Origin of the sequence: Evtepia gabavorous, assembly GCF_003425665.1 — a bacterium.
Classification (GTDB): domain Bacteria; phylum Bacillota; class Clostridia; order Oscillospirales; family Oscillospiraceae; genus Evtepia; species Evtepia gabavorous.
In genome coordinates, this window is sequence record NZ_QQRQ01000007.1 from 57672 (window position 1) to 113896 (window position 56225).

58 protein-coding genes, 3 tRNA genes and 1 other RNA gene (2 of these 62 cut by a window edge) are annotated in these 56225 nt (G+C 50.9%); 37 read left to right on the top strand and 25 right to left on the bottom strand.

Annotated features, from left to right (window positions below; all coding sequences use genetic code 11):
* Together DV520_RS05880 and mcrC are read left to right on the top strand one after the other, a co-directional pair.
* Window positions 1–129 carry the end of an AAA family ATPase gene (locus tag DV520_RS05880; RefSeq protein WP_117142114.1) on the top strand. It extends 2268 nt beyond the left edge of the window, so the window shows 129 of its 2397 coding nt (coding positions 2269–2397); the start codon falls outside the window, past its left edge; its stop codon occupies window positions 127–129.
* Window positions 126–1184, top strand: a complete 1059-nt coding sequence (gene mcrC, locus DV520_RS05885; RefSeq protein ID WP_117142115.1) for a 5-methylcytosine-specific restriction endonuclease system specificity protein McrC — start codon at window positions 126–128, stop codon at window positions 1182–1184. The genes DV520_RS05880 and mcrC overlap by 4 nt, the downstream gene beginning before the upstream one ends.
* A 248-nt stretch (window positions 1185–1432) precedes the next feature.
* Here mcrC and DV520_RS05890 read toward each other — a convergent pair.
* A tRNA-Ala gene (locus DV520_RS05890) sits at window positions 1433–1509 on the bottom strand.
* 330 nt (window positions 1510–1839) lie between these two features.
* Between DV520_RS05890 and ffs the strand changes: the two genes are divergently transcribed.
* From ffs to DV520_RS05910, 4 genes are all read left to right on the top strand, one after another.
* Window positions 1840–2105: signal recognition particle sRNA large type (gene ffs, locus DV520_RS05895), an RNA gene on the top strand.
* 60 nt (window positions 2106–2165) lie between these two features.
* A complete protein-coding gene (gene dnaX / locus DV520_RS05900) occupies window positions 2166–3977 on the top strand; it encodes a DNA polymerase III subunit gamma/tau (RefSeq protein WP_117142158.1) in 1812 nt (603 codons plus the stop codon).
* A gap of 25 nt (window positions 3978–4002) precedes the next feature.
* A complete protein-coding gene (locus DV520_RS05905) occupies window positions 4003–4374 on the top strand; it encodes a YbaB/EbfC family nucleoid-associated protein (RefSeq protein WP_021919174.1) in 372 nt (123 codons plus the stop codon).
* A 24-nt stretch (window positions 4375–4398) separates the two neighbouring features.
* Window positions 4399–5355, top strand: coding sequence for a 2-hydroxyacid dehydrogenase (locus tag DV520_RS05910; protein WP_117142117.1), 957 nt, complete (start codon window positions 4399–4401; stop codon window positions 5353–5355).
* A 71-nt stretch (window positions 5356–5426) separates the two neighbouring features.
* Here DV520_RS05910 and DV520_RS05915 read toward each other — a convergent pair whose 3' ends face one another.
* The 3 genes from DV520_RS05915 to spoVAD form a co-directional block, all read right to left on the bottom strand.
* The gene (locus DV520_RS05915) at window positions 5427–6008 is read right to left on the bottom strand and encodes a uracil-DNA glycosylase (RefSeq protein ID WP_021919176.1); all 582 of its coding nucleotides are present in this window, start codon (window positions 6006–6008) and stop codon (window positions 5427–5429) included.
* 93 nt (window positions 6009–6101) lie between these two features.
* Window positions 6102–6470, bottom strand: coding sequence for a stage V sporulation protein AE (gene spoVAE, locus DV520_RS05920; RefSeq protein WP_021919177.1), 369 nt, complete (start codon window positions 6468–6470; stop codon window positions 6102–6104).
* Window positions 6467–7495 (bottom strand): stage V sporulation protein AD, encoded by a 1029-nt coding sequence (spoVAD, locus tag DV520_RS05925; protein WP_021919178.1) that lies wholly within the window; start codon window positions 7493–7495, stop codon window positions 6467–6469. Before spoVAD ends, spoVAE begins: the two co-directional genes overlap by 4 nt.
* Before the next feature lie 190 nt (window positions 7496–7685).
* Between spoVAD and DV520_RS05930 the strand changes: the two genes are divergently transcribed.
* Together DV520_RS05930 and DV520_RS05935 are read left to right on the top strand one after the other, a co-directional pair.
* Window positions 7686–8141: a protein-export chaperone SecB gene (locus DV520_RS05930; protein ID WP_021919179.1), complete on the top strand. Its 456-nt coding sequence runs from the start codon at window positions 7686–7688 to the stop codon at window positions 8139–8141.
* Window positions 8138–9751 (top strand): class I adenylate-forming enzyme family protein, encoded by a 1614-nt coding sequence (locus tag DV520_RS05935; RefSeq protein WP_117142118.1) that lies wholly within the window; start codon window positions 8138–8140, stop codon window positions 9749–9751. Before DV520_RS05930 ends, DV520_RS05935 begins: the two co-directional genes overlap by 4 nt.
* 49 nt (window positions 9752–9800) lie before the next feature.
* On the opposite strand, the gene DV520_RS05940 is transcribed toward DV520_RS05935, so the two are convergent.
* Entirely contained in the window at window positions 9801–10052 is a 252-nt protein-coding gene (locus DV520_RS05940) for a hypothetical protein (protein WP_117142119.1), read from the bottom strand.
* Between the two features lie 147 nt (window positions 10053–10199).
* Between DV520_RS05940 and DV520_RS05945 the strand changes: the two genes are divergently transcribed.
* Window positions 10200–11483 (top strand): glycosyl hydrolase family 18 protein, encoded by a 1284-nt coding sequence (locus tag DV520_RS05945; RefSeq protein WP_117142120.1) that lies wholly within the window; start codon window positions 10200–10202, stop codon window positions 11481–11483.
* Between the two features lie 55 nt (window positions 11484–11538).
* On the opposite strand, the gene DV520_RS05950 is transcribed toward DV520_RS05945, so the two are convergent.
* Window positions 11539–12414 carry a LysR family transcriptional regulator gene (locus DV520_RS05950; RefSeq protein ID WP_021919183.1) on the bottom strand — a complete coding sequence of 292 codons (876 nt, stop codon included), beginning with the start codon at window positions 12412–12414 and terminating at the stop codon, window positions 11539–11541.
* Between the two features lie 260 nt (window positions 12415–12674).
* Here DV520_RS05950 and DV520_RS05955 point away from each other — a divergent pair, with 260 nt between their 5' ends.
* The 8 genes from DV520_RS05955 (at window position 12675) to DV520_RS05990 (ending at window position 18836) form a co-directional block, all read left to right on the top strand.
* On the top strand, window positions 12675–13955 hold the full coding sequence (locus DV520_RS05955) for a dihydroorotase (protein ID WP_117142121.1): 1281 nt from the start codon (window positions 12675–12677) through the stop codon (window positions 13953–13955).
* Window positions 13952–14683 carry a dihydroorotate dehydrogenase electron transfer subunit gene (locus DV520_RS05960; protein WP_021919185.1) on the top strand — a complete coding sequence of 244 codons (732 nt, stop codon included), beginning with the start codon at window positions 13952–13954 and terminating at the stop codon, window positions 14681–14683. The genes DV520_RS05955 and DV520_RS05960 overlap by 4 nt, the downstream gene beginning before the upstream one ends.
* Window positions 14677–15603, top strand: a complete 927-nt coding sequence (locus DV520_RS05965) for a dihydroorotate dehydrogenase (protein ID WP_117142122.1) — start codon at window positions 14677–14679, stop codon at window positions 15601–15603. Before DV520_RS05960 ends, DV520_RS05965 begins: the two co-directional genes overlap by 7 nt.
* Window positions 15588–16286 carry an orotidine-5'-phosphate decarboxylase gene (pyrF, locus tag DV520_RS05970; protein WP_117142123.1) on the top strand — a complete coding sequence of 233 codons (699 nt, stop codon included), beginning with the start codon at window positions 15588–15590 and terminating at the stop codon, window positions 16284–16286. The genes DV520_RS05965 and pyrF overlap by 16 nt, the downstream gene beginning before the upstream one ends.
* A 13-nt stretch (window positions 16287–16299) precedes the next feature.
* Window positions 16300–16932, top strand: a complete 633-nt coding sequence (pyrE, locus tag DV520_RS05975; RefSeq protein WP_117142124.1) for an orotate phosphoribosyltransferase — start codon at window positions 16300–16302, stop codon at window positions 16930–16932.
* A gap of 56 nt (window positions 16933–16988) precedes the next feature.
* Entirely contained in the window at window positions 16989–17906 is a 918-nt protein-coding gene (gene pyrB / locus DV520_RS05980) for an aspartate carbamoyltransferase (protein ID WP_021919189.1), read from the top strand.
* A gap of 1 nt (window position 17907) precedes the next feature.
* Entirely contained in the window at window positions 17908–18330 is a 423-nt protein-coding gene (locus tag DV520_RS05985; RefSeq protein ID WP_021919190.1) for an aspartate carbamoyltransferase regulatory subunit, read from the top strand.
* Window positions 18331–18476: 146 nt separating this feature from the next.
* On the top strand, window positions 18477–18836 hold the full coding sequence (locus tag DV520_RS05990) for a hypothetical protein (RefSeq protein WP_117142125.1): 360 nt from the start codon (window positions 18477–18479) through the stop codon (window positions 18834–18836).
* A 34-nt stretch (window positions 18837–18870) separates the two neighbouring features.
* Here the strand turns inward: DV520_RS05990 and DV520_RS05995 are convergent, their stop codons facing one another.
* Window positions 18871–19137, bottom strand: a complete 267-nt coding sequence (locus tag DV520_RS05995; RefSeq protein ID WP_021919192.1) for a GIY-YIG nuclease family protein — start codon at window positions 19135–19137, stop codon at window positions 18871–18873.
* A gap of 273 nt (window positions 19138–19410) precedes the next feature.
* Between DV520_RS05995 and DV520_RS06000 the strand changes: the two genes are divergently transcribed.
* From DV520_RS06000 to DV520_RS06010, 3 genes are all read left to right on the top strand, one after another.
* Window positions 19411–20160: an acyl-ACP thioesterase domain-containing protein gene (locus tag DV520_RS06000; protein ID WP_165850048.1), complete on the top strand. Its 750-nt coding sequence runs from the start codon at window positions 19411–19413 to the stop codon at window positions 20158–20160.
* Window positions 20157–20870 (top strand): M48 family metallopeptidase, encoded by a 714-nt coding sequence (locus DV520_RS06005; protein ID WP_117142127.1) that lies wholly within the window; start codon window positions 20157–20159, stop codon window positions 20868–20870. Before DV520_RS06000 ends, DV520_RS06005 begins: the two co-directional genes overlap by 4 nt.
* 189 nt (window positions 20871–21059) lie before the next feature.
* Window positions 21060–23789 carry a L,D-transpeptidase family protein gene (locus DV520_RS06010; protein WP_117142128.1) on the top strand — a complete coding sequence of 910 codons (2730 nt, stop codon included), beginning with the start codon at window positions 21060–21062 and terminating at the stop codon, window positions 23787–23789.
* 111 nt (window positions 23790–23900) lie between these two features.
* Here the strand turns inward: DV520_RS06010 and DV520_RS06015 are convergent, their stop codons facing one another.
* The 3 genes from DV520_RS06015 to DV520_RS06025 are packed head-to-tail and all read right to left on the bottom strand — an operon-like array spanning window position 23901 to window position 26099.
* Window positions 23901–24467 carry a peptidoglycan-binding domain-containing protein gene (locus DV520_RS06015; protein ID WP_117142129.1) on the bottom strand — a complete coding sequence of 189 codons (567 nt, stop codon included), beginning with the start codon at window positions 24465–24467 and terminating at the stop codon, window positions 23901–23903.
* On the bottom strand, window positions 24464–25699 hold the full coding sequence (locus tag DV520_RS06020; RefSeq protein ID WP_021919720.1) for a peptidoglycan-binding domain-containing protein: 1236 nt from the start codon (window positions 25697–25699) through the stop codon (window positions 24464–24466). Before DV520_RS06020 ends, DV520_RS06015 begins: the two co-directional genes overlap by 4 nt.
* A 16-nt stretch (window positions 25700–25715) precedes the next feature.
* Window positions 25716–26099: a hypothetical protein gene (locus DV520_RS06025; protein WP_021919719.1), complete on the bottom strand. Its 384-nt coding sequence runs from the start codon at window positions 26097–26099 to the stop codon at window positions 25716–25718.
* Between the two features lie 170 nt (window positions 26100–26269).
* On the opposite strand from DV520_RS06025, the gene DV520_RS06030 reads away from it, so the two are divergent.
* The 3 genes from DV520_RS06030 to DV520_RS06040 all read left to right on the top strand — a co-directional run bounded on the left by DV520_RS06030 (window position 26270) and on the right by DV520_RS06040 (window position 28685).
* Entirely contained in the window at window positions 26270–26983 is a 714-nt protein-coding gene (locus DV520_RS06030; protein ID WP_242984656.1) for an MBL fold metallo-hydrolase, read from the top strand.
* Window positions 26984–27089: 106 nt separating this feature from the next.
* A complete protein-coding gene (locus DV520_RS06035) occupies window positions 27090–28022 on the top strand; it encodes a YARHG domain-containing protein (RefSeq protein WP_117142130.1) in 933 nt (310 codons plus the stop codon).
* 24 nt (window positions 28023–28046) lie between these two features.
* Window positions 28047–28685 carry a CatA-like O-acetyltransferase gene (locus DV520_RS06040; RefSeq protein ID WP_117142131.1) on the top strand — a complete coding sequence of 213 codons (639 nt, stop codon included), beginning with the start codon at window positions 28047–28049 and terminating at the stop codon, window positions 28683–28685.
* 44 nt (window positions 28686–28729) lie between these two features.
* Here the strand turns inward: DV520_RS06040 and DV520_RS06045 are convergent, their stop codons facing one another.
* Window positions 28730–30019 (bottom strand): acetyl-CoA hydrolase/transferase family protein, encoded by a 1290-nt coding sequence (locus DV520_RS06045; RefSeq protein WP_242984657.1) that lies wholly within the window; start codon window positions 30017–30019, stop codon window positions 28730–28732.
* A 127-nt stretch (window positions 30020–30146) separates the two neighbouring features.
* Window positions 30147–31013 carry a LysR family transcriptional regulator gene (locus DV520_RS06050; protein WP_021919714.1) on the bottom strand — a complete coding sequence of 289 codons (867 nt, stop codon included), beginning with the start codon at window positions 31011–31013 and terminating at the stop codon, window positions 30147–30149.
* A 212-nt stretch (window positions 31014–31225) separates the two neighbouring features.
* Here DV520_RS06050 and DV520_RS06055 point away from each other — a divergent pair, with 212 nt between their 5' ends.
* The 8 genes from DV520_RS06055 (at window position 31226) to bcp (ending at window position 37447) form a co-directional block, all read left to right on the top strand.
* On the top strand, window positions 31226–32467 hold the full coding sequence (locus DV520_RS06055) for a 2-hydroxyacyl-CoA dehydratase subunit D (protein WP_021919713.1): 1242 nt from the start codon (window positions 31226–31228) through the stop codon (window positions 32465–32467).
* The gene (locus tag DV520_RS06060; RefSeq protein WP_021919712.1) at window positions 32464–33597 is read left to right on the top strand and encodes a 2-hydroxyacyl-CoA dehydratase subunit D; all 1134 of its coding nucleotides are present in this window, start codon (window positions 32464–32466) and stop codon (window positions 33595–33597) included. Before DV520_RS06055 ends, DV520_RS06060 begins: the two co-directional genes overlap by 4 nt.
* Window positions 33598–33620: 23 nt before the next feature.
* Window positions 33621–34403, top strand: coding sequence for an acyl-CoA dehydratase activase (locus DV520_RS06065; protein WP_242984658.1), 783 nt, complete (start codon window positions 33621–33623; stop codon window positions 34401–34403).
* A 106-nt stretch (window positions 34404–34509) separates the two neighbouring features.
* Window positions 34510–35025 (top strand): macro domain-containing protein, encoded by a 516-nt coding sequence (locus DV520_RS06070; protein WP_117142133.1) that lies wholly within the window; start codon window positions 34510–34512, stop codon window positions 35023–35025.
* A gap of 1 nt (window position 35026) precedes the next feature.
* Window positions 35027–35425, top strand: coding sequence for a (deoxy)nucleoside triphosphate pyrophosphohydrolase (locus tag DV520_RS06075; protein ID WP_021919709.1), 399 nt, complete (start codon window positions 35027–35029; stop codon window positions 35423–35425).
* Window positions 35422–36180, top strand: a complete 759-nt coding sequence (locus tag DV520_RS06080) for an EFR1 family ferrodoxin (RefSeq protein WP_117142134.1) — start codon at window positions 35422–35424, stop codon at window positions 36178–36180. Before DV520_RS06075 ends, DV520_RS06080 begins: the two co-directional genes overlap by 4 nt.
* A gap of 36 nt (window positions 36181–36216) precedes the next feature.
* A complete protein-coding gene (gene yaaA / locus DV520_RS06085) occupies window positions 36217–36996 on the top strand; it encodes a peroxide stress protein YaaA (protein ID WP_117142135.1) in 780 nt (259 codons plus the stop codon).
* Window positions 36968–37447, top strand: coding sequence for a thioredoxin-dependent thiol peroxidase (gene bcp / locus DV520_RS06090; protein WP_117142136.1), 480 nt, complete (start codon window positions 36968–36970; stop codon window positions 37445–37447). The genes yaaA and bcp overlap by 29 nt, the downstream gene beginning before the upstream one ends.
* 94 nt (window positions 37448–37541) lie before the next feature.
* On the opposite strand, the gene DV520_RS06095 is transcribed toward bcp, so the two are convergent.
* Window positions 37542–37724, bottom strand: coding sequence for a hypothetical protein (locus DV520_RS06095; RefSeq protein ID WP_117142137.1), 183 nt, complete (start codon window positions 37722–37724; stop codon window positions 37542–37544).
* Window positions 37725–37817: 93 nt separating this feature from the next.
* On the opposite strand from DV520_RS06095, the gene DV520_RS06100 reads away from it, so the two are divergent.
* Window positions 37818–39242, top strand: a complete 1425-nt coding sequence (locus DV520_RS06100; RefSeq protein WP_165850049.1) for a recombinase family protein — start codon at window positions 37818–37820, stop codon at window positions 39240–39242.
* 36 nt (window positions 39243–39278) lie between these two features.
* On the top strand, window positions 39279–39803 hold the full coding sequence (locus DV520_RS06105) for a manganese catalase family protein (protein WP_117142139.1): 525 nt from the start codon (window positions 39279–39281) through the stop codon (window positions 39801–39803).
* Window positions 39804–39865: 62 nt separating this feature from the next.
* Here the strand turns inward: DV520_RS06105 and DV520_RS06110 are convergent, their stop codons facing one another.
* The 11 genes from DV520_RS06110 to DV520_RS06155 form a co-directional block, all read right to left on the bottom strand.
* Entirely contained in the window at window positions 39866–41707 is a 1842-nt protein-coding gene (locus DV520_RS06110; protein ID WP_117142140.1) for an ABC transporter ATP-binding protein, read from the bottom strand.
* Entirely contained in the window at window positions 41700–42998 is a 1299-nt protein-coding gene (locus DV520_RS06115) for a lanthionine synthetase C family protein (RefSeq protein ID WP_117142141.1), read from the bottom strand. The genes DV520_RS06110 and DV520_RS06115 overlap by 8 nt, the downstream gene beginning before the upstream one ends.
* A gap of 521 nt (window positions 42999–43519) precedes the next feature.
* On the bottom strand, window positions 43520–44548 hold the full coding sequence (locus tag DV520_RS06120) for a CPBP family intramembrane glutamic endopeptidase (protein WP_117142142.1): 1029 nt from the start codon (window positions 44546–44548) through the stop codon (window positions 43520–43522).
* 169 nt (window positions 44549–44717) lie between these two features.
* Complete coding sequence (locus DV520_RS12765; RefSeq protein WP_187422457.1) at window positions 44718–44924, bottom strand: FDLD family class I lanthipeptide; 207 nt, start codon at window positions 44922–44924, stop codon at window positions 44718–44720.
* Window positions 44925–44999: 75 nt separating this feature from the next.
* Entirely contained in the window at window positions 45000–47981 is a 2982-nt protein-coding gene (locus DV520_RS06125; RefSeq protein WP_165850050.1) for a lantibiotic dehydratase, read from the bottom strand.
* A gap of 484 nt (window positions 47982–48465) precedes the next feature.
* Complete coding sequence (locus DV520_RS06130) at window positions 48466–49503, bottom strand: alcohol dehydrogenase (protein ID WP_117142144.1); 1038 nt, start codon at window positions 49501–49503, stop codon at window positions 48466–48468.
* Between the two features lie 15 nt (window positions 49504–49518).
* Entirely contained in the window at window positions 49519–49869 is a 351-nt protein-coding gene (locus DV520_RS06135; protein WP_117142145.1) for an MmcQ/YjbR family DNA-binding protein, read from the bottom strand.
* A 5-nt stretch (window positions 49870–49874) separates the two neighbouring features.
* A complete protein-coding gene (locus tag DV520_RS06140) occupies window positions 49875–50582 on the bottom strand; it encodes a DNA alkylation repair protein (protein ID WP_117142146.1) in 708 nt (235 codons plus the stop codon).
* Window positions 50583–50729: 147 nt separating this feature from the next.
* On the bottom strand, window positions 50730–50945 hold the full coding sequence (locus tag DV520_RS06145) for a cold-shock protein (protein WP_021919683.1): 216 nt from the start codon (window positions 50943–50945) through the stop codon (window positions 50730–50732).
* A gap of 260 nt (window positions 50946–51205) precedes the next feature.
* Window positions 51206–51297, bottom strand: a tRNA-Ser gene (locus DV520_RS06150).
* Between the two features lie 32 nt (window positions 51298–51329).
* Window positions 51330–51416: transfer RNA gene (locus DV520_RS06155), tRNA-Ser, on the bottom strand.
* Between the two features lie 427 nt (window positions 51417–51843).
* Between DV520_RS06155 and DV520_RS06160 the strand changes: the two genes are divergently transcribed.
* The 3 genes from DV520_RS06160 to DV520_RS06170 all read left to right on the top strand — a co-directional run bounded on the left by DV520_RS06160 (window position 51844) and on the right by DV520_RS06170 (window position 53931).
* Window positions 51844–52113 carry a DUF6514 family protein gene (locus DV520_RS06160; protein WP_021919682.1) on the top strand — a complete coding sequence of 90 codons (270 nt, stop codon included), beginning with the start codon at window positions 51844–51846 and terminating at the stop codon, window positions 52111–52113.
* Window positions 52114–52195: 82 nt separating this feature from the next.
* Window positions 52196–53284, top strand: a complete 1089-nt coding sequence (locus DV520_RS06165; protein WP_117142147.1) for a P-loop domain-containing protein — start codon at window positions 52196–52198, stop codon at window positions 53282–53284.
* Between the two features lie 71 nt (window positions 53285–53355).
* A complete protein-coding gene (locus tag DV520_RS06170) occupies window positions 53356–53931 on the top strand; it encodes a phosphatase PAP2 family protein (protein ID WP_021919680.1) in 576 nt (191 codons plus the stop codon).
* Window positions 53932–53950: 19 nt separating this feature from the next.
* On the opposite strand, the gene proC is transcribed toward DV520_RS06170, so the two are convergent.
* Window positions 53951–54751, bottom strand: coding sequence for a pyrroline-5-carboxylate reductase (gene proC, locus DV520_RS06175; RefSeq protein ID WP_117142148.1), 801 nt, complete (start codon window positions 54749–54751; stop codon window positions 53951–53953).
* Window positions 54752–55053: 302 nt separating this feature from the next.
* On the opposite strand from proC, the gene DV520_RS06180 reads away from it, so the two are divergent.
* Window positions 55054–56225, top strand: partial view of a MalY/PatB family protein gene (locus DV520_RS06180; protein WP_165850051.1) — the 5' portion only. The gene runs 19 nt beyond the window's last position; the window shows 1172 of its 1191 coding nt (coding positions 1–1172); the start codon lies at window positions 55054–55056; the stop codon falls past the right edge of the window.

Sequence of the window (56225 nt, forward strand, 5' to 3'; positions counted from 1 at the left end):
GTATGCACCGAGGAATGGCTGCACTCCATCGTTGACTATGACATTCTTCCGATGCTCAGCGAATACTGGTTCGACGACGCCAATAAACTCCAGCGTTGGGAGAACATTCTGCAAGGTGTGTTTCAATGATTAAAGATAAGAGCATCTTCATAAAAAATATATACTATATGCTTTCGTATGCCTTCACGACACTGAATCAAGGCGGCTATGAGGATATTGCCACTGAAGAGTTTGAGAACATGCACAACCTTTTTGCCGCAATTCTGGCGAAGGGCATCAGCAGACAGTTGAAACAGGGTCTGTATCGGGAGTACCTGAACAGGAAAGAGGATGTTGCTGATGTTCGTGGCAAAATCGATATACCGGGAACCATACAGAATCGCCTCGCCAGGAAACGGGTACTGACCTGCGAGTATGACGAGCTTTCCGAAAACAACCTTCTAAATCAGATACTCAAAACGACTGTTATGCTTCTACTCCGGCACACGCGGGTAGATCAAGAATACAAGAGTGATTTAAAGAAGGAAATGTTGTTCTTCTCGAATGTTGACACAATCGATCCAACCACGATCCGCTGGTCGGCTATTCGGTTCCAGAGGAACAACAATACCTACCGTATGCTCATCAGTCTGTGCCAGCTCATTTTGGAAGGAATGCTTCTGACGACTGACTCTGGAGAATACAAGCTGGCTTCCTTCGTAGATGAACAGCGCATGAACCGCCTGTACGAGAAGTTCATCCTCGAATACTATGCTAAAGAATGTCCGCAGGTGACAACAACGGCCTCACAAATCCCATGGGCTTTGGATGATGGTATTGGGACGATGCTGCCAGTGATGCAGAGCGACATCATGCTGACCAAGGATGATACGGTTCTCATCATTGACGCCAAATACTATACGCATACGACGCAGACGCAGTACGATGTCCACACACTGCACTCTGGCAATCTGTATCAGATTTTCACTTACGTCAAGAACAAGGATACAGGGTTTGGTGATAAACCGCATACGGTTTCTGGTATGCTCCTTTATGCCGCAACGGATGAGGCTATTCAGCCGGACAACAGCTACCAGATGAGTGGCAACAAGATTAGCGTCCGAACGCTTGACTTGAATCAAGAATTCTCCGAAATTGCTACTCAGTTAAATACGATTGTGGACGAACATTTTTCTGCCAGTTAAAGCTCTATTGGAATTCCTTTTAATCTGCAAAGATGAAACGATAGCCCACAAATTAAACGATACCCATAAATCAAACGCTGGCCGCTACTGCTCGGCGCCTTTGCAGACTGGGTAGGCAACAGGCTATCGCTTTATCTGATGGAGGCTGGGACTGATAAAAGCCAGAAACCCCTTGAAATCAGGGCTTTTGGGCAAAAAGAAAGCACCGCAACCTTGATACCCATTGTATCAAAATTGCGGTGCTTCTTTGGTGGACCCGAAGGGGATCGAACCCTCGACCTTACGGATGCGAACCGTACGCTCTCCCAGACTGAGCTACGGGCCCAAATCAACAGTTCCAAAAACAGAACAGGAAAACAAAGCAATATGAAATTATAGGTGTGGCAGAAAACCGAACCCTTTGCGCTCCCAACCGCGCTACAGGCCCAAATGCTTTAAGCAAGACTATATTATATCAGGAGAATTTAAAAAGTAAAGTCTTTTTTGAAGAAAAAACCGGAAAAATTTTAGAGGCGGGGAGAGAAATAGAGAAGCCCTGTGTGAAAAACAGAAAAAGAAGTGAAAGATTTTTGAGAGAGCTTCTTGATTCTTTTGGGAAAATGATGTACAATACAAGCCAACAGTCTGCCAGATACCGTATCGGTGTCGGGCATGGCCGCACTAGTCGGGGAGATAGCGGTGCCCTGTACCTGCAATCCGCTGTAGCAGGGATGAATCCCGGACCCCCGGAGGCCTCTTGTTTCGTTAGTTGCCGGTAAGCGGTGATGATAAATCGGTCCTGCGCAACGCAGCACTGTGAACCGTGTCAGGCGGGGAACCGAGCAGCACTAAGCAGAACGCCGCGTGTGCCGCGGGTTTGCCGGTTTTGAGCTGGCTGCCGGTGAGACAGGAATGAGAGGTCCTTCAAAGGCCGGTGTGCGGTCCTGCCGGATCCCGAATGTGTCTGGCGGACTGATTTTTGTGGGCAGAGGAGGAGAGCGGGTGTATCAGGCGCTTTATCGCAAGTGGCGCCCCCGCACCTTTGACGAGGTGGTGGGGCAGCCCCATATCACAGAGACGCTGAAACGGCAAGTGGCGACGGGACGTTTATCCCATGCCTACCTCTTTACGGGAACCCGGGGGACTGGAAAGACCACCTGTGCCAAGATCTTGGCTCGGGCGGTGAACTGTGAGCATCCTGTGGACGGCAATCCCTGCAATGCCTGCCCCGCCTGTCTGGGAATTGAGAACGGTTCTATCCTGGACGTTTTAGAATTGGACGCCGCCTCCAACAACGGGGTCGATCAGATTCGCGCGCTGCGGGACGAGGCGGCCTATACGCCGGCGGCGGTGCGTAAGCGGGTCTATATTGTGGATGAGGTTCACATGCTGTCCACAGCGGCATTCAATGCGCTGCTGAAGATTCTGGAGGAGCCTCCGGCCCATTTGATGTTTATTTTGGCCACGACCGAACTGCATAAGGTGCCCGCCACCATCAAATCCCGGTGTCAGCAATTTGCCTTTAAGCGGATCTCTCCTAAGGCGTTGGCAGGGCGACTGGATTATGTTGCCCGCCAGGAGGGAATTCCGTTGTCAACACCTGCCGCGGAGCTTCTGGCCCGTCTGGCCGATGGTGGGCTGCGGGATGGATTGTCTTTGCTGGATCAGTGCAGCGGGGCAGAGGGAGAGCTCAACGAAACCGTTGTTTTGGACGTTTTGGGATTGGCGGGAAATCGTCGAACCGCCGAACTTTTGGACTGTGTGGCCCGGGAGGACACCGCCGGCGCGTTGGAGGCGCTGGATGGCCTTTATCGGGATGGTAAGGACATGGGGGCGTTGCTGGGAGAGCTTGCGGCATTGGTCCGGGATCTTCTGATTCGGAAAACCGCGCCGGAGGGCGGCCAGGGACTTCTGACAGGAGGGTATGAGGAGCGCACCATCCGACAGCTGCTCCAGCGGTTTACCTCCGGGGAGCTGGTGCAGATCATGACTCTTTTGCAGAGAGCACAGGCAGAACTGTACCGTAGCAGCAGCCGGCGCTTCGACGTTGAGCTCTGCCTAATTCGGCTTTGCGACCGCCGTTTGTCTGAGACCGAGGAGGGGATTTTGTCCCGCCTCAGCCGTTTAGAGGAACAGCTGTCTCAGGGAAGCATCCCGATACAGCAGGAGAAAATCGTCTCGCCGCCAGAGGAGAACGCTTCTTCAAAGGAACCAATTCCTGCGGAGGAGACACCGCCGTGGGTGCCGGTGTCTCCCCAGGAGGAAGAGGAGACGTTTGTCTTTTCGGAGGAGGATGTGCCCCCTTGGGAGGACGCTGGATTTTCCTCTGGCCCATTCGATGTGCCGGCTCTGTCTCCCGACGTAAAGATGGACAGAGAGAAAAAAATGCTGACGGCGAATGATGAACAGCGGGGGAGGCATCCATCGGAAGAGGTGCCTTCAGGACAGTGGCCGGCCTTTTTGGCTACCCTGCGGGATTTGCCGCCTATGGTGCATTCCTTTTTGCACAAGCCAGAGTCTGTAACGGGAACCTTTGAGGAGAGGACCCTTACGCTGTGGGTGGATTCAGAACTGACGAAAGGATTCCTCAGCAGGGGAGATACCCCTTCCCTCCTGGAACGTGCGGCAGAGGCCTATCTGGGGCAGCCCCGGCGGGTGGTTTTCAAAGTGGGAAAACCGGAACCGGCGGAACGGCGGAATCCCTCTGCCTCTCAAGCATTGTCCCATGCGGAAGTCCAGACTCCGCCGGAAGGGGATAAATTTGATGATCTGCTGGCCTTAGGCCGGCAATTTGGAAATTTTACCGTGAAATAAACTGGATTAAAGGAGCGAGAACACGATGGCAAAAGGTTATGGACGTCCCCCAATGGGCCGGAAAGGCGGCAAAGGAATGGGCATGGGAATGCCCGGCCTGAACATGGATATGATTAAGCAGGCCCAAAAAATGCAGGCAGATATGGAGCGAACCCAGGCGGAGCTCCAGGAGAAGGAATACACCGCCACGGCGGGCGGCGGCGTGGTCTCCGCCACAGTGGATGGCAAGCATACGCTGAAGGCATTGACCATCGACCCCGAGGCAGTGGACCCGGAGGATGTGGAAATGCTCCAGGATATGGTGATTGCTGCGGTCAATGAAGCGGTTCGGGCGGCCATGGAGGACATGAGCTCCAGCATGGGAAAAATTACCGGCGGAATGAATTTGCCCTTCTGAGCGGGAGAAGAGGAGGAAGGTTCCATGAAGATTACATTGCTGGAGCCCCTTGGCATTCCAGAAGAAGTGTTGGCACGGTATCAGTCCTGCCTGGAAAAGAGGGGACACCAGTTCACCGCCTATGGAGAGAAGACCACTGACCCGGCTGAGCTCATCCGCCGCACCGGGGAGAGTGAGATTGTCATTCTTGCCAATAACCCCTATCCTGCGGAAGTGGTGGAGGCTGCGCCAAACCTTAAAATGCTGGATGTGGCATTCACAGGGATTGACCATGTGGCCCTGGATGCCTGCAAGCGAAAGGGCGTAATGCTCTGCAATGCCGCTGGATATTCAACGCAGTGTGTGGCGGAGCTTGCCATTGGCTTGACCATCGCCTGCCTGCGGAACATGCCGGACTGTGAAACGGCTGTCCGAACCGGCGGCGTAGGCGGGGCGCTCCGTGGCCGCGAAATTGGAGGGTGTACTGTGGGCATTGTGGGAACCGGCGCCATTGGAACCATGACAGCCCGGTTGTTCCAGGCTTTTGGTGCCAAGGTTATTGCCTATTCCCGCACGGTTCGTCCCGAGGTAGAGGAGATGGGGATTTCCTATGTCTCCTTGGAAACACTGATGGCGCAGAGTGACATTGTGTCCCTGCATTTGCCCAGCAATCCTCAGACCAAGGGGATGATCTCAAGGGCCATGCTGCAAAAGATGAAACCCACGGCCATTCTCATCAATGTGGCCCGAGGCGCTGTTGTGGACAATACCGCTTTGGCGGAAGCACTGAACCAGGAAAAGATTGCTGGGGCTGGTATTGATGTATTTGATATGGAACCGCCCCTTCCGGAAACGTATCCTCTTTTGAGGGCAAAACACACCGTTCTAACCCCTCATGTGGCCTTTGCCACAGAGGAAAGTATGCTTCGGCGTGCGGAGATTGTGTTCCGGAATGTGGAGGCCTACCTGGACGGGTGTCCTGAAAATGTGTGCCCCCTTTGATGGAAGAAGAGAAGAAGAAACTCCCTTTGTACTCTGAGAAACGGAGACAAAGGGAGTTTTTATATGCTGCATTATTCCGGGCGAGGGGAGAAACTATCCGGGCAGAGTTCTCGTACTTTGGCTTGAATGCCTTTTAGGTCTACAAAAGTATCCGGACCTTTCAGGGGGTCCCGCAGGACCGCAGAGGGGTGATAAATGGCAGTCATTTGCACGCCGGCCCGGTCGAACCATTGCCCATGCTGCTTGGTAATACGAAATCCCTTGTCAATGATCCGCATGGCGGCGATTCGGCCCAAACAAACGATGATTTTGGGGCGGATCAAGGCCGTTTGGGCGCGGAGATAACCAATACAGGCGTCCTGCTCTGTGTTCAAGGGGTCCCGATTGCGGGGCGGGCGGCATTTGACGATGTTGGCGATGTAGACCTTGGAGCGGTCCAGGTCAATCAGGGACAACATCAAATCCAGAAGTTTTCCGGCGGGGCCTACGAAGGGCTCCCCCTGCAAATCTTCCTGCTCACCGGGACCTTCTCCAATGAATAAAATGTCTGCCTGCCGGTTTCCCACGCCGAAGACAACGTTGGTGCGGGTCTCTGACAGGGGGCAGTTTTGACATTGCCGGCATCGAGCCTCTAATTCTTCCCAGGTGACCATAAGGCGCCTCCTCGTCCGTGCTTGGCGAAACATGAAGTTTCCCGTCGATGTTGCAAACATTATACCAGCCGGAGGGAGAAAAGGCAACGGGGATCAGGTTTTTGGCTTCGACTTAAAGAGGACAGCGGCAAGGTAGCCGAAGAAGACAGCAGCGGTGATCCCCCCTGCGGCAGCGGTCACGCCGCCCAATAAGGTCCCCAGGAAACCGCTTTCTGCGACTGCCTTGGACACCCCGCGGGCCAGGTTATATCCAAAGCCTGTGAGAGGGACCGTAGCACCTGCACCGCAAAGCTCTACCAGATGTCCGTACAGTCCTGTGGCGCCCAGGATGACACCCACCACCACGTAAAGAACGAGAATTCGTGCCGGGGTGAGCTTGGTTTTGTCAATCAAGATCTGTCCGATGAGACAGAGAATGCCGCCGCAGAGGAAGGCGGCCAAATAGGTGCTGGCGTCACTCATGACGCACCTCCTTTCTCCGTGGTGATGGCCACGGCATGACAGATTCCAGGGATGCTCTCCCCCTGCATGGTCGCGGTGGGAGAGTGGAGGGCGCCTGTCCCGCAGAAGAGCAGGTTGCGGTAGGTTCCCCGCCGCATTTCTCGGAGAAGGTGCCCTGTAAGCACTACGGCACTGCATCCGCAGCCGGACCCACCGGCATGGACATCCTGGGTGGTGGGATCGAAGAGAAGGACACCGCAGTCGTCATAGCGGCCTCTCAGGTCAATGCCATCCCGTTGGAAAAAGTCTGTGACAATTTCCTTTCCCAGGCTGCCCAAGTCGCCGGTGACGATGAGGTCATAAAAGTCGGGGGAGCGTCCGGTTTCCTCAAAATGGGCGTGGAGTGTGGCGTAGGCGGCGGGGGCCATGGCGGCCCCCATGTTGTTGGCGTCGGTAATCCCCTTGTCCACAACTTTGCCTGTGGTGACATGGGTAATAAAGGGACCGGTTCCTTTGCGGGACAGAATGACCGCGCCGGACCCTGTGGTGGTCCATTGTGCAGTGGGCGGCTTTTGCCCACCGTACTCCAGGGGGTTGCGGTACTGGCGCTCCGCCGAGCAAAAATGGGAGGAGGTCAGAGCCGCTGCGTAGGAAGCAAAGCCGCCGTCCACCAGCATGGCCGCCAGAGACATCCCTTCCGCCATGGTGGAGCAGGCGCCGTATAGGCCGAAAAAAGGGGCGTTCTGTGCCCGGAGGGAGTAGGAGGTGGCAATGCACTGATTCAGCAGGTCTCCGGCAAAGACATAGTCCAATTGATCGGATGAAATCCCCGCTTTGTCCAGGGCATAGGAAAGGGCCTGCTTCTGCATTGCCGTCTCTGCTTTCTCCCAGCTTTTTTCAGCGAAGCTGTCATCCTGGCTGGCGAAGTCAAAGCAGCGGCCCAGGGGACCTTGTCCCTCTTTCTTCCCTACGGCACTGCCAAAGCCGGCAATGGAGGGAGGGGAAGTGAGGCGGACGGTCTGCCGCCCAAGTTTTTTCGTGTCCAAAGCATTCTCTCCCTTGATTTGGATTGTGCCTTTATTGTGTGTTTTCCTGGCAGAATTATTCAAGAGAGGCAAAAAGATGTTTGGCTTCTACAACAGCCCGCCGCCAAAAAGAAAGGCCTGGACTTTCCGGCCCTTGCTGTACTATAATAAAGCCATCACCGATTGACAACGGAAGAAAGGATCTGGAGTTATGGCAAACGCAACATTAGTCACACAAAAAGTGCAGGAGATCCACCTGAGCAATAAATTAGAGAAATCGGGCCAAATTCAGCTGGACAGTTCATTTTCCCTCAACGTGAGTTTTTCCTCCGACGGCAGCCGCTGCGTGGGAAAGCTTCAGCAAACCCTCCGGGATAAGGAATTTGTGGGAGGCAAGTTTACCATGACAGTGGAACTGGTGGGTATTTTCAACTGTTCCAATGCGACGACAGACGAGGTGAAGCGCCAAGTGCATGGGGAGGTCTATGACCAGCTTTTTCCGTACATGCAGTCCCAGTGTGCCAGCCTGGCTGCTGCCTCGGGGGTTCCCGGATTGATGCTGCGGAAGGTCCCCATTGATCCGAACAACATTGCCATCAATAAGAAGGGCGGCCCAGACAACGACCGGAATCCCGACGGGGGGCCCAAACTGACGCTGTTGGAATGAAAAAGACCCTTTATCAGGACCTGTGGGAAGGGGCGGCCGGTATGGAGCCGGCAGTTGCCCTGCGGTGCGGGGACCAAAGTCTTACCTTCGCCGCCTTCTTTCTGGAGATTCTTCGGGCGGAAGCAGGGCTGCGGGCGCTTGGCGTGCAGTCAGGGGATTTGGTGACCATTTTATCCCTGAACACCCCTGAGGCGGTGATTGCATTTTATGCCATTGACCGAATCGGCGCGGTGGCCAACTGGGTTGATATGAAGCTGAGCCCAGCCGAAGTAGAGTTCTATCTGACACGGGCAAAGTCTAAGGTCGTTCTGGTTTTAGAACTAATTTTCCAAAAAGTATACGCCAACCGTGGGCATGCGCCGGCGGAACATTTTGTGGTGCTTCCTCTGGCTCCCTATCTCACGCCGGAGCTGGGGCGGAAACTCCGGGTGGGCGTCTGGGAAGGGGAGAAGGGACCGGGATGTGTCTCCTGGAAAGAATTTCTCCAAGATACAGGGGAATCTGTTCCGGAATCTGCCCGCTGGGAGGAGCCGGTGGCCATCACATATACCGGTGGAACAACAGGCCCGGCCAAGGGTGTGATGCTCTCCCGCCGGGCGTTTCGGGCCTCCCTGGAGCAGTATACCCAGGTGGGGACGATGTACGGGAGGGGGGGAGCCACGTTGGTGCTTCTTCCGCTCTTTTCAGCATTCGGCCTGTGCCAGTGTGTTCATGTGCCGCTGTGCCTGGGTATGACGATTATCCTGTACCCCATGTTTCGCCCCGAGCAGTTGGGAGAGATGCTGCGGCGCTATCGTCCGGAACAGGTCAGCGGAACCACCTCCTACTGGCAGCTGCTTCTCCAGGACCCGTGGGCGGACCAAGCCGACCTGTCTTTCCTGCAGGTCCCACGCTGCGGCGGCGATGCCATGACGGCGGCGATGGAGCGACGGATCAATGATTTTTTGGCCCAGAGAGGCTGCCCCGCCCGGCTGATCAAGGAATATGGAATGTCTGAGGTGGCCGGGATTGTCTGTGTCAGCTATGGGGACTGGGAGGCGGGGGATGTAGGACGTCCCCTGCCGGGCTGTCGGATCATAGCAGTGGACCCTGAGACCGGAGCGGCCTGCCCACCGGAGGGGCAGGGGGAGCTGATCATTCAAAGCAATACAGTGATGAATGGATACTACGGCGTGCCGGAGGCGGACGCTGAGGTTCTCCGTCCTGGCCCCGATGGGACCTTATGGGTATGGACCAAGGATTTGGGCCATCAAACCGCCGACGGCAGAATTGTGGTCACGGGGCGAAAAAAGCGCATGATTTCCCGCAATGGCTTTAAGATATTTCCTTCTGTCATTGAGGAGTGCCTTTTGCAGGAGGATCAAGTGGAGGCCTGCGCAGTGGTGGGAGGCAGGAATTCCAGAGGAGAGACCGTTCCTGTGGCCCATATTGTCCCCCAACCAGGGACCGATCAGGAAACCTTGGAGCGGGCACTTCGGCTGCGCGCCAAGCAGGCGCTTAATACGTATCTGATTCCCGGTATGTACTGTTTCTGGTCACGGCTTCCTTATACGGAGCGAGGAAAGCTGGATTATCGAAAGCTGGAAGAAAGCCAGAACACCAAGCCGTAAGAAAAAGCTGCGTTGGTCCCGCACGCATGAAAAAGTGTGGCGTATGGTCTTATGGCTTCGTTTCTATATTGTGCTGGGGAGATTGTGTTCCATCCTCTGCAAGATCGGAAGACAGTGCCTGCCGTTGGGCGGCATTTAAGTTTCGCGTGGCGTCCAGTGCACGCTGGGCGGCCAAGAACCCCAGGGTGGTTCCGAGCTGGGTGATGACGGAAGCTGCCGCCGCCAGTTGTTCTTCGTCGAGACGTTCCGACAGGAGATTGGCAAGAAGGGTGACGATGGCGTTTCTTCCGCTGGCATCCATAGTTTCATCACCTCAGAAATATTGTATGCGGCAGAGCTGACATCTGCCTTTCCTGGAAACACGGGTTCCCGCCGGAACCCGTGTTTTTGCATGAACGCATCTCTGTGGGCATAGGGTAGTGCAGGAAAGCCGGCAGGGAGGGATTCTATGATTTATGTGGTGCAGAGCGGAGATTCTTTGACCAGTATCGCGAAGCGGTATGGGGTCTCTTTGGAACGCCTGCGCAGCGACAACGGCCTTTTGCCGGAACAGCCCCTGGTGCCAGGGCAGGCATTGGTTGTTTTCATTCCGAAGGAGACCTACCAGGTTAGGTCAGGAGACACGATCTATGGCATTGCCCGGCAGGCGGGAATCTCGGCACGGGAGCTGATCCAGAGAAATCCGTCCCTTGCCCAAGGGGCGCCTCTTACGGTGGGGGAGCATCTTACCCTTCGCCCGAAGGAAGAACCGGAGGGTTCTCTGATGGTCAATGGCTATGCCTATCCCCATATAGAACAACGGGTTCTCCGGCAGGCTATGCCATATCTGACGGACCTGTCTCTCTTTTCCTATGGATTTCGGGAGGATGGAGCACTGGTTCCCTTGGCGGACAGCCGCCTGCTTGCGGAGGCCTCCCTGTTTGGGGCAGGGGCAGTTCTGGTTTTGACTTCCATAGATGAGAGCGGGACCTTTTCCTCCCAGCGGGCATCCCATCTGTTTCAAGATCAGAGGCTGCAGGAGGTTGTGCTGGACCAATTGCTCCAAGTGATGCTGGAGAAGGGATACCTCGGGCTGGATGTGGATTTTGAATATGTGGAGGAGAGAGACAAAGAGGCGTTCTTTCACTTTTTGGGTAGGGCCCGGGAGAGGCTTCATCAGGATGGCTTTTTCCTTCACGTCGATCTGGCGCCCAAAACCCACGCCCAGCAGTCTGGACCGCTGTATGCCGCCCATGATTACAGTGTCATCGGTGCCATTGCGGACTCTGTGCTGCTGATGACGTATGAGTGGGGATATGCCTATGGCCCACCGATGGCGGTGGCCCCTCTGCCCCAAGTGGAAGAGGTATTACAGTATGGTGTGACAGAGATTGCTCCGGGAAAGATTCAGCTGGGAATCCCGAACTATGGCTATGATTGGACCCTTCCCTATGAGCCCAGCCGCCGGGCTGCCACCATAGGGAATCAGGAGGCGGTTCGGCTGGCAGGACAGGTGGGGGCAGAAATTCAATTTGATACGGTATCTCAGGCCCCCTATTTCCGATATACACGGGAGGGAATTGCCCATCAGGTCTGGTTCGAGGATGCCCGGAGCATTCAGGCAAAGCTCCAACTGGCGCTGCAATATGGGATTGGCGGTGTGGCTTATTGGAATTTGCTGCGGCCTTTTTCCCAAAACTGGGCGCTGCTGAGCCAGAAAATCCGGATTCTCAATCGGCGTGAAGGTCCGTAAATAGAGAACAGGCGCGCTCTCTGTATTCAGAGAAACACGCCTGTTTGGGGGGAGATCATTCAAATTCCATCAGCATCTGCGCGGAGGGATTGTTGTTGCCCGCCAGACGTACCATGTCATATCGCGTCATATCTCCCATGTTCATTTTGATGCGGACCAGATTGGACTCCTGGGCTTCGGGGACGATGTCTGGAACAATGGCGACACCGTGGCGGGCCCGGACCATCAGCATTTGTGCATTGGTACTGTTGGTTTGGGCGAACCGTTCCGGCACAACACCAAATTCCCGGAGAAGCATTTGGCGGAGCATGTCCATGGAATTTGGCCCGGTATCTTCACAGTTTGTAATGAGACATTCCCCCCGCAGCATGGAAACCGCATCTCCCTGGGGATACTTGGCGGCAATGGCGCGATCAGCGACCAGGTAGTTGTAAGCCTCAAACATGGGTCGGGAGAGAATGTCCTCCTTGGCAAAAGCGTGCTCACAGAGAACGTTGGCCAAAATCACGTCCAATTCCCCGGATTTTAGTTTTTCTGTCAGCGCACCGTAGGGGTATTGAAAAATATCCACTTTAATTTCTGGATGAGCAATTAAGAAACGGGAGAAGAAATCCTCCGTATGTCGGGATTCGTACATGCCGATTCCCACTTTAACGTGGCCGCGATACTGCTCTGCAATGGCGATGAGGCGCTTTTTGGTGTCTTTGTCATAGCGCAGCATAAAATTAACCCGTTCATAAAAAAATTGGCCCGCATCTGTCAGCGAGACGGAATGGGCATTGCGGTTAAACAGACGGACCTGCAGTTTTCCTTCCAGAGAGGCAATATACTGGCTGATGGCGGTTTGGGATACAGAGTGTACTGCGGCAGCTTGCGTGAAACTCAGACACTCGGCCAATGTAACAAAGTATTCGATTTTTTTGTTGAGCATAGCATAGGCTCCTTTTCAGACGCAGTATCGTGTTTTCTCCTTCTGATTGTGCAATAATTATGTGAAAAAGTCAAATCATTCTTTTCCTCGGCGAGAAGATGGGAATATGACAGTTTGGCTCTCGCCATAATTCGTCAGGCTGGGAAAGGAAATGTGATAGAAAGAAATATTATTTCATTAAGAATTGACAGAACGTCTGGTATCTGGTAACATACTACAAACGCCAAGTGCTACTTTTCAAGACGGGAGGAAACAAGTGCATGAAGATTCTCCTGAATCAGGTGACGGTGTTTCGAAAGGGAACTGCGGAGAAGCTGTCTGTTCTCGTGGAGGACGGTCGTATTGTTTCTCTTTCCAAGGAGGCTCCCACCCTTTCTGACGCCCGTGTGATTGAATTAAAGAATGGTTCTTTGTTTCCCGGTTTCGTAGATGTCCATGTTCATCTCCGTGAGCCGGGTTTTTCGTACAAAGAAACCATTGCCACAGGGACGCGGGCTGCGGCCCATGGGGGATTTACCGCCGTGTGCCCCATGCCCAATTTGAAGCCGGTGCCGGACAGCTTGGCACATCTGCGTCCTCAGTTAGAGGCTATTGCCCGGGACAGCGTGATTCATACCTATCCCTATGGCGCCATTACCGTGGGAGAGCAGGGGGAAACGCTGGCCGCATTGGAGGAGATGGCCCCCCATGTGGTGGCTTTCTCTGATGATGGAAAAGGGGTGCAGGACCCGGAAAAAATGAAGCAGGCCATGCGGCGGGCGAAGGCACTGGGCAAACTGATTGTGGCCCACTGTGAGGACGAGAGCCTCATTCAAGGCGGTTATATCCACGATGGTGCCTATGCAAAGGCACACGGACATAGAGGCAATCCCTCCGCCAGCGAGTGGAAGCAGGTGGAACGGGATTTGGCGCTGGTACAGGAGACAGGCTGTGCCTACCACGTCTGCCATGTGTCCACCAAGGAATCGGTGGAGCTGATCCGCAGTGCCAAGCGGGAAGGGCTGGATGTGACCTGTGAGACCGCGCCGCACTATCTGGTATTCCATGATGGAATGCTTCAGGAGGACGGGCGATTCAAAATGAATCCTCCCATTCGTGGGGAGGAGGACCGGCAGGCACTCATTGCCGGAATTTTGGATGGGACAGTGGATATGATTGCCACGGATCACGCGCCGCATTCCGCCGAAGAAAAAGCGGGGGGACTGGAAAAAAGCCTCAACGGCATCGTGGGCCTGGAAACGGCCTTTCCTGTGCTCTATACGGAGTTGGTGAGACCGGGGGTTCTCACCCTTGCACAGCTGATTGACCTGATGCACACCAATCCGGCCAAGCGATTTGGCATCGGTGCGCCCCTGGAGGAAGGGGCAACGGCTGATTTTACGGTATTTGATTTAGATGCGGAAGAGACCATTCAGCCGGAGCACTTTCTTTCCATGGGAAAAAGCTCTCCTTTTGCAGGCCGGAGCGTATTTGGAACGTGCTTATTGACTATCTGCGGCGGAAAGATCGCCTGGCAGGCGGAGGGGGGAGCGTCCCGATGAAGCGAGGAAAGTTTACGGTTCTTCAGAATAAGGAACTGGCGCCGGCCACGTTCCGAATGGTTTTAGCGGGAGACACAGAGGCCATCACCGCGCCGGGACAGTTTGTGAACATCGCGCTGACAGGGAAGTTTCTCCGCCGCCCCATTTCCGTCTGTGACTGGAATGAGGCGCAGTTGACTTTGATTTATAAGGTAGTGGGGCAGGGGACGGCACAGATGAGTCAAATGGTGCCGGGGACGGAGTTAGACCTCCTGACTGGCTTGGGTAATGGCTATGACTTGGAGAAATCCGGGGACAAGCCCCTGCTGATTGGAGGCGGGGTTGGGATTCCGCCGCTGTATGCCTTGGCCAAAAAGCTCATTGCACAGGGCAAATCGCCTCGGGCTATTTTGGGGTTCAACCGGAAAGAGGAACAATTTTTGACTGCGGAGTTCCGGGCATTGGGGATTGCAGTCTCTTTGACCACGGTGGATGGTTCCCTGGGGATCAAAGGCTTTGTCACAGATGCCATGCCCCAGACAGGATATACCTATCTGTATACCTGTGGGCCTGCGCCCATGCTTCGGGCCATCGACGAAAAGGCTGTGACCTCGGGACAATTCAGCTTTGAGGAACGGATGGGCTGTGGGTTTGGAGCCTGTATGGGATGTACCTGTCAGACCAAATATGGCAGCAAGCGAATTTGCCGGGAGGGCCCCGTGCTGGAGAGGGAGGAAATTCTATGGTGAAGACCGCAGTGACATTGAGCGGCGTTTTACTGGACAATCCCGTGATTCCTGCCAGTGGTACGTTTGGATTCGGATATGAATTTGCTCAGTGGTATGACATCAACTGTCTGGGTGCCATCAGCATCAAGGGAACCACCCGGGAGCCTCGATTCGGCAACCCGGCCCCCCGGATCGCGGAGACGGCAGGGGGAATGCTCAATGCGGTGGGACTGCAGAATCCTGGGATTGACCGGGTGGTGGCTGAGGAGCTCCCCAAGCTGCGGGAGGTCTATCAAAAGCCGATTTTGGCCAACATCAGTGGGTTTTCTTTGGATGAGTACGTGACATGCTGCGCCAAGGCGGATGCCTCACCCTACACGGACCTCATTGAGGTCAATGTGAGTTGTCCCAACGTGCACCACGGGGGCATGAGCTTCGGAACGGACCCGCACATGGTTTATGATGTAACCCGGGCGGTGAAGGAAGTGTGCCGAAAACCAGTATATATGAAACTCTCTCCCAATGTGACAGATATTGTATCCATTGCCCAGGCCTGTGAGAAGGGCGGGGCCGACGGATTGAGTCTCATCAACACTCTCATGGGCATGCGGATCGACCTGAAAAAACGGGCGCCTGTTTTGGCCAACACCACAGGCGGTCTTTCCGGACCAGCGGTTTTTCCCGTGGCGTTGCGGATGGTTTGGCAGGTCTACGAGGCGGTCCATCTGCCCATCATTGGGATGGGCGGCATCCAAAGCGCGGAAGATGTCCTGGAAATGATGCTGGCCGGAGCGACCGCTGTGCAGGTGGGGGCGGCTAACTTAGTCAATCCGTTTGCCTGTCAAGAGATCATCGACAGCCTGCCCGGGCTCATGGAGCGCCTGGGCATTCAAGAGATCAACGAAATCATTGGAGGTGCCCACAGATGGGAAAAGATGTGATCGTAGCCTGCGATTTCAGCAGCAAAGCAGAAACCTTGGCATTTTTGGACCAGTTTTCTGGGAGAAAGCCCTATGTCAAAATCGGCATGGAGTTGTTCTATGCCGAAGGCCCGTCCATTGTGCGGGAGATTAAGGCAAGGGGGCATCAAATCTTTTTGGACCTGAAACTCCATGATATTCCCAACACAGTAAAAAAGGCCATGGCGGTTCTGTCCCGACTGGACGTGGATATGATAAACCTTCACGCGGCGGGCACCCGGGCGATGATGGAGGGTGCGCTGGAAGGGGTAACCCGACCGGACGGCTCTCGTCCCTTGGTGATTGCGGTGACCCAGCTGACGTCCACCAGCCAAACGAGAATGCAGGAGGAACTGCTGATCCCCAGAACGATGGAGGAGACCGTCATGGCTTATGCTGCCAACGCGGCCCAAGCCGGATTGGATGGTGTGGTCTGCTCTCCCATGGAGGCGGGAAAGGTCCATGAGGCCTGCGGCAGAAACTTTGTGACCGTAACCCCTGGTATTCGGTTTGCGGAGGGAGACAAGGGGGACCAGGTCCGTGTGACAACACCGGCCCAGGCAAAGGACCTTGGTTCCGATTATATTGTGGTGGGCCGTCCCATTACCGCTGCGGCAGACCCGGTGGCCGCCTATGAGCGTTGCGTGAGAGAATTTACAGATTGAGGAGGCGATTGCCATGAAGACAAAGATTGCGAAAGATTTGCTGAAGATTCAGGCGGTGTTTCTCCGTCCGGATGAACCCTTTACTTGGGCCAGCGGGATCAAAAGTCCCATTTATTGTGACAACCGCCTGACCCTCTCGGATCATCAGGTCCGTTTGGATGTGGAGAACGGCCTGGCGGAATTGGTTAAAACCCATTATCCCGAGGCGGAAGTCCTCATGGGGACCAGCACTGCGGGGATTGCCCACGCTGCCATTACCGCCCACCTGCTGGCGCTCCCCATGGGATATGTTCGCTCTGGCGCGAAGGATCATGGACGGAAAAACCAAATTGAGGGCAAGCTGGTTCCCGGACAAAAGGTGGTGGTGATTGAGGACCTGATCTCCACCGGCGGCAGTGTGCTGGAGGTGGTGGAGGTTCTGCGCCAGGCGGGGGCAGAGGTTTTGGGCATTGCCAGTATTTTTACCTATGGAATGCGAAAGAGCGTGGAACGCCTGGCCGAAGCTCAGGTGAAAAACGTAAGCCTGACCGATCTGGACACGGTGGCCCAAGTGGCGGCGGAAGAGGGGTATATCCGGGCAGAAGACCAGGCGCGGCTGCTGGCTTTCCGGGACGATCCCTCTGATACCCGTTGGATTCAGAAGTAACCGGCTGACACGGCCTTGTTTGTGTCTTACCGTGAACAGAAAGGAAGGGGCAGTGTATGAAGCGAGATTTGATTGACATCACGGATCTGACGGTGGAAGAGATTGACGAGCTGATTGCCAAAGCGGAGGATATCATCGAGCACCCCGAGGTTTACCGGGAGAAGTGCCGGTATAAAAAGCTGGCAACCCTTTTCTATGAACCTTCGACCCGAACCCGTTTAAGCTTTGAGTCAGCCATGTATGAATTGGGGGGACAGGTGCTGGGGTTCCATGAGGCCCAGAGCTCTTCCGCCACCAAGGGAGAAAGTGTGGCGGATACCGCGCGGACGGTAAGCTGCTTTGCGGATATCATAGCCATGCGCCATCCCAAGGAGGGTGCGCCGCTGGTGGCGTCCATGAAGGCTACGGTTCCGGTGATCAATGCCGGTGACGGGGGACATCACCACCCCACGCAGACCCTGACGGATCTGCTGACCATCAAACGGGAGAAGGGAAGACTGGATTCGCTGGTGGTTGGCTGCTGCGGTGACCTGAAATTTGGCCGGACGGTCCATTCCCTGATTGGTGCGATGTCCCGGTATCCGAATGTTCGTTTTGTGCTCATTTCCCCTGAGGAGCTCCGTGTGCCTGAGAGTGTGCGTACCGACCTGCTGGAGAAAAACGGCATTGACTATGAGGAGACCACTTCTCTGGAGGAGGCTATGCCCCAACTGGACATCCTCTACATGACCCGGGTGCAGCGGGAGCGGTTTTTCAATGAGGATGACTATGTCCGCTTGAAGGACAGCTATATCCTCACCCCAGACAAGCTTCGGACAGCCAAGTGGGATTTGGCCATTTTGCACCCGCTGCCTCGTGTCAATGAGATTTCCATTGCCATTGACGATGATCCCCGGGCCTGCTATTTCCGACAAGTTCTCTGTGGGAAGTTCATCCGAATGGCGCTGATTCTGAAATTGTTGGAGGTGGAGTGAGATGATCATAGGGACCATTGTAGATGGCATTGTCATTGACCATATCCCCGCAGGGCGGGGCATGGACCTCTACCGGGATCTGGGCCTGGATAAGCTGGAATGTGAGGTGGCGGTCATCAAAAACGCCTCCAGCGGCAAGTATGGGAAAAAAGATATTTTGAAAATCAATGAGGTCATTGACCTGAACTACGACATGTTGGGTTATATTGATCCTCACATTACCGTCAATATTATCCGCGGCGGAGAGCGGATGGAGAAAATTCATCCCCACCTCCCAGAGACGATTACGGGTGTCATCCGCTGTAAAAACCCTCGCTGTATCACATCCATTGAGCAAGAGCTTCCTCATATTTTCCGGTTGACCGACCGGGAACATGGTGTTTACCGCTGCTTATATTGTGACACGAAGGGCGGAAAACGATAAACGAGTAGAAAAGACTTGCCAAAGGCAAGCCTTTTCTTTTCTAAAGGAGAATTTGCCTTAGCCTGGACAGGGAGAGAGGGCTTGTGGTCCTTCGTGGAATATGGTAGAATGATAAAAATTGTGGAGGGGAAGGAGGCGGTATTTTCATGCCGCAAATCGTAAGCAATCTGCCTTGGCTTGTGATCTGGGTGGTTGTCTTTTTGGTACAGAGCTACTTCTTTCGGAAGAAAAATTCCTTCGGGTCCTTGATCCTTTTGTGGCTGACCTTATTGGTGGGGATTTTTTGGGACCAGGCCCTCCGTGCGTTGGTACCGGGGATTCCTGAGATGTGGCTTTTTGGAACCCAAATTTGGATTCTCTTTCTCATTGTGGCGGTGCGGCACTACCTGAACTATCGAAAAGGAGGCCGTGGCCGGGATGCTTCCGGGGACAAAGCGCCAGAGCATCCTATGGAACCAGGCGAGGAGGGGGAGACTTCGGGTTCGTCCACGAAAACAGAAGAATAAAACAAGCCGTGAGGGATTGCTGTGTCGAAGCCCCTCACGGCTTGTTTCTGTATGGGTTGGAAGCAATCAACAGAAGCTTTGCTTTTCTGCTGAGTTGTTTGATCTCCCACTCTCGCCGCATTGCTTCCGTTTTGCTGTCAAAGACCTCGCAGTAGACCAGATGTACTGGGCGGCGGGGACGAGTATATTTCGCTCCAGTGCCGGCATTGTGGGATGCCAAACGCCTCTTTAGGTTGGTGGTCCAGCCTGTGTACAGAGTGTTGTCAGCGCAAAGAAGAATGTAAGTATAGTTTTGTTCCATGGCTTTTCCCTTGCTTCCTGCGAAAAAATGTTGTAAACTATTCAATTAAGGAAGTAAAATCATTGGTTTCCCGGGAAATCCGGGTGAAAATCGTTGTCTTTTTTCTGGACTGGATGGGAAGGAACGGAGGATGGCGGCTCCCAATAGGGGAAAAGAGGGGTATCCCTGGAAAACCAACATAGATTATACCGAAAGGGAAGGGACGACGCAACCGTTTTTGTGGTCGATTCTTTCCGGTGGGACAGCAACCCGATAGAAGATAGGAGAACAATTTTGAAAAATCACTATGAAAAAGAAGTGAATCTCACCTCCACTTACTCTGACCGCCGGTGTGAACTGGGGATCTTTCAGGCCGCTTTGCTTTTGCAGGATGCGATGACAGAGCTGTTTCATCAGTACCGCTGTGATGCCATTCGACTGTCTCGGACGCATCAGGTGGTTTGGGCTGTGGCGCGGACGAAAATCTGCTACGACAAAGAAATGCTCTGGATGGATCATATCCGGTTAAAAGTCTTTCCTGTAAAAGTATCTCCCATTTCCATTCATTTGAATGTCCTATTGGAGACATTGGACGGAGAACCCCTTCTCCGGGCACGGCAGGAGATGTGTGCCATTGACGTGCGGGACCACAGCCTTCGACGGGTAGACAGTACGCCATTTCCTATGGACATGGATTTGCTTCGGCCCGTAGTCACGGCGCCCTGCCGGAGAATGAAGCTGAAGCTGGGGGAGGAATGCTTGGTCTATTCTTATCAGGTCCGTACCATGGACACGGATTTGAACCACCATATGAATAATACCAATTATATTCGACTGATTCTGGACGCCCAGCCATCCTCGTTTTGGGATAGGTATCGGGTACAGGAATTTGATGTGCACTATGTCAATGAATCGGTGGAAGGAGAGGAGATTCAGGTTTACTGCCAGACGGAAGCCCAGGAAATGGCTGTGCAGATTAAGCGAGGTGAAACGACACTGGTGAAGGCGTTTTTGCAGTTAGCGCAGCGGGAAAAATCAGAATGAAACGCTCTATTGTCCTGCATGGCCAGCAGGTTTCCTATGAACTGACGAGAAAACCCGTGAAGTATGTTAACATTCGGGTACGGGCAGACGGTTCCGTGAGCGTCTCGGCGGGAGAGTGGGTTTCCGAGGGACAGATAGAGGCGATTTTACAGGCGCGTGCATTGTTTCTCCTGCGTGCTTTGGAGAAATTTTCAGCACAGGCAGACCGCCGCCCGGCGCCGTTGAGCTATCGGACTGGGGAGCTGCTGTATTTACTGGGAAAACGATATGTCTTAGTGCTGGAGCAAGGGGAGAAAAATACGGTCTGTCAAAAGGAAACACAGATTGTCTTGACGGTGAAGGAACCGGAGAATGCCGCCCTGCGGAAAAGGGTTATGGAGGCTTTCTTGAAAGCCCTGTGTCTCTCGGTGACGTCTTCCCTCTGCGGTGCCATTCAGCCATCTATGGCGCATTTGGGAATTCCTATGCCGGAAATCCGAGTTCGTTCCATGACATCCCGTTGGGGGAGCTGTACGCCGGGCGCCCGGCGGGTTACCTTTGCCCGGCAGTTGGTGGAGGCGCCGCTGACCTGTATTGAATATGTGGTTTTCCATGAGCTGGTTCATTTTCTCCATCCAAACCACTCCAGACAGTTTTACGCCTGTCTGGAGGCCTTTGTGCCGGACTGGAGAGAGCGGCGACAGGCCCTCAATGACTATACGTACCGATAATATTTTCTGTCTCATTTCACAGCACAGCGTCAAACGCTGTGCTGTTTTGTTTGGAAAAGAAAAAGGAAAATTTCCCAGGCCAGTTGCATTCTGCCGGAGAATCCGCTACACTGAACCCATAGGTTTTACAGGTTGCACAGCGGCCGTGTGAAGTCATATGAAATTACCCAGAGTTGGGAGGAACCAGAAATGAAGCAACCCTTTCGAGCTATCATTCCCTTGCTTTTCAGTGTGGCGCTCCTTCTGAGTTTGACCACCACGGCCAGTGCTGCGTTTTCTGACTTTACAGATGTCAAAGGACACTGGGCAGAGGGCACCTTGCACCAGGCCTATGATGACGGTATCCTGAAAGGATATGACGCCAAGACCATGGCGCCCAACCGCAGTGTGACCATGGTGCAGGCGGTGACCATTCTGTGCCGAGTTCTCCATGTGACGGGGCTGGGGGATATTTCACAGTTTGAGATTCCGCAGGATGCTTGGTATGCCCAAGATGTGGCGAAAGGGGTTTACGCTGGATTGCTGGAGGAACAGGATGCCCAGGTCCTAAACGACCCCATTCCCCGGGGACAGGCTTTTATCTTGTTTGGCCAGGCGTTTCAAGTGGTTGGCGCACAGCCGGATTTGTCTGTACTGGACCAGTTCCCCGATACTGCGTTTCTGACAGGAGAACAGGCCCGTGCCGCAGCGGCTTTGGTGGAAGCGGGAATCGTCTCCGGCAGTGGGGGGGCGCTTCAGTTGGACCGCCCTCTGACTCGGGCGGAGTTTGCCACGATTCTGTATCGTTTGGCCGATCAATATATCCCAGCGGCAGAGTATGAAGGGCATATTGGAACCGGATCGGTTCTTTCCGGAGATGCGGAGATCGTAGGGAGAACAGTCGGCGATTTGTGGTTTGATCAGTCCTCTTCGAATATTCACTTGACGGATGTTACCGCGTCTTCCGTTACCATTCGCGCAGACCGGCTGGAATCCCTGAGGCTGGACGGCACAGGGAAAATTGGACGGTTGGTGTTGGCCGCAGGGACTGGAGACGTGGCGCTGACGCTGCCAGATACCTATTCTTTGGAAACCCTGGCTGTGGGCGAGGGAACGGGCGCGGTATCTCTTGCCGGAACGGTCTCCCGGCTGGAGGTCACAGGGGAGGCCCGGACCATTTCCATTGACAGTTCTTTGGACGCGCTGGTGGTTTCAGGCAGTGGAAACACCATTTCTGTGAAGCGTGGGTGTGCCATTGGACAGATTGTCATTCTGGGCACAGACAATGTTCTGACGCTGGATGGGACCTCGGATACCCTCTTGCTGGCGGGACGAGACAATACTGTGCGGGGCAACGGACGTGTCACAGAGGTCCAGTTAAATACGCGTTACTACACCCTTACCGTGTCCAAAAAGCAGCTGATTCCCTGGACAGGATATGATATTAAAAACGTCGAAGTGGAAGTGGAAGCCCCTGCGAAGCTTCCTGCCGGGGAGTCGTTGAAAGCAACGGCCCATCTGACGGTACCCGAAGAAGACCTGGGAAAGCTGTGCACTGGCTCCTGGTATCTCAATGGGGAACTGATGTCCCAGGCGCCTGTACGCCTGGGACAGGGAGACCCGGTTTCCGACTTTCTCCCCAACTATACCCATGATCTCAAGTTAGACGGAACAGTAAAATTTGTTTTAAGCTATGAAAACAATGATGGGGACACCTTTACCAAAGCGGCCTCTGCACCTGTTGCACTGGAGACCTTCCCGGATTTGGGTCTGGCTGACGCGGAGATCGAGGTGGTGCTGCCGGAGGTTTTGGAAGCAGGACAGGCGCTGATTGCCACAGCAGAGGTTAATACACCGGAGGTGGGACAGTCCTGCATGGGCTACTGGTATGTGGACGGAGAGGAGGTGGCTTCTGGCCCCCTGACCCTTGGAAGCGGTCCGGCAACGCTGGTGTATCGCTATGATTATTACTACGGTATGCCGGAGACCAGTACCGTCTCTTATCGTCTGACATACACAACCCAGGATGGCAGAGCGCAGGAAGTAACCGGGGCCTCTCAGCTGACCCTGGAAAATTTCCCGGATAACGGCATCGCCCGGGCGACAGCCACACTCCAAGCCCCTGCCAAGCTGGAGGCGGGAAAGACACTGGAGGTGACAGCTTCCATTCAGTATCCGGAGGCGGGGAAGGCTTGTACGGGGACTTGGTATGTGGACGGTGCGCAGGTTGCTGTTCAGCCGGTTTTGCTGGGTACGGATACCCCGAAGCTGTCTCACAAATACAAATATACTGAGGATATGAAGCTGACCTCGGAGATCAAGTTTGTCCTCTCCTATACCACAGCCGATGGCCGGGCACAGAAAGTTACTGCGACAAAAACCATCCAGCTGGAAAATTATGATTATCTGTACTACCATGGTCTGACCGCTGAAGATGTGCTGAAGACTGTCACCAGTGGTTATGCCGGCAACTATACATTGGCATGGGCGCAGTCTCACGATTATAAACCAGAGATCAAAACTGCTTGGGTCAATCTCAAGGGATATAAGAGTGATACAAAATATCTTGTTTGGGTCAATTTGACCTACCAGCGTGTGAATATTTTTGAGGGATCGCAAGGGAAGTGGAAGCTCATTCGAACCTGCCTGTGCGGCTCGGGCACCAATGCCACGCCTACTATCCGCGGGGTCTTTACCACCTCCTATAAGCAGTCGGCCTGGGATTATGGATCGTACTACTGTGGCCCTATTGTCCGGTTCTATGGCTCCTCTGGCTATGCCTTCCACTCCCGGCTGCAATACTGGCCGATGAATTCTGACCGGTACTACGATGCCCGAATTGGATTCCCGATCAGCCATGGATGCCTGCGGATGTATAATGAGGATATCTGGTGGATGTACAATAACATTCCCAATGGAACCACGGTGGTGGTCTATTGATGGGGAACGGGAACCAAGGAAAGTCGGAGAAACAACGAGTAAAGTAAGATGGCGGCTTTCTATATACAAAGGAGAAAATGGTCCCCCCGGCTTACAGCCGGGGGGACCATTTTATAGGTGTGTTTTTTGGTTGTTATCTATTTTTTGCACTGGTTTTTGTGAGACAAAGGTTTCAAACAGACGAACCAGCATTTCCCAGGTGTTTTGATCCAGAACGCCGGTTTGCGGAAGGCCGGAGTGTCCCTGGAGCCAGCGAAGGTTAGCTGTGGTGTCCTCATCCAGGACACCTGTGGAGGGGGTAGATGCGATTCCCTCCAGAATTTCAGCCAATGCACGGAACATATCTTGGAGAGGACGGAGTAGGGGAGAACTTTGGCCGGGGTGGATCAGTTCCGCACCTTGGGAAAAAATGGTGACAGTGCGGGGCGGTGCCAGATGACTGTAAGCCTGCAAAAAGGCGTTCATGATAGCGTCCCAAGTTCGCCGGTCTACGATACCAGTCACCGGGAAACCGTTTATCTTTTGAAACATCATTACCGCTTCCAGGGTTTCTTCGTCAAACCGGCCGGTGGGACGGAGAAAGGGGAGGGAACGGTTCACAAAGGCGATGGTACGCAGCATCTCCTGCAGGGTACTGACCGGCCCCAGGGAAAAAGCAGGGGGAAGTGAGGTGCTCATGATTCGCTCCTTTCTTGGTCATTGTCACTGGCCCCCAGTTCCAAGGGAAAGCCAGGGAACTGACCGGGCCGGGCAGAAAAATAGGAATGAAGGAGCTCTGGCTCGACTTCTCCAGAAGAGGGACTTTGGTAAGGGAAAAACTTGGGGTTGCTGAGAACGGTTCGGTCGATGCCAATGAACCGGTCTATAATAACGTCCCAAGTTTCCTCATCCACCGTTCCTGTCTGTGGCAGACCGGCGTCTAACTGAAGTGCTTGCACTGCGGCCTGGGTCTCATCTCCGAAGACGCCGTCAATGGTAAGGAATGGGATGGTGAGATAGAACTGTGCCAGAATCGAGAGAAGATACTGGAGAAGGGTGACGCTTTCTCCCCTTTGTCCATAGACAATGGCTTGGTGGTATTCGAAATCCAACTGAAAGAAGGTCTGCCCCTCGCTTACCAGTTCAGACAAGCGAAGAATTCCGGTATATAGATGGACCATCATGTACCAGGTGGATTTTCCAATGATCCCATCCACCGTTAAATTGAAAATGTGCTGCAGTTCCCGTACTGCGTCTTCAGTGGAAGAAGAAAAAATTCCGTCCACCTGCCAAATTTTTGGAATGGCGGGGTAGGCAACAGAAATACGGTTGATCATGATTTGAGCGACCTGGACCTCTGGGCTGATGTCTCCCAGGCGAAGGGGGGCGCCAGGATAGGAATATTGAATGTCTTGCATGGGGGCGTTTGTCACCAACTCAATGTTGTCACCGTAATAGTGACGCAAAATTTGTACCGAATCATATCCCTGCTGGGCCATGTTTTCACTCCCCCACTGTGAGAGTCCATCACAGACTGTGGTAGTGCCGTTGCAGAAACTGGCAGCCAGCGGCTCCACAAATCCCTGCCGTCGGATATAGACGGTAAAGAGCTCATCCACTAAGGTGCTGACGCTGTCAAAGATGTTTCTTCCTTTGATGAACTTTTGATCGTAAGCTGTGGACGCTGTGATATTGAAAGAGTATCCCTGACTGGGATAGAATTCCGTATAGACGCGATTTAGCGCAAAAGAGACTTGTGCCAGAATGTTGGCGCGAAGGGCGGAGTTGTGCCAAGTTGGGTAGACCTCGCTGGAAGCTACGTTTTTGATGTACTCTCGGAAGGAGATAGTCAGATTTTCCGCGTCGCTGTCTGGTGTACCTAAATGAACGGTGATATAGGTTGGAATATACGGTGTGACGATAATTGGCATAGAACCGCTCCTTCCTTTATAGGTCCTGTGGAGAGATATCCACTTTGCTGGCCGGCCGGCCGCCTGTTTCCGCCAAGGGGATCAGGGGCAAATCTTGAATACTGGCGATTCCAGGGAAAATTTGAACGTTTTGAATGAGCAAAAGCTGGTAGCCAGGGCACTCGACCCAGATATCGCAGAGGGAAAACGGAGTTTCCTGCCCGGGGGATTGGCTGTTTTGGGCGTCTGGCGTCTCAATGATGGTGGGGACGGTGTTGCCGCTGCGGTCACTGGTCTGAATGTTGATCAGCCGCTGACGTCCGCCCGGCTCATGCTGAAGAATGGAGACGGCGGCATCTTCCACAGGAAGTTGGCTTCGGCTGGTGAAGACACGGGTCATTAAAGTTCCGGAATAGGGCATAGCAATGACCTCCTTTCTCCCCAGTCTATGCGCAGGGCCGGTCCCCGTTGCAGGTCAAGGGAGAAGATTGACATTTCTACGAATATCCCGTAAACTGGGACAAAAATAAGCAGCCAGTCCCTTCTGCCAGCGATTTGGTATGGGGCGGCCGACGTTTTGGGGGGAGACACATGTTGAAGGTTACCTTTCTCTACCACAGTGCGTTTTTGGTGGAGCTGTCCCACTGCAGCCTTCTGTTTGACTGGTATGGGGGAGCAATCCCTGCATTTGACCGCCATAAACCACTCTATGTTTTTGCCAGTCATCATCATGGGGACCATTATTCCCCGGAGATTTTTTCCCTTCTGGGAATGGACAATGTCTGGTATGTACTGGCCAATTGCATTCGCCTGTCCGCCAAACGGAAAGCAGCCTTGGGTATTGAGGAGACGCATGTACTTCGGGTGTCTGCAGGGCGGACATTCCCGTTGGAAGAACTGCGGATTACGACCTTTCGTTCCACAGATGCCGGCGTTGCGTTTCTCGTTGAGACGGAGGGAAAAACCTTATTCCACGCAGGGGATTTGCAATGGTGGCATTGGGAAGAGGAACCGAAACACTGGAATGATGAGATGGAACGGGAGTTCAAAAAGGAAGGCGCAAAGCTGATGGGGCGGAAAATAGATGTGGCTTTCCTGGTTTTGGATCCCCGTCAGGAGTCGTACTTTTGGTGGGGATTTGACTGGTGGATGCGCACCATGCAGGTGCAGTTGGCCTTTCCCATGCACAGTTGGGAGTCTTTTTCCTTGACACAGAAGTTGAAGGCGCTTCCATGCAGCGAACCGTATCGGGATCGCGTGATGGAGATTTTTTACAATGGGCAGTCGTTTCTTCTGGAGGAATGAATGGGGAATGCTTGCCTTTTTCTTGCGTTGACCGTCTCTATATCGTATAATTAACCTAACAGTATGAAACGAAAAAGAGAGATTTTTTTCGTGGGAGGAAAGAAAGATGAGAAAGTATATCTTCCTGGCTGGCACGTTGGCACTTCTGCTGGCAGGCTGCGGGACCTCTGCGCCGGAGCAAACAGAAGCGTTGACTTCCATTGCGGCTTATCCGGAGACCATGCATTTGACGGTGGGAAGCCATGAGGGGATTCAAGTGGTACTGACCCCCTCCGATGCCTCGGAGCAGGAGCTGGTCTGGGCCAGCAGCAATAAAGCTGTGGCCACGGTGGATGAGGCAGGAATGGTCTCCGCTCTGTCCCAGGGAACCTGCACGGTGACGGTTGCATCCAAAGCATACAGCACGGTCTCCTGCCATGTGGAAGTCATTGTGGGGGAGGATGGCACCTCTGATGCCGCTGATAACTCTGGCGATGCTTCAGAAGAGGCGGAGGTCTCCTACGTGGAGGAGACCAATGCCGCTGCGGTGTACCCCACCTATTACCTGTCAGAGCGTGAAGTGGCGGCCATGGATGGAGAGCAGATTCAATTTATTATCAACCAGATCTATGCCAAAAACGGCTATGTCTTCCAGACGGGGAGTATTCAGAGCTACTTTAGTCGGATGCCCTGGTATGTGGCAGTGTCCAATGACGCATCCCGCCTGCAGATGTCATCCCTGGACCGCAGTAATTTGAATCTCTTGGTTCGTTACCGGGACAGCGGCGCGCAGGAAACCTCCTCCCTGGGATGGATTTGGACCCGGCACGCAGTGGATCAGGCTTTGACAGAGGATTACATTCGGAATCTGTCCCGCTATGATATTCAACTGCTCATCAATACCATTTATGCCAAGAACGGTTATATTTTTGAGACAGACACCCTCCAGATGATGTTCCAGGGACAGCCTTGGTACCACGGTTGGACCAGAGAGACGGATCAGTTGGAGTTCTCCTCGTTGGATCAGCAGAATCTTCGTTTACTGACTGCCTACCGTTAAAGATTCTGAAAGGAGAAGAAAAGAATGGAGTATCGTATTATCCCCATGGAGACCTACCCGCGGCGGGCGCACTTTGCCTATTTCAGCACAATGGCACAGCCGTATGCCGGTGTGACCGTTTCCGTTGAAATTACCCACTTTTTAGAGAGCGTACAGGAAAAGGGCAGCCCTTTCTTCCTCTCTTTCCTCTACTGCGTCTCCCGGGCGGCCAATCAAGTTCCAGAGCTTCGGCAGCGAATTTGGAAGGGTGAGATTATAGAATATCAAAACTGCCCAACCTCCCACACGGTGGCCTTGCCGGATGGGACCTACTGCTACTGCATGTTGCGCAGTGAAAAACCATTTCAAGAATATTTGCCGGAGGCGGTACAGGCCCAGGAGGCAGCGAAGCGCCGGCAGAGCTTGGAGGATGGAACAGAGGAGGAGTCTCTGCCTCTTTTGTTTGTCTCCTCCCTGCCTTGGATCACCTATGATGGCATTGTGCAGCCCACGCCTTCTCCCGCCGACTCCAATCCCCGGATTACTTGGGGGCGTTACCGCCGGGAGGGAACACGGGCCTTTCTCCCGGTTTCCCTTCTCTGCCACCACGCATTGGTAGACGGTCTGCATATGGCCCGCTTTTATCAGAATTTAGAGGCGGAGCTGGAACGGTGGAGCGGATAAGAAAGCTCCCTTCCCAAAATTACATGGGAAGGGAGCTTTTTCTGTTAGGAGGGATAGGGCTCTTTGAATCTCCGCTCGTAGGCTTCCTTGAGCTGATCCCGGAAGGAAGGGTGGGCAATGGCAATGAGTGCTTGGGCCCTCTGACGAAGGGTTTTTCCACGAAGCTGTGCGATGCCGTATTCCGTGACCACATAGTGGGTCTCAAAGCGGGAGAGGGTCACTGGGCGTCCCGCCTCAAATTGATCGACAATTCGGGAGGCTTTCCCGCCCATTGCGGTAGAGGGCATGGCGATAATGGATTTCCCTCCCTTGGAGAAGGAGGCACCCCGGACGAAATCCACAAACCCGCCCGCACCGCTGAAAATTTTATCGGCAGAGATGGCATCTGCTGCAACCTGCCCGATCAGGTCTACGCTGAGGGCGGAATTGACAGAGACCACATTGTCATTTTGGCCGATGATACGGGGATCGTTGACATAGTTGACAGGGAAAATTTGAAGTTTGGGGTTTAGGTGCGCATACTCGTATAATTCATCGCGGCCATAGAGGTAGGTGACCACGGACACCCCTTTGTTGATCTGCTTCCGGCTATTGTTGATGTTGCCTGCCTTGAGCAGGCCCAGTGCCCCGTCACAGAGCATTTCCGAATGAACTCCCAGGTCGTTTTTCTCCCCCAGGAAATGAAGAATGGCGTCGGGAATGGTGCCAATGCCCAGCTGAATGGCAGCACCGTCCTCAATCAGGCTGGCACAGTGCTGTCCAATGCGCTCTTCAATCTCTCCCACAGGGAGAATGGGACGGTGGAAGAGGGGCTCATCACATTCTACGGCCAGGTCAATGTCATCGATATGGACCAGAGTGTCACCGTATGTCCGGGGCATGTAACGATTGATCTGTGCGATGACCAGTTTGGCACATTCGGTGATGCACTTCGTATAGTCCACCGTCACGCCATAGGAACAGTACCCCCGTTCATCGGGAGGGGAGAGGGTAATTAAGGCTACGTCAATGGGAAGAAACCCTTCGTAAAAAAGGCGGGGAGATTCCCCGAAGAGATTGGGTGTGTAGTCAGCTCTTCCCTCGTTGACAGCATCCCGGCTGCCCGGCCCGGCAAAGAGCGAGTTATGCCAGAAGTGTCCCGCCATCTCCGGTCGGGTGTATTTGCAGGGGCCCAAGGCCAGCATGTGACAGATTTCCACCTGCTGATAGGCCTGATAGTTGTCCAGCATGGCGTTGACCAGGGCCTGGGGTTCCCCCACACTGTGGGCCAGGGCAACCCGGTCTCCGGAGTGAATATACTGCACTGCCTCTTGGGCTGTGACGAATTTTGCCATAACCATTCTCCTTCCTGTTGTCCGGCGGAGGCCCCGCCGCATCCTCATTTGCAGTATAACGGCCTGAAAGGAGAATGTAAAACGCGGAATCTTGAAACCAGGTATCAAGAAAATTGAGGGCATGGGCTCAGAGAGGCGCAGCCTGCTTGATGTGATGAAGAAACTGCCGGGCCGCAGGTGGAAGGGCCTGCGGGTTTTTGCAAGCCACACCAATCTGCCGGGTGGCAGGTGGAGACAGTTCCCGTTTGGCCAGACGATAGGGTGTGCGTTTGAGAAGGAGTTCCGGCAGAATGCTGATCCCCAGACCGCGCTCTACCATAGCCATAACGGCGTAGTCATCCTTCGCGGAATAGGTGATTCTGGGATTGCAAAGGGTTTTGCGAAAGATTTCTCGGGTCTCATTGTCCAGGGAGTCCGGACGGAGGATGTATGGCGCCTGCTTCAGTGCTTCCACAGGGAAGGTATCTTCTTCCGGGGCCTGGTCCTCGGGGAAAATTGCCAAGATACGTTCCTCCAGCAAAAGGGTACATTCAAAGTGACTGTTGGTTGGCAAACGGAGAAAACCAAGGTCGATGCGGCCCTCGCTGAGCCATCGCTCAATATCCTCGTAACTGCCCTGAAGAAGCTCAAACGTAATGTTGGGATGCCGCTGGGAAAAGGTGTGAAGCAGGTCAGGAAGAATATGCACGGAAACACTGAGGAAGGTGCCGATGCGCACCTGTCCAATCTCTAAGCCATGGAACTGGGCGGCCTGACGGGTGACCTCTTGATTTTGCTGGCAGACAGCGCGGATGGCGGGAAGAAGGGCCTCTCCCTCCGGTGTAAGCCGCACGCCGAACCGGTCGCGGGTCAAAAGTTTCAGACCCAGCTCGTCCTCCAATCCGGTAACAATGTGACTGATGGCGGACTGTGTGTAACCGAGGACCTCGGAAGCCTTGGTAAAGCTGCCCAGATCTGCTGTCTGCAATAAGACTTCGTACTTTTTAATGCTCATGGTGGGTGCCTCCCTGTTTTTTTCAATCGTATCCCTCACGTGTTGTAGTATATCATAAATCTTGTATCCTGTCCTGATTGGGGGTATGAAGGGTTTTGAAATCAAGTTTCAAAAAACGTAGTTTTACAAATCCTACGGAGCAAGGATATACTGACTTTAGAGATTCCCGGCGGGAAAGCCGGAAGAAAACCAACCGAACAGGAGGACTGACCATGCAGAAGCAAGCGATGCCGCGCACATCCAAGGAATGGGTGGATGAGATGCTGCGGGACCATTACCGGGATGCCCGGCAGGCCAAAGAGGACGGGCGTCTGGTGTGCTGGAGCACCTCCATTGCGCCCCAGGAATTGCTGACTACCATGGACATTGTGACCATGTATCCGGAAAACCATGCTGCGGCCATTGGCGCGCGCCGGGATACAGAGCCCTTTATTGCCTATACGGAGCGCAAGGGGTATTCTTCGGATTTATGTTCCTATGCTCGGGTCAACCTGGCGTATGCGGAGTTGCAGCACAGTGAGGCGGAGAATATGCCCATGCCGGATTTCCTCCTGTGCACCAGCAATATCTGCCACACGGTGATCAAGTGGTATGAAAACTTGTCCAAAGAGCTTAATATTCCGCTGATTATGTTTGACACGCCGTTTAACCACACCGACCAGGTGCAGGATCACAACGCCAAATATATGAAGGGACAGTTGTATCACATCATTGACCAGCTGGAGGAGATTACCGGCCGAAAGTTCGACTATGAGCGGCTGCGTGAAGTCATGGAGATCTCCAATGAGACGTGTTACTGGTGGAAAAAAGCCACGGAGCTGGCAGCTGCCCACCCCTCACCGCTGGATGGGTTTGACATCTTTAACTACATGGCCATCATTGTTTTCGCCCGGGGGACCACCCAGGCGAGGGATCTGTTCCATCTCTGGCACGATGAACTGCAGGAAAAAATCCGCCTTCACCAGGGACCTTGGAAGGATCAGGAGGAAAAATACCGGGTTCTGTGGGATGGGATTGCTTGCTGGCCCTACCTGCGTTACACTTACAAAACCTTAAAAAAATTGGGCATCAATATGGTGACCTCAACTTATCCCAAGTCCTGGACGGTGAGCTATGAAACCGGGGATATTGAAGGAATGGCACGGGCCTATTCCGGCAATGTCTATCCCAACCGGAATTTGAACTACGACGTGGATAATATGGTGGGCCTGGCGCGGAAGTTTGACCTGGATGGGATCATTTTTCACTCCAACCGCAGCTGTAAACTGATGGATTTCCGGCAGTATGAGGTGCAGCGCCGGGTTTTGGAGGCGTGCGGGGTTCCCTCTGTGATTTTTGATGGAGACCAGACGGACCCGCGGCTGTTCTCGGAGGCCCAGTATGAAACCCGGGTGCAGGCACTGGCAGAGATGATGGAGACCAACCGGGCGAAGAAAGGACGTGCGGCACAATGAAAACTTTGGAGATGATGATTCAGACACTCTGTCAGGCAGGTCGCTGTCCGGAAGAAACCATTCGGTCCAGTGTGAAAGAGACGGGCAAGCCTGCCGTGGGCTGTTTCCCTCTCTTCGTTCCAGAGGAGCTGGTCTATGCTGCCGGGTTCCTGCCGGTGGGGCTATGGGGGGGCATTTCCTCTTTCCAGAAGTCCAATCAGTACATTCAGAGCTTTGCCTGCTCTATCATGCGGGCCAACCTGGAACTGGGGCTCTCTGGAAAATATGATATGTTGAAGGCTGCGCTCATTCCGTCCCAGTGTGATACGCTGAAATGCGTTTGTGAAAACTTTAAGGTGGCGGTGCCCAAGGTCCCCGTCATCGGCGTCACCATTCCCAATAACCGGACCATTCAGGCAGCCCATGGGCAGTTGCTGGATGAGTTTGACTATCTGTCCCAGGCGCTGGAGCAGGTGCAGACAGCGGACTGCCGCCCCATGCCTCTGGAAGAGGCATTTGCGGTCTATGAGGAATACCGGGCCGTTATGATGGAATTCATTAACACTGTCCCAGATTACTTAACAACCATCTCTCCTAAAGTTCGTCACCTGATTCTGAAGGCAGCTTGGTTCATGGATAAAAAATACTATACCGCCCAGATGCGGGAACTGTTGGACGCGCTGAAAGCGCGGCCTAAGGAGGATTTTACTGGCAAGAAATTTTTGGTCACTGGTATCATGCTGGACGCGGAACCGGTTCTGGAGCTTCTGGAGGAGCTGGGGGTGGCGGTAGTGGATGACCTTCTCTGCCATGAATCCATGCAGTTCCGTACGCCAACCCGCGCTGGCGGAACCGTAGAGTCCAAACTGGCCTATCGTTTCCTGGACCTGAAGGGAGCCTCTCCTCTCTATGAGCCGAGAAAGCCCCGTGGAGACCTGCTCGCGCAGCTGGCCAGGGAGCGAGGAGCAGATGGCGTGTTATTCTGCCTGATGAAGTTCTGCGACCCGGAAGCTTTTGACCATCCCTTGGTCAAGAAAGACTTGGCAGCCCAGGGAATCCCTCTGCTGAGCATAGAGCACGACCAACTCGTCGAATCCACAGAGCAGCTTCGCACCAGAATACAGGGATTTTTGGAAATTAATCTGTCTTAAAGAAGATAAAAGGAGAGATTGCGGTGTATTTGGGATTGGATATTGGTTCCTCTTCGTCAAAGGCAGTTCTGCTGGGAGAAAATCAGGAATCCTTGGCGGCCCAGGTGGTGAATTTGGGCACGGGCACCAAGGGTGTGGGGCAGGTGCTGGAGGCAGTCTATCGCCAGGCGGGGATTGGGCCAGAAGAGGTTCGTTATACGGTGGTAACAGGCTATGGACGTATGACTTACCAGGGGGCGGATCGGCAAATTACGGAGATCAGCTGCCACGCCAAAGGAGTTTTTCACCTCTCCTCCTCTGCCCGAACCATTGTGGATGTGGGCGGGCAAGACACCAAGGTCATTCGTCTGGGGCAGGATGGAAGCGTGGAGAACTTCGTCATGAACGACAAATGCGCCGCCGGGACGGGCCGTTTTTTGGAAGTAATGGCCCGGGTGCTGGACTGCCCCATTGCCTCCCTCTCCCAGCTGGCCCAACAGGGAGAGGAAGTGGTTCCCATCAGCAATCTCTGCACGGTATTCGCTGAATCAGAGGTCATCTCCCACCTCTCCGCCGGTGTGTCCCAGGCCAATGTGGCGGCGGGTGCCATCGCATCCATTGCCACACGGATCACCGGGATGGCTGGGCGTGTCGGGGTGGAGCCGCAGGTGGTTATGACGGGCGGCGGCGCACTGAATGGCGCTTTGGTGGAGGCCTTAAGCAAAAGTTTGGGGCATCCCGTTTGCATTTTGGACAATCCTCAGGTGATGGGGGCCTTGGGTGCGGCAGTTTTTGCCTGGGAAAGCGCCCAAAAACAGCATAATTGAGTAGCCGCCGACGGAAGAATGCTCCGTCGGCGGCCTTTTCATTGACTTTGTATAGGCAGGCCGGTATACTGGGCTGTAGAAACACCAGAGAAAGGGGGCAATTTGTGTGCCACTTACGATTGTAAAACAGGACATTACCACGATGCATGTGGATGTCATTGTCAATGCGGCCAATTCCGCTCTGGCCCCTGGAGGAGGGGTCTGCGGTGCGATTTTTGCCGCAGCAGGGTATGCGGAGATGGCGCGTGCCTGCCGGAAGTTGGGAGGCTGTCCCACAGGACAGGCAGTGATGACAGAAGGGTTTGCACTGCCAGCGCAGGCGGTGATCCACACGGTGGGCCCCATTTGGCGCGGGGGAGAGGCGGGAGAGGCCGTGCTTCTGGGCAGCTGCTATCGTACCTCCCTTACTTTGGCGGCAGAGGCGGGCTTTCATTCCATTGCCTTTCCTCTGATTTCCGCCGGTATTTATGGCTATCCCCTGAAGCAGGCGTTGGAGATTGCCGTGTCTTCGATGCAGGCATTTCTCACCGAACATGAGATGCAAATCTATTTGACGGTGCTGGAGGAGAAACTGATCCCACTGGCGGAGTCGTTTTTGCGGAGAAAAGGGGAGGAAGTATAGCATGACAGAAGTGGTTGCGGCCTTGATTTGGGAAGGAGACCGCTTCTTGGCCTGTCAGCGCCCACCTGACAAGGCTCGAGGCCTGCTGTGGGAATTTGTGGGTGGCAAGGTGGAGCCGGGGGAAACCAAAGAGGCTGCCTTGGTGCGGGAATGTCAGGAGGAGCTGGGCGTCGTTGTGTCAGTGGGGGATCTGTTTATGGAAGTCACCCATTCGTATCCCGACCTTACTGTGCATCTGACCTTGTTCCATGCGGTGATCGTGCAGGGAGAGCCCCAAAAGTTGGAGCACCAGGACATTCGCTGGATCACCCGAGAAGAGATTTCTCAATACCCCTTTTGTCCGGCTGATGATGTGATTTTGGCCCGTTTGCAGGCAGGGGAGAGGGGAGCGCAGAAATGATTCTTTATTTTTCAGGAACAGGAAACAGCCGGTACGCGGCAGAGTTTTTGGCCCAGGCATTGGGAGACCAGGCGGAGGATGTAGGACTCTGGATCAAGGAGAGGCGAAAGGGTGAATTTCGCGCTGACCGTCCCTGGGTGGTTGTGGCCCCTACCTACGGATGGCAGCTGCCCCATGTGCTGATGGAGTTCCTCCAAACGGCGGAGTTTTCCGGCAGTCAGATGGTATACTTTGTCATGACCTGTGGGGGAGATATTGGAAACGCAGCCCAAAGCATCCAGTCCCTTTGCAGGAGAAAGGGACTTGCCTATCAGGGGGTGCTGGAGGTGATTATGCCGGAGAACTATATTGCTCTCTTCTCCGCGCCGGAAAAAGCGGAAGCCCAGGCCATTTTGAGGAAAGCACTGCCGACCCTGAACCAGGGAGCGGTTTGGATTGCAGAGGGAAAGCCCTTTCCGGAGAAGCGGGTAACCTGTCTGGACCGCCTGAAGAGCGGGCTGGTCAATCGAGTATTCTACCAGTTTGTGATTCGGGCGAAGCCTTTTTACAGCACAGAGGCCTGCACTGGCTGTGGCCGCTGTGTAGAGCTCTGCCCCCTGAATAATATTCACTTGGCAGAGCGGCATCCCCATTGGGGGAATCGATGTACCCATTGTATGGCTTGTATCTGTGGATGTCCCGCAGAGGCCGTCGAGTATGGACGCCGGAGCCGGGGAAAGGTGCGCTATTGGTGTCCAGAAGACCACAGGGCATGAATCAGAGATATATGCCCTATGAAAGGAGGAAAGCAGATGCGGCTGATTATTTCACCGGCCAAGAAAATGAAGGTGGACACCGACAGCTTTCCTTGTCACAGGCTTCCGGCGTTTTTGCCCCAAACCCAGGAAATTTTGGCGCGTCTGCAGACGATGTCGGGACAGGAACTGAAATCCCTTTGGAAGTGCAGTGACAAAATTGCTTTGCTGAACCAGCAGCGGCTGGCCTGCATGGACCTGCATCGTATGTTGACACCGGCGATCCTTGCTTACGAGGGAATTCAATATCAGTACATGGCACCTGGTGTGTTTAACCAGGAAGAACTGGCCTATGTGGAAGAGCATCTGCGGATTCTGTCAGGGTTTTACGGCCTTCTGCGCCCCTTTGATGGGGTGACGCCTTACCGTTTGGAAATGCAGGCCAAACTCGCCGTGTCCGGTGCCAAGGATCTTTACGCCTATTGGGGGGATACCTTGGCCAAGGCCCTTTCTCGGGAGACGCGGGTGATTGTCAACCTGGCATCAAAGGAGTACAGTCGTTGTATCGCGGCATACTTGCCCCCGGAAGTCACGATGATTACTTGCATTTTCGGGGAGGAGAAGGATGGAACCGTGGTGGAGAAGGGAACCCTCTGCAAAATGGCGCGCGGAGAGATGGTTCGCTATCTGGCCCAGGTCCAAGGGAAAACGCCGGAGCAAATGAAGGCATTTGACCGCTTAGGCTACCAATTTCGTCCCGACCGATCCGATGAGATAACCTATGTATTTTGTAAGGAGGATAAAGCCAATGTTGGAAGTTGGAACGAAAGCGCCTGATTTTATACTGCCGGACCAGCACGGCAATCCGGTTCGATTGTCTGATTTTTTGGGACAGAAGGTGGTCCTGTACTTCTATCCTCGGGATAACACCCCAGGTTGTACCAGGCAGGCCTGTGCGTTTGGGGTTGCCTATGGGCAGTTGCAGGCGAAGGGCGTGGTTGTAATTGGTATCAGTAAAGATACTGTCACCTCCCATGAAAAATTCGCGGCGAAGCATGCGCTTCCCTTCCTGATCCTGTCTGATCCAGAGCATCGGGTGATTGAGGCGTATGATGTCTGGAAAGAGAAGAAGCTCTACGGAAAGGTCAGCATGGGAACCGTGCGTGCCACCTATATCATGGATGAGAACGGCGTTATTGAAGCGGCTATGCCCAAAGTAAAACCAGATACCAATGCATCGGAAATCCTGGCCTACCTGGAAAAGAAGAACGCCGCAGACATTCAATAAAGTGTCTTCTTCCCGTAAGAGGGAAAGACAGTTTTATCATGATACTCTGGTCTAAAACATGAAATAACCGGTGAGGGAATTCTTTCCTCACCGGTTATTTCATGTTTTCCTCTTGTTCCCTGGGAGTAAAAGCGTATTTCCCGCGACACAGTTCATTGAGATATTCTTTTTTGAGCCAGATTGCCAAAGCTTCTCGCTGGGTTGGTGTTAGGTCCTCTGTGGAGGTTTGAATGCCCTGAACCCATAGGTAGCTTTCGCACCGGATGTCTTTGTCCATGCTGGATCACCTCTCTGCAAGTACATTATGCATGGAGAGGGGGATTCTTTCCTGTGTTTTCACATAGGTTTTGAAGCAGAGAGGGGGAGCAGTATGGAAACATGGCAGGAAGCCGCATGTTATATCCGCGTGTCCACGGAGGATCAGACGGAATATTCTCCAGAGGCGCAGCACCGGGCGCTGGAACACTATGCCAGGCAGCACCAGCTGACGATTTCTCCGGAGCATGTGTACATTGACGCTGGCATCTCTGGCCGCAGGGCGGAAACGCGTCCCGCCTTTATGGCCATGATTGCAGCGGCGAAGAAACGTCCGCCTCCGTTTTCTGTGATCTTGGTTCATAAGTTCGACCGTTTTGCCCGGAACCGGGAGGACAGTATCGTCTATAAATCTATGCTGCGGCGGCAGTGCGGAGTGCAAGTTGTCAGTATCACAGAACACCTGGAAGACGACAAAATGAGCCTGATTTTAGAAGCCATGCTGGAGGCTATGGCGGAATATTACTCGATTAATTTAGGGGATGAGGTGCGAAAGGGGATGCGGGAGAAAGCCCGCCGGGGCGAACTACAGACGGCCCCACCTTTTGGTTATGGGGTGAAGGACAACATACTCCAGCCAGTTCCCCGGGAGGCTTTTGTGGTACAGGAGATTTACCGGCGCTTTTTAGCGGGGGAGGCTATGGTATCCATTGCCCGATGGACCCAGCAGATGGGGATGCTGACCCACCGCGGGAATCCCCTGGACAGCCGAAGCATTCGGTACATTCTTTCCAACCCGGTTTACGTGGGAAAGCTGCGTTGGCATGGGGAGGGAGAACAAGAAGGCGGGTCGATGCTGGTACAGGGAAAGCATACGCCGCTGATTGAGGAGTCGGTCTTTCAGGCTGCCGGGATTCGTTTGGATGCACAGGTGGCACGTTCTTCAAAGCATGCCCGACCTTGGGGGGAGAGGAAACACTGGCTGGCCGGTTTGGCCCGCTGTGGAGCCTGTGGGAGCGGTCTTGTTTTTTCGAAACCTCACTATCTCACATGTGGACGATATACGAAAGGGAAATGTAGTGTTTCACAGCATATTGTGGCGGAGACGTTAGAGGCTGCGGTCTTATCCCGTATGCGTTTGGATGCGGCGGGGAAAACACGGTTTTCTGTGCAACCAGTGGTATCTGACACCCAGCGCCAGCAGGAGGCTCTGAGAATGGAGTTAGCGGCTCTGGAAAAAAAGTTACAGCGGTTACGGGATGCGTTTCTGTGCGGTGCGGAAGGAATCCAGGAGTATAAGCGGGAAAAGGAACGTTTGACAGCGCAGGCAAATCATCTCCGACAAGAATTGCTCTCTTCCAGCCGGGAGGTATGTGCGGCCTCGGAGCAACATGACGAGATACAGAAAATTGTAACCACATTGGAGGACCCTACCTCTGGCACGGAGGAGAAATACCGGGCTGCCCACCATGTATTGGAATCCTGTATCTGGAACAAGGAGGAGGGGGTGGTTCGGCTGGTCTATCGTCTTCGGCTGTAATCCGGAGAAAAGTTTCTTGTACGCAATCGTAGCCTATTGCACTCAGGTGGTCCTGACGGGGAGCTGGGCGCCTCCCTGCGGTATCTCTCCCAGCGCTACGCCATGCCCTATCCACAGATTCAAGGCTTGCTGACGGACATCGGCACAGAGGAGTTGGGGCATCTGGAAATGGTGGCATCCATCGTACACCAGCTGACCCGAAATCTGACGGATGAGCAGATTCAAAGTGATCCGGCCTTTGCCTCCTATTTTGTGGACCACACCACAGGGATCTATCCCACGGCAGCTTCTGGGTTCCCCTGGACGGCGGCCTCCATCGGTGTAAAAGGAGATCCTATCTGCGATTTGACCGAAGATATGGCAGCAGAACAGAAAGCCAGAGTAACCTATGACAACATTCTGCGGTTAGCCAAAGATGATCCCGATGTCACCGATGTGATTCGCTTTCTGCGGGAACGGGAAATTGTGCATTTCCAGCGTTTTGGCAGCGCGGTGCAAATGGTGCGGGAACACTTGGATCAGAAAAACGTGTATTACACCAACCCTGCTTTTGACCAATAAAGAGATGGTGGCCCAGCGGAAGAATCCGCTGGGCCACCATTAACCTTAGGAATTAGTTTGGCTCAAAGAACAGCGCTATTTTTATTTTGTAGCTGGTACATTTCATAATAAATCTTCCCTTGATGAAGAAGTTCTGTGTGAGTACCACTTTCCGCCAAACGCCCATTCTCTATCACTAAAATGTTGTTGACTTGGTTAATCAGATTATTAAATTTATGTGCAATGATAATACCCATCTTATCCTGGAATAACTTTTGGTAGAGCTGAGAAATCTCATAATCAGAAATTGCATCAAGGGCAGAATTGGGTTCATCCAAGAAAATAACATCTGCATCTTTAGAAAATGTTCTTGCAATTGCAAGTTTTTGCCACTCGCCAAAAGAAATCTGTTTTCCTTCATCGAACCAATACCCTAACTGGGTATCCAAATTTTGTTTGCTGTGATCAATGATATGACCGATTCTAAATTCATTGCTTAGGTCTCGCAGTTCTGCATCTTTATCCATTAAATCGAGGTTTCCATACGCGATATTTTCGCGGAAAGTCGCGTCGTACTTAATAAAATCTTGAAACAAAGACGCTATTCTTTTGCTGTAATGCTCTTTTTGAATGGACCTCAATTCGATTCCATTGACATAGATATTGCCCTCATAATTATCGTATAACCCCATAAGTAATTTTGCCAAGGTTGTTTTTCCACTTCCGTTTTTTCCTACAATTGCATAACTATTTCCTTCCTTGAATTCAAAATTCACATTTTTTAACACATAGCCTCCTGTGTCATACTTGAAAGAAAGGTTTTCTAATTTCAGACTGTGAATTTTATCTATGATGATTTTTCCTTCATCTAAAGTTTTTGCATTTTCCAGATCAATAAAACTATAATATTGACCAATATAAAGGTTTGACTTTTTAATCGAAGATATATTTTGTAAAATAGATTGAATATTTGTCTGGTTTGAGATTGCAGCTCTTGTGTAAGCCACCACATCTCCCAATAAAATCCCGCCGACGAAACCACAGTAAATAATATACGCGAAGATCGCTCCTGTAATAATTTGCTCAATGATACTAAGACTTGTCATTTTGACCATTGTTTCTTTTGCAATGGCAGCATCTTGTTGATTAAATTTTTTATATAAATCGTCATATTTTTTGATAAAATAATTTAATAAATTATAAGTCTTTAGCTCTTTGAAATGTGTTCCGTTTGTGACAATAAAACTATAATACCATGCTTTCCGTTCTTGATTGGTTCTTGCCTTGATAATGCAGAATTGCTTTTTATTGATTAGATTTGTAATAAGAAATTTTATAATTGGCATAATTACAATGATAAGAATGATGATATAATTAAAATGAAGAAGAATTACAATATAAGATAGAGATGTGATAGCTTGACCAATCAATGTTGTAAAGGATGTAAACTGTGACATCAGCGTCCCACCGTTTGCACCTTCGGCTAATTTGATTTTGTCATAAGTATTACTATTTTCATAATGCCACAAACTCAATTGACTCGCTTTTTGCATGATACAATCTTTGATGTGTAAATTGAACTTAAGAGAAAATTTTGTAGTGTAATAATTCATGAGGCCACTTATAATGGTTGAGGCCAGATCGATGCAAACATAGAGCACAACCAGCTGGAGAATAAACGTAATGCTCTGAATCCCTTGCTGAATTAAATTGATAATTTGCTGCATAATCAAAAGAGAAATTGCTGGGGCCAAGCTTTGTATGATCGTTACGGCAGAAGAAACGAAGAGATATCGCTTGTCTACCTCAAACATACTTTTTATAATTCTGGGAAAAAGAATGAAAAAACGATATTGATCTCCTGTATTTTTCATTTCTTTACCGCTCCCTTCTACCGCGATATCATGCGTAAACGCATCAATCAATCATAAGCAATTTCCCTGTCTTTGTTGTTCTCTTCAGTGACAGCAGGGTAATCGCGATTCCGACTGAGCCAGTCAAAATCGATAGATCGTTCAAGTGCCCCTCAATTAGAATTGATTTATTACGAATGTCTGTAAGATTCAACTCATTCTCATTATTTTTTCGATACCCTGCAATCATTTTTTGTATATGGCGTTCCAAATTTGTAAGTAGCTTGGGATTTCTGTAAGAAGAATAGGCACACATTTGAATTGCTACCAAACTGGAAAAACCGTGACACAAGGATGGACTATATAAATCATATGTCTTTATGTTCTGGGAGAAAAAACGTATCATTGTTTCAACATGTGCCTGTTCCTTCTCTTTCCACCCCATATAGCCGGCAACTTTTTGCAACCCTCGCATTACGCCTGCGTTCCCATAGCACCATGAGGAGCTAATGTGCAAATTCTCTGGTTTACACGTGCCGTTCCAGTATTCTTCAACGGTCATAGGTCCCGGCCAACAAGGTATTTTTTCCTCATTGACTACTTGAAACACTTCATACAAATGATAGACTTTCTCGATTCCATCTTTTAGCCCTTCTATGTTGAAACCTTTTGCATGGGCTTTTGCCAGCGCAATTAGTGGTCCCAGCATACCATGCGCGAGCCCAAAGTTGATATTTCCACGTTTAAATTTTTCCTGATTAAAATTAGGGTTTTGATTGGGCTGTAAAACATGAAACTTGATTATTGATTTGCCCTCAAACTTTGTGTCTCTTGTAAGGGCCACTAAGTACTCAATACATGCTTTCAAAATGTGCTTCTCTTCTTTGGTATAGTCGCAGTCTAAGAGATAATATACAGCCCCCGATATGCCACTAATCATGTCATGGTTGGAATCGCAAACTGGAGCTTTTTTCAATTGTAATAATTTTTTGTCGATTGCCAAAAACAAGAGTTGATTCATGCTCTTTGCAAATTTCTGCAATAGGTTGCTCTCCTGACAAAAAGCATTCACAGCAAAGCATTGAGAACCTAACCCGCCAAACATGGCTGTTCGGTGTTGGTATCCGTAGTTTTCTATAGATTCCTTTATATTCTGACAAATCAAGTATCCTAAATCTGTCCACCTCTCTTTTTCTTTTACATAAGGCAGGATATCAGCAATGAACAACAGTATGCTGTCATAATAATTGGGGTTTAAGGTTCCATTGTCTCTCTGGGAATCTACATAATGCAAGATTTCCTGAACAATTTCTGAGATATCTGTCTCTATAGATTTATTCCAAAAAATTTGTTTTCCAGTCATGATATGGTTCCAACCTTTCTCTGTTTGGCGCTTTCCAATCGCTGGACGGATGTACTGTCTAACCCATACAATATTTTTAGATATTTGCCACTTGAAAACATACCATAGACTTAACCCTTGGACAAATAGTTTTATCTATGGTGTCTCTCATGCTCAAAGGACATCGTTAGAAATTGCGAGGCATCTTAATATAAACGCAATTTTACAGACTTGCAGATATGTTTCTGAATATAAAAGATATGTTATCTGCAGTGTCCACTACAACTGGTTTGTAACCCTCCACAGGTATTATAGCAGGTATCTCCGCAAGAGCAGGAGTCCCCGCAGGTATAAATACTTGTAAAACGCAAATTTTCATCCTCTTTTTGCGTCTGAATGTTTTTAATATTCAGATCAAAATCATTATAGTTTCCCATTTTATTTCCTCCTTTTCTATTTGTCCAAGAGCTAAATCTATGATATGTAATCTTTAATAACATATTTTTGGCTAAAAACCTTCTAACATTGTACGGCTTTTCAACTTATATTTTGCTTCGAAATACTTTGGAGAATAAAAGCGGTGTGAAGAAAACCATCAGAATTAAGACGTAGACAAAAATGATATGCCAATATTCTACACCCCCATTTGGAGCCTCCATGCTTGCAAAATTCATCAAACTAAACATTACAATAGTGTTATGTAAAAAATGTATTATTACAGGCAGCCATACATTATTGGTCCGCATGTAAGCGTATGCTATAAAAATTCCGAGTGTAGTAGTAGAAATCAACCGTCCCAAAATGACTTGCACCAGCTCGATAGGGGATGTCATGGATACCCAAGGTGCAAAGAAAAAAATGACCATTGGCAGGTGCCAAAGTTCCCATAACACACCAAAGAGGAGCACCCCCTTGACGATGCCAAACTTTTTCTGCAACAGTGGTTGAAAATAGGAACGCCAGCCATATTCTTCCCCAAAGTGGTAATGGAAATTATACAAAAACAGAAATAATATAGCTGGTTGAAACAACTGTGAGAAGCAGGTTCGTAACGCGTCCATCACATTTCCTGTCGCCGTCAAAAGGATCACCAGCAGAAGGGAAACACAGTGCAAGACTACAAACAAAATCAATAGACAAACAGAAAGTTTCCAATTTTTACTTTTCAGTCCGTAAGCACTGCGCGCGTCATTGCTTTCAGATAAATACACGCTAATAAATACCAAAGCAGTAATGATAGATAGAACCATTCCACCAGTCGAAACTTGCTGAAACGGCAAGAAGAAAGTGGTAAAACACCACAAAAGAGTGATCCCTGTCAGCACTAAATAACCAATGAAGAAATTTTTTGGCATACAACGCTTGTCTTTATCACAGAGAAGTTTGGCGACCAGCAGACCGGCTGCGGGGCAAAACATCTGAGCGGATACAAAAAAGTCTACTTTCTTTCCCATATCGGTAAGAATCGCCATGGGAATTATCATGAGATATGGAATGCCATAGGTTACCAAGAGGAATATTAGAGGTTCTCTACATTCTTTTTGGGCGGAATGTGTCTCTGACTTTTTCATAGCAAGCGCTCCCTTTTTTCACAACTGCTAAAACATTATGCTGATGAACCATGGAATTTACAGTAAAATCACATAACATAGAATCAACTCTTGGACAAAAATTTTATCTATGCTTTCGTCTACCTATGAAGTGTGGACTTTTCTACGTAAGGAAGAGAAAAATATCTCTTTATCTGCAGTGTCCACTGCAACTCGCACCTACTCCCCCACAGGTGATACCGCAGGTATCGCTGCCAGAACAGCCTCCATCGCAAGATAACGCTTCAGTACAAGTCTTTATACTAAGTATTATAGTTGTTGTAATAGATGCGGGGCCAATATCATTTTCGCCTTGCACTTTTTTAATGTCAAGATCAAAATCATTATAGTTTCCCATTATGTATCTCCTTTCATATAATGATTGTCCAAGAGCTGAGTCTATGATATGTAACTACTGTAATATTCCATTTAGCTAATGTTCGTTAATGGGATTACGCTTGCCTTTTTCAATAATATTAGATAATCCTTCTCGCATAATGTTGAGATATTTTTGCTCTAAGCTTCTATCTCCTGTTAAGCGATTGCAAAACATGTGAATGACAGAAGAGATGATTTCTTCTTGATGCGCTGTTAATTGTTCTGCACATAATATCTTATTTCGATAATTTTTGATTGCATCATTTCTCTCTGTAAGGAGTGCAACTGTCTGCTCACTTAAATTTGAATCATTACAAGAGAGTAACCATTCTATCTTTTTAATATAAGATTGCTTTTTTTCCCGAAAGAGTTTTTTATTTTCTGCAAGCAACGGCGTCAAATTCACTTGCAGTAGCATTTTCTCCCAATGATCAAAAAAAGCAGTTAATATTGTGCTGATGCCCAATAGATAGGCATTTTCCAACCCTTCTGTTTCCTCGATATTAAATTCATCCAAAAGACCAATCACAAAACGGCTGTCAGCAAAAAACACCTCCTCTGCCGATGCAATGAGTTGACTGCCTCCGTACCGGTTGTTTTCTCTAAAATAAATATCAAATTGAACTTTGTTGATAAGCTTCCATGTTCGGAAATTTATCAACATTTTCTGTATTGCAAGCAAATGCTTTTGTGCTGTCCATTCGTTTTCGTATTTGAATCTCACTCTTAAATGCCGCCCGATTTCATCAGAGTAGCGGAGATAGAAAAATTTCGGGTTGCCAATAGAACCTAAGCAGGAGACAATGTAATTAAGGGTTTCATTCTCCCGATCGTCCAGCTGATAAAGCTTTGCATAGATCCATCCATCCTGTAAAAGCATCAAGGATCTGTTTTCATTCTGCAGCACATTCCACGGTTCGGTCTCTCTTGTAGGATATTTGGAAACGCTGGGACGAAATAAGGAACAACTAATCTCTGTAATATAGGATTTTCCCTTTATGTCTACACAAATGCTTTCGTTGAAAATATTTTTTTCTATTTCAGATAAACGTAGACTGTTGTTTTTCTGAATATGTTTATATAAAATTTCCATAGAATGTGCTTTATCTAAGTTTAAAGCTAATCTCCTGTCTCCTTCTGATAAGTAGACAATATCATCAATCGTGTACTTGCGACGAAGTTTTTGAAAGGATTCTTCAAAAGATTCCTGAGAATGAAGCGCAAAGAAATGTAATGGTAAGTTCCACCTTTTTGGAAAAACTACAACATCTTCCAACGAAATCCTCGGGAGAAAAACGTAATCATTTTGAAATAGTTGAAACGCTCTGGCTATGATACTGGTCTCTTCATCTGAGGAAATTTGCATTAGTAGTTGGGATACTTCCGACAAGGAAGATGGATTGACCATGCAGTTTTGGCGAACCTTGCAACGTTTTCCGAGCCGTTTGGATTTTATATAAAGTTGATTATATTGCATGCCTATCAGCAGGTCATCCAAAGGAAGTTCTTCTGCGTTGGAATTGTCATCATTTGTAGCAAGCGCAATATAATACTGGCTTTCATTTCTGTGATTATTGACATTGCTCATCCGCCCCTTTACACTTCCTTCTCTGATCTCTACTGTAACCAGAGCTTTATCTGAACAAACAAGGGAGCGATTGTTTTCTTTGTATTGATGGAAAAGGTCTGCATCCAATACACAGTTAAATCGATTGAACATATCCCCGGCAGCTCCACTTCCACCGATTGGCGCAAGCCACAAACGATAGTGTTCTTTTTCTTTGGAGACAAAGAAGTTGATGTCAAAAGATTCTGGATACCTATCTTCTCGACTTATTTCCAGGGATGAAAAATTATCTATAGATAAATTAATCTCCTCCTTCTGCGCCTGCAGACAATCCAAAATCTTTTCATCCACAATTTGTTTGATTTTTTGATCTTTTTCATCCTGAGATGGTTGATACTTTTCTAAGTAGGAAAGCCCGTTAAAGTCATTTTGGTCGATGATAGTACAAAACGGTACTTCTACATTGGATCCATATTCTTCCTGAAACTGCCGCTTAAACTTTTCTAACCTTGAGGGCACATCGACTTGTAGATATGTCAATGCTTCAACAAATTGTTCTACAATTTCTTTCACTTGATAAGGCAACTTGTTTTGCTGAAGAACCATACCCTTATTCACGGCCAGAAGGTCTTTCTCATTTTTCTGGTTAAGCAAACCATCCATCAAGGTATAGACAGACTCAATGGTTTTTGCATTCACCTGATCAATCTCCAATTCACCATTCATTTGGTTAATTAGTGTATTAATTTTTTGTAGCGTTTCCTTCTGCCGATTAATTCCTTCTATGGGCGCCAGAATTTTCAAGACATATTCCAATCCATTTTCGCAGTTTGCTGGAGCCCTCAAATTGCTAAGTAAAACTTCATTTTCCATGAGTGCATTGATCGTTGAAATAATTTTTTCCTCTGGAACACCAGGATATTTACTTTGAATGCGAGATTTTAATAAATCGTAGCGAATGAACGTCTGTGCCTGTTGTTTCACATAGGTGATCAAAGGCGTATTTCGCATGTGAGTTCTTTCGGTGACGGTTTCTTCTGGCATAAGAAAACCATGATTTGAGTGATGCGGGTTCTTTAATCGGTCTCCAGAAACATAGCAATTGTTGTTAAATCGTAACTGAAGTTGTGGATATACGGATGGATTATTCTCCATCTCATAAATAAAATGAGAGAGCCAAGAATAATCTGCTCGACATTCGAGAATGGCTTTTCTTTCGTCGATAACCAGAGGTTCTATATTTGGATTCTCACAAAACTCTCCCAACGCAGCCCCAGCAAAAAGGCCGTACGGCGTTGGTCTTGTACATGCTCGAATTAGGAATTTAATGCGTGCTAAATTTCTTGCTTTGCTTTTTTTGGTGCTACTCTGCAAATTTCGCTTTTTAGCATTGTACAATTCACGACTAGACAACAGAATACTTTTATCCATAAAATCACGGAAGGGGGTTTGCTGAAGAAAATTCTCCACATCATTGCCTTCAAACTGTACAAAATCAGAAAACACACTTGCTGGTAAACTCGGAGTCCTAACCATAAAAATGTCATTGCAAGAATATCTCATTTTATAAACCACCGTTCTATATTACACTGAATTTTATTGATATCTTACAATTATATACTATAATATATAATGTATTGTCAAACATTATTTTAAAAATATTGAGAAAATTAATAAATTAAATGGATCAATCTTGCAACCTAAAATCATTCTTATTGCTTTATCCGGCAGACGATGGACAACAGAGCAGGTTTCAACATCGTTAAACAGTAAACCAGTATATTGGAAATAGCGTAGCATTTCCAATATACTGGTCAATGAAATGATGATCTCTTATTTTGATATCTCAAAGAGGTTCGATTCAACTATTATTTACACGGTCACAGAATCTGACGTGACCGTGTAAAAATAACATAAAATAGTTTTTTCATTTCGAATTTTCGGTTGAGGATGGTTAGGTACCTTGAATTGCTACCTTAATAACGCCATCCCGTCGGTACTCAAAGAGGTCATAAGCCGCCTCGATCTCAGTCAAGGGAAATGTATGGGTAATCAGGGGAGTGGTATCCAGCTGCCCTGTCTGAATCAGAGAAAGAACTTCTTTACAATGACAACCATCTACCCCACCTGTTTTGAAAGTCAAATTCTTTCCATACATCTCTGGCAAGGGGAGAATCTGCGGGCGGTCATACATCGCCACAATGGTGACGATGGCATTGGGGCGGGCGCACTGCCAGGCCAGTTGAAACGAGTCCGAGCTACCGGCAATTTCCAGAACAACGTCTGCGCCGCCGTGTGCGCCCTCTTTTCGCACCACAGAGACCACTTCTTCCGGTGTGGTGGTCAAAACCTGAGGATATTGTGTCTGCACAAAGGCTCGACGCATAGGATCTGGCTCACAGACAATGATTTTCCTGGGTTCTTTTAAGAGAGCGCATAAGAGAGTGCAAATGCCAGTGGGGCCCGCCCCCAAGAGGAGCACAGTGTCTTCTGGACCGATCTCCGAAATGCGGGTGGCCCAAAATCCCGTGGCCAAGAGGTCACCTACAAAGAGAGCTTGACGGTCTGTTACCGTATCCGGGATGATGGTGAGACCTTGATCCGCATAAGGAACCCGGACATATTCTGCCTGACCGCCGTCAATTCGACACCCCAGTGCCCAGCCGCCGTTGGGATCGGTGCAGTTGTTGACATATCCGTGTTGGCAGAAGAAACATGTGCCGCAGAAGGTCTCCACGTTGACCGACACCCGGTCACCAGGTTTTACTGTGGAAACTTCCGCGCCGACAGATTCCACAATGCCAACCATTTCGTGACCGACCGTAACGCCAGGGATGGCTCGTGGAACTGTGCCGTGCTTAATATGCAGGTCACTGGTGCAAATGCTGGAGAGGGTTACCCGGACAATCGCGTCTCTGTCATGGCGCAGGACAGGTTTCGGCTTCTGGATAAGGCCGAATTTTCCAGGGGAGAGGTACGTATAAGATAACATGATGGCGCCTCCTGTTCATGGTGTTGTGTTTTTTCTGCGGGGCGCAGTCAAAAGGTAGCTGCGCCAGATTAAGTCCTGGATCATGGAATCCTCTAAAGATCCATCCAAAATAAGGCTGATCCAATGGGTTTTATTCATGTGGTAAGCAGGTACCGCAGCGGGGTAGGTTTGCCGCAAAAAATCTCCTGTTAGGGGCTCGACCTTCACATTCATCCAAGTTTGTCCCTTCCGCTGGTAAACAGCAGCAAACATTTTTTGGTTTTCTTGGTGTCGTATTATGGTCCAGTTTGCATCGTGGAATGGGGTGTCTGGATAAACGGAGGAATCGATGAGACAGGCGTGGATGGCTTCTTCCCGAGTCGTCATCACAATTACTCCTTCTCTTGTTTCCGTTTCAAGGTTCTCAGTATCTCTTTGTGTTCTGGGGGAATTCGAGTGCTCTCCAGAGCTTTTTGTATGGCCTTGTTGTGAGTCCATTGCTCCAAGCAGTGGGACTGCAGATAGGGAAGTGCTGCCTCATACTGTTTGGCCAGAGCGGTTGCAAAGTACCAGGCAATCATCATGTTGACATAGTATTCCTGCCTGTGTAGGGATGCAACCCAGGTTAAATATTCAGGTTGAAATGCCCGGTCAAGATAGAAGGACAATAACATACCGATTCCAAAACGGACGGTATATTCATGATCGGATGCAAGCCATTCCTTCACTTTGGGAAGCAGCTCCGGCAAGTGTTTTTGAAAGATCTTTGGACGCGTGAGATCGCAGGTGGCCCAATTATCGACGAAGGGCAGGAAACGGTCCAGTTGAGCGATGACCCAAGAAATGTCTTTTCCGTTGGAAATCAAGAGACCATGGAGGGTATTCTCATCATAGTACGTATGAGGCAGACTGGCCAGGAAATCCTCGGCCTCTGGTGTACCGGACAACTCTTTGGCCAGACTGCGAAGCTGAGGTGTTCGAACCCCGATGAGCCGCTCTGGGTCCACGGTTGGAAGAAGTTTCTTATGAAAATCTCGATAAGTTGGGTCCTGCCGTTGAAGCAGACGGCCCAAGATGATAGATTCCTTTGGATGTGACATTGTGCGCCTCCGATAGAAATGACATGATTTCTTTGGGTTCTGTTCAATTTTAGCGGAAGAAATCGGAAAAAGCAATACAGAGGTTTCTCGGCAGAAAACAAAGAAACACCGTCCTGGTATACCAGGACGGTGAAAGGCATCTGGTGGTTAGGCAATGCATGTGACTCGGACGGCGCGGAGCCGATTGACGTTTCTGGGATCTGCCTCTGTGTCATACGTTACCTGCTGACCTGGCTGGAGAGAGCGGAATCCTGTGCCCTGTATGGCGGAAAAATGGACAAACACATCTCCGCTTCCGTCTTCGTTGGAAATAAATCCAAATCCTTTTTCCTCGTTAAACCACTTTACTGTACCATGATTCATGTTGAGAACCTCCTAAAAAGTTTTGATCCGAAATTCAGAAAAGAAAAACCACCGGCAGCAAGTCAAAATGGAAGTTGACTTACAACCGGTGGTAATCAATCATACATTTAGAAATCTTTTATATTATACAACAGAGTAAAGGAGAAGGCAAGAGAATATTTTGAAAAAGAGAAAAATTTTCAGGAAAGGAGCAACGGTGACTTTTCTGAGTCCACAAAAAGAAAAAAGCCTTGATCCATTGAAGATCAAGGCTTTTCTTTTGGCGGAGAAGGAGGGATTTGAACCCTCGCGACGCTCAACACGCCCTACTCCCTTAGCAGGGGAGCCCCTTCGGCCACTTGGGTACTTCTCCAGATCCGAATTAATTGGTCCATCATAAGAAAATGGCGGAGAGAGTGGGATTCGAACCCACGGCCCTTTCGGGTCACTGGTTTTCAAGACCAGCTCCTTAAACCGCTCGGACATCTCTCCGTTTGAAACAGGGCGCCGGTTAGATGCGTTAATTATATTATCACACGAAATTGGGATTGTCAATCCTAAAAAAGGAAAAGTTTGAGAGAAATTTTTTGTTTCGAAAAGAGCCGCTATTCAAATTTTTGGAGGATTTTAGAAAAAAACAACATTTATGGAATTGAATAACAGAGAATAACAGAAAATGAGATGGAAAATGATGGAACTCCAGTCGGAAAACGGATATCGATGGAATAGAACGTCGGTTACTTTTCGACATTTCTGCGTGTGCAGACGCCGTGAAATGGTCATTTTCCGGGAGAAATCAGTCCATTTGGTAGAATGCTGTCGAAATAAGGCGAACGAAAGTTCTTTGCAAGAGAAGTTTTTGACATTACAATATAACTACAAAAGGTTACAAAATGAAATAAATTTAGGAGGAAGAGTGATGAGAGAGCTTTTCATTGGCCAGGTCGATCTCAGTAACCAGATCGGCCGGCCAGCGACCTGTGCGTATTGGATTTTGATTCGGACCATCCCTCCCCCTGTTTGCTGTGAGAGCTACGGAATCCGTATTCTGATGATCCAAACAGGAGAGCGGGAGGAAGTGCTGGACATTACAGTCCGGCCGGATCGAATTGAGTCCTTGGCTCAAATTCTGGTCGGCGGGGGCGTGACCCCTTGCACATTGAGGGAGGTGGTGGAAGACTGGCTATAAAAAAGCGGTGAAGAAGAGTGACAGAAGAGACGGTAAAGACGTAAACTGGATTAGACCAATTTTCATGCTGGGAGGACAGGATATGTCAGACTTTGCACGTGGAATCCAGTTTTTTTTGGGCGCAAATTCCGCAAGTGGATTTTCATCTTTATATGACCAATGGGTGGATCAAGCGAAGATGCAGGCCTTTTACACCATCAAAGGGGGCGCCGGCTGTGGAAAATCCACATTGATGCGCCGGGTGGCCGATGATATGGAGAAAGCAGGCTATTCGGTGGAGTACATCTGTTGCTCTGGAGACCCAGATTCTTTGGACGGTGTTTATTTCCCGGAGAAGGGGGCCGCATTGATGGACGGAACATCCCCTCATGTGATGGACCCGGCTTATACAGGAGCAACAGGACACTATGTCGATTTGGGGGCAGGCTATGACCGGACCGCTCTGTTTGCCATGCGGGAGGAAATCGTTGCGGCAACACAGGCATATCGAGCCTGCTATCCAGAGGCATACCGCTGTATCCGTGGAGCGGTGGAAAGCCGACGCCGCGGAAGCACCCCCCTTCATACAGAGGAGACGCTGGCAAAAGCAGAGAAACGGGCGTCTGGAATCCTGGCAAGAGAGCTGAAAACCACCCGGACACAGCCAGGAAAACGCATTCCCCGTTTTTTGGGCGGCCCCACTTGTCTGGGACGTGTGCTGCTGGAGGATACGGTTTCTGCTCTGTGTGAGCGAGGGTATGAAATTCGGGATGATTGCGCTCTGTCCGGCTTTCTTTTACACGCTTTGGAACGGAAATTTCTGGCGGGTGGGTATGATGTGATCGCCTGTCTCTGTCCAGAACAGCCCGACCGCTTAGAACATTTGTTGATTCCAGAGAAGTCTCTGGCTTTTGTGACCGGCCCAATGAAAAAGAAACAAGGCTTCCGGACCATTCGGACGGAAAGCCTTGTAGAGCAATCTGCTTGGCAAGAGGGCAGAAGCTTCCTGCGCCTATCCAACCGGGTGGCGGAGGAACTCATGGCAGAAGGGATGAGCCATTTGGCCCGGGCCAAGGCCTGTCACGATGTGCTGGAGGAGCTCTATCATCCCCATGTTGATTTTTCGTATGGGGAAGAGCAGACGGAAAAGATTCTGGAAGAGGTCCGGTCTCTGCCGGATCAGAAGCGCTGAGTTTCCCTTGCTTCCGCGTCTCTCTTGTGCTACAATGATGCAATCATTTAGACTGGAAGGAGGGCGGTGGCATGAATCCGCTGTCTATGGCGGAGCTTGGAATTTTGGACTGGATCGCGGCCCACTGTCACAATAGTTTTTGGGATGCGGTGATGCCCTTTATTACCGGTTTAGGGGATCAAGGAATCCTCTGGATTCTGTTGGGCGTTCTCATTCTTTTCTTCCAAAAAGGAGAGCGGGCAACCGGGGCGCAAGTTCTGGTGTCCCTGCTGTTTAGTCTCATTCTCTGCAACCTCATGTTGAAAAATGCAGTGGACCGGATTCGGCCCTGTGACCTCAACACCGCGGTGGAGCTTTTGGTGGCCCGGCCAGGGGACCCGTCTTTCCCCTCGGGACATACATCCGCCTCCTTTGCAGCGGCCACAGTTCTTCTGATGAACCGCTGGAAAGGAAGATGGATCACTCTGGTTGTGGCTGCCCTCATCGCGTTTTCCCGGCTGTATCTTTACGTTCATTTTCCCACTGACGTATTGGGCGGCCTGATTTTGGGGGTGTTCTGCGGATGGCTGGCAGTCATCCTCTGGCGAAGATGGGTCTCCCCCCGTTGGCCGGAATCCCCCACAAAACCAAAAGAAACCGCACCGTAATACACGGTGCGGTTTCTTCTTATTTTCCCAAAGCTGCGTTTTTCTCGCAGGCCGCAATGACCGCGTCCATCACTGCGGCGCGAACAGCGCGCTGTTCTAGTGTGCGGACCCCTTGGATGGTACTGCCGCCAGGACTGCAAACGTCGTTTTTTAATTGATCGGGATGTTTTCCAGTTTCCAATACCATTTGGGCGGCGCCTAAAAGTGTTTGGGCGGCGAAGCGAACCGCATCAGGCCGGGGAAGGCCACAAGCCACACCGCCGTCGGCCATGGCATCCAGAATGAGATAGGCGTAGGCAGGGCCGCAGCCAGAAACTGCCGCGCCAACGTCCATGAGAGATTCCTCCAGGTGGAAGAGCTTTCCGGCCTGGGACATCATGTTCAAAAAACCATCCATCATATCCGCAGTGACATTGGCACTGGTCTCGTAAAGAACGACCCCTTCTCTCACTGCCACAGGTGTGTTTGGCATGATGCGGATGACGGGATACTTCTGTCCAGCCATCTGCTGGATCTGGGCGATGGTAAGCCCTGCCGCCATGGAGACCAGGATGGGGGAGGTTTCCCGAGAAGCCAGCGTGGGGCGGATTCCCTCCAGCATACCGCCCATTAGGTGGGGCTTGACCCCCAGAAAAAGATATTGACTCTCCCGAGCCGCGTCTTCATTGGTGCCTGAGGAAAACCCCAATTCAGCGGCCAATTCCTGCGCCCGCTGGGGACTGTGGTCAGCTAAAATACCATCTTTCAAGGTCAGGCTGACCGCACGGGCAATTGCACCGCCCATATTTCCGCTGCCGATCAGTCCAAATGTATACCGCATGGGAATCACTCCTATTCTATTTTTGCTTTTAGGTGTTCTTTTGAAAAGGAAAATTCGTTTTCCGCAAAGAAAGAAAAAAGGAAAACTTTTCTTTTATTGTAGCACAGGGCATGCGGGCAAACAAGAGAAAGGAGGAGGGAAGCGCGGGAAATTTTCTCGTCAGAATGAAAAAAGGTGGTAAGAAAAGGAAGGGAGGTTTTGTCTTCCTCTCCAAGGTTTTCTATGGAAGCGCAATGGCGCTTGCGCCCGGAAGAAAGGTGGGGTAAAATTTAATCAAAACAAACAGGGGAGGGAACTTAGTTGTGCAAACAGATCTACGGGAAATCGCGCTCCTGGACCGCAGGGGCACCAATAGCGCCAAGTGGGATTCCCTTCTGGCGACCTTTGGGCAGGAGGACTTGCTGCCCCTCTGGGTGGCTGACATGGATTTCAAGGCGCCAAAGTGTGTGCGGGATGCGCTGCACCAGGCCGTAGAGCAGGGCGCATTTGGATATTATCGTGTCCCAGACGCCTATTATGAAAGCATCCTGGGTTGGGAGAAAACCCAACACGGTACATGCTTGCAGCGGGAGTGGATTCGGACAACATCGGGCGTTGTTTCCGGCCTTTTTCAGCTGATTCAGGCCATCACAGCGCCGGGTGACGGTATTTTGGTCCAGATCCCGGTATACTATCCCTTCTATCGAGTGATTCGGAATACAGGACGGAGGGCGGTGTACCATCCGTTGACAGAGCGGAATGGGATTTACACGGTAGACTTGGAACAATTTGAGCAGACCATTGTGGCACAGAGACCAAAGCTCTTTTTGCTCTGTTCTCCTCACAACCCTGTTGGACGGGTTTGGAGGGAAGAGGAGCTCAGAGGCATGCTGGCGTGCTGCCAGCGTCATCAGGTCCAGGTGGTGTCAGATGAAATCCACCATGACATTCTCATGCCGGGCCATCGCCATTGTTCCGCCACCCGTTTGTGGCAGGGGGAAGGAAAACCCATTACCTTTTTCTCCGCCAGCAAAACCTTTAATTTGGCCGGTATGAAAAATTCTATCTTAGTCCTCCCAGAGGAAGCACAGCGGGAACAGTTTGATGCCTTCCAACGTAAACTGGGGATCAGTGAGGGAAGCACACTGGATTATGTAGCGGTGACAGCGGCATTTTTGGGGGGAAAGGAATGGCTGGAGATGGTTCTCCACGCGATATTTCAAAATGCCTGCATGCTGCGGGAGACGCTGTCACAATTCCCAGAGGTGGTTGTGTCTCCTCTGGAGGGAACTTATCTGATGTGGATTGATTTGGCAGGTGTCGTTTCTCGGGAGACGCTCCACGACTTCGTTCAGAACGCCTGTCATCTGGCTCCGGACTACGGGCACTGGTTCTTCCCGGAAGGAGAGAAATCAGATACCCATATCCGGCTGAATTTGGCAGCCCCACAGCAGACCATCCAGCGTGCGGCTGAACAATTGGAAACCGTGCTCAA

Bases quoted from the DNA above. Each gene is read 5' to 3' on its own strand.
- DV520_RS06050 (WP_021919714.1), bottom strand. From the start codon at position 31,013: ATGAGCATTAAAAAGTACGAAGTCTTATTGCAGACAGCAGATCTGGGC.
- DV520_RS05955 (WP_117142121.1), top strand. From the start codon at position 12,675: ATGAAGATTCTCCTGAATCAGGTGACGGTGTTTCGAAAGGGAACTGCG.
- bcp (WP_117142136.1), top strand. From the start codon at position 36,968: ATGTTGGAAGTTGGAACGAAAGCGCCTGATTTTATACTGCCGGACCAG.
- DV520_RS06160 (WP_021919682.1), top strand. From the start codon at position 51,844: ATGAGAGAGCTTTTCATTGGCCAGGTCGATCTCAGTAACCAGATCGGC.
- pyrB (WP_021919189.1), top strand. From the start codon at position 16,989: ATGAAGCGAGATTTGATTGACATCACGGATCTGACGGTGGAAGAGATT.
- DV520_RS06025 (WP_021919719.1), bottom strand. From the start codon at position 26,099: ATGCCCTATTCCGGAACTTTAATGACCCGTGTCTTCACCAGCCGAAGC.
- DV520_RS06075 (WP_021919709.1), top strand. From the start codon at position 35,027: ATGACAGAAGTGGTTGCGGCCTTGATTTGGGAAGGAGACCGCTTCTTG.
- DV520_RS05985 (WP_021919190.1), top strand. From the start codon at position 17,908: ATGATCATAGGGACCATTGTAGATGGCATTGTCATTGACCATATCCCC.
- spoVAE (WP_021919177.1), bottom strand. From the start codon at position 6,470: ATGAGTGACGCCAGCACCTATTTGGCCGCCTTCCTCTGCGGCGGCATT.
- DV520_RS05905 (WP_021919174.1), top strand. From the start codon at position 4,003: ATGGCAAAAGGTTATGGACGTCCCCCAATGGGCCGGAAAGGCGGCAAA.
- yaaA (WP_117142135.1), top strand. From the start codon at position 36,217: ATGCGGCTGATTATTTCACCGGCCAAGAAAATGAAGGTGGACACCGAC.
- DV520_RS05960 (WP_021919185.1), top strand. From the start codon at position 13,952: ATGAAGCGAGGAAAGTTTACGGTTCTTCAGAATAAGGAACTGGCGCCG.
- DV520_RS06095 (WP_117142137.1), bottom strand. From the start codon at position 37,724: ATGGACAAAGACATCCGGTGCGAAAGCTACCTATGGGTTCAGGGCATT.
- DV520_RS05945 (WP_117142120.1), top strand. From the start codon at position 10,200: ATGATTTATGTGGTGCAGAGCGGAGATTCTTTGACCAGTATCGCGAAG.
- DV520_RS06035 (WP_117142130.1), top strand. From the start codon at position 27,090: ATGAGAAAGTATATCTTCCTGGCTGGCACGTTGGCACTTCTGCTGGCA.
- DV520_RS06170 (WP_021919680.1), top strand. From the start codon at position 53,356: ATGAATCCGCTGTCTATGGCGGAGCTTGGAATTTTGGACTGGATCGCG.
- DV520_RS05930 (WP_021919179.1), top strand. From the start codon at position 7,686: ATGGCAAACGCAACATTAGTCACACAAAAAGTGCAGGAGATCCACCTG.
- DV520_RS06130 (WP_117142144.1), bottom strand. From the start codon at position 49,503: ATGTTATCTTATACGTACCTCTCCCCTGGAAAATTCGGCCTTATCCAG.
- mcrC (WP_117142115.1), top strand. From the start codon at position 126: ATGATTAAAGATAAGAGCATCTTCATAAAAAATATATACTATATGCTT.
- DV520_RS06145 (WP_021919683.1), bottom strand. From the start codon at position 50,945: ATGAATCATGGTACAGTAAAGTGGTTTAACGAGGAAAAAGGATTTGGA.
- pyrF (WP_117142123.1), top strand. From the start codon at position 15,588: ATGGGAAAAGATGTGATCGTAGCCTGCGATTTCAGCAGCAAAGCAGAA.
- DV520_RS05935 (WP_117142118.1), top strand. From the start codon at position 8,138: ATGAAAAAGACCCTTTATCAGGACCTGTGGGAAGGGGCGGCCGGTATG.
- DV520_RS06115 (WP_117142141.1), bottom strand. From the start codon at position 42,998: ATGACTGGAAAACAAATTTTTTGGAATAAATCTATAGAGACAGATATC.
- DV520_RS05940 (WP_117142119.1), bottom strand. From the start codon at position 10,052: ATGGATGCCAGCGGAAGAAACGCCATCGTCACCCTTCTTGCCAATCTC.
- DV520_RS06015 (WP_117142129.1), bottom strand. From the start codon at position 24,467: ATGAGCACCTCACTTCCCCCTGCTTTTTCCCTGGGGCCGGTCAGTACC.
- DV520_RS06135 (WP_117142145.1), bottom strand. From the start codon at position 49,869: ATGACGACTCGGGAAGAAGCCATCCACGCCTGTCTCATCGATTCCTCC.
- DV520_RS06045 (WP_242984657.1), bottom strand. From the start codon at position 30,019: ATGGCAAAATTCGTCACAGCCCAAGAGGCAGTGCAGTATATTCACTCC.
- DV520_RS05950 (WP_021919183.1), bottom strand. From the start codon at position 12,414: ATGCTCAACAAAAAAATCGAATACTTTGTTACATTGGCCGAGTGTCTG.
- DV520_RS05965 (WP_117142122.1), top strand. From the start codon at position 14,677: ATGGTGAAGACCGCAGTGACATTGAGCGGCGTTTTACTGGACAATCCC.
- pyrE (WP_117142124.1), top strand. From the start codon at position 16,300: ATGAAGACAAAGATTGCGAAAGATTTGCTGAAGATTCAGGCGGTGTTT.
- DV520_RS06165 (WP_117142147.1), top strand. From the start codon at position 52,196: ATGTCAGACTTTGCACGTGGAATCCAGTTTTTTTTGGGCGCAAATTCC.
- DV520_RS06060 (WP_021919712.1), top strand. From the start codon at position 32,464: ATGAAAACTTTGGAGATGATGATTCAGACACTCTGTCAGGCAGGTCGC.
- DV520_RS06140 (WP_117142146.1), bottom strand. From the start codon at position 50,582: ATGTCACATCCAAAGGAATCTATCATCTTGGGCCGTCTGCTTCAACGG.
- proC (WP_117142148.1), bottom strand. From the start codon at position 54,751: ATGCGGTATACATTTGGACTGATCGGCAGCGGAAATATGGGCGGTGCA.
- DV520_RS06055 (WP_021919713.1), top strand. From the start codon at position 31,226: ATGCAGAAGCAAGCGATGCCGCGCACATCCAAGGAATGGGTGGATGAG.
- DV520_RS05915 (WP_021919176.1), bottom strand. From the start codon at position 6,008: ATGGTCACCTGGGAAGAATTAGAGGCTCGATGCCGGCAATGTCAAAAC.
- DV520_RS06100 (WP_165850049.1), top strand. From the start codon at position 37,818: ATGGAAACATGGCAGGAAGCCGCATGTTATATCCGCGTGTCCACGGAG.
- DV520_RS06120 (WP_117142142.1), bottom strand. From the start codon at position 44,548: ATGAAAAAGTCAGAGACACATTCCGCCCAAAAAGAATGTAGAGAACCT.
- DV520_RS06080 (WP_117142134.1), top strand. From the start codon at position 35,422: ATGATTCTTTATTTTTCAGGAACAGGAAACAGCCGGTACGCGGCAGAG.
- DV520_RS06040 (WP_117142131.1), top strand. From the start codon at position 28,047: ATGGAGTATCGTATTATCCCCATGGAGACCTACCCGCGGCGGGCGCAC.
- DV520_RS05995 (WP_021919192.1), bottom strand. From the start codon at position 19,137: ATGGAACAAAACTATACTTACATTCTTCTTTGCGCTGACAACACTCTG.
- DV520_RS06005 (WP_117142127.1), top strand. From the start codon at position 20,157: ATGAAACGCTCTATTGTCCTGCATGGCCAGCAGGTTTCCTATGAACTG.
- DV520_RS06030 (WP_242984656.1), top strand. From the start codon at position 26,270: ATGTTGAAGGTTACCTTTCTCTACCACAGTGCGTTTTTGGTGGAGCTG.
- DV520_RS05990 (WP_117142125.1), top strand. From the start codon at position 18,477: ATGCCGCAAATCGTAAGCAATCTGCCTTGGCTTGTGATCTGGGTGGTT.
- DV520_RS12765 (WP_187422457.1), bottom strand. From the start codon at position 44,924: ATGGGAAACTATAATGATTTTGATCTTGACATTAAAAAAGTGCAAGGC.
- DV520_RS05910 (WP_117142117.1), top strand. From the start codon at position 4,399: ATGAAGATTACATTGCTGGAGCCCCTTGGCATTCCAGAAGAAGTGTTG.
- DV520_RS06020 (WP_021919720.1), bottom strand. From the start codon at position 25,699: ATGCCAATTATCGTCACACCGTATATTCCAACCTATATCACCGTTCAT.
- DV520_RS06010 (WP_117142128.1), top strand. From the start codon at position 21,060: ATGAAGCAACCCTTTCGAGCTATCATTCCCTTGCTTTTCAGTGTGGCG.